52 protein-coding genes and 1 tRNA gene (2 of these 53 cut by a window edge) are annotated in these 57,671 nt (G+C 36.1%); 37 read left to right on the top strand and 16 right to left on the bottom strand.

What is annotated here, in order from left to right:
* On the top strand, positions 1–502 hold the 3' end of the coding sequence (locus QMA06_RS01330) for an NAD(P)/FAD-dependent oxidoreductase (protein ID WP_290205052.1). Its footprint begins 560 nt before the window's first position; the window shows 502 of its 1,062 coding nt (coding positions 561–1,062); the start codon falls outside the window, past its left edge; it ends in the stop codon at positions 500–502.
* A 53-nt stretch (positions 503–555) separates the two neighbouring features.
* Positions 556–888 (top strand): 2Fe-2S iron-sulfur cluster-binding protein, encoded by a 333-nt coding sequence (locus tag QMA06_RS01325; RefSeq protein ID WP_290205051.1) that lies wholly within the window; start codon positions 556–558, stop codon positions 886–888.
* A gap of 273 nt (positions 889–1,161) precedes the next feature.
* On the opposite strand, the gene QMA06_RS01320 is transcribed toward QMA06_RS01325, so the two are convergent.
* Together QMA06_RS01320 and QMA06_RS01315 are read right to left on the bottom strand one after the other, a co-directional pair.
* Positions 1,162–1,914 (bottom strand): SGNH/GDSL hydrolase family protein, encoded by a 753-nt coding sequence (locus tag QMA06_RS01320; protein ID WP_290205050.1) that lies wholly within the window; start codon positions 1,912–1,914, stop codon positions 1,162–1,164.
* Positions 1,915–2,096: 182 nt separating this feature from the next.
* Entirely contained in the window at positions 2,097–3,275 is a 1,179-nt protein-coding gene (locus QMA06_RS01315) for an acyl-CoA dehydrogenase family protein (protein ID WP_290205049.1), read from the bottom strand.
* A 294-nt stretch (positions 3,276–3,569) separates the two neighbouring features.
* On the opposite strand from QMA06_RS01315, the gene QMA06_RS01310 reads away from it, so the two are divergent.
* Complete coding sequence (locus tag QMA06_RS01310) at positions 3,570–4,049, top strand: lipocalin family protein (RefSeq protein ID WP_290205048.1); 480 nt, start codon at positions 3,570–3,572, stop codon at positions 4,047–4,049.
* Positions 4,050–4,515: 466 nt separating this feature from the next.
* Here the strand turns inward: QMA06_RS01310 and QMA06_RS01305 are convergent, their stop codons facing one another.
* The 4 genes from QMA06_RS01305 to QMA06_RS01290 all read right to left on the bottom strand — a co-directional run bounded on the left by QMA06_RS01305 (position 4,516) and on the right by QMA06_RS01290 (position 7,669).
* A complete protein-coding gene (locus QMA06_RS01305) occupies positions 4,516–5,547 on the bottom strand; it encodes an AI-2E family transporter (RefSeq protein WP_290205047.1) in 1,032 nt (343 codons plus the stop codon).
* A 150-nt stretch (positions 5,548–5,697) separates the two neighbouring features.
* Complete coding sequence (locus QMA06_RS01300; protein ID WP_290205046.1) at positions 5,698–6,411, bottom strand: tRNA1(Val) (adenine(37)-N6)-methyltransferase; 714 nt, start codon at positions 6,409–6,411, stop codon at positions 5,698–5,700.
* 58 nt (positions 6,412–6,469) lie between these two features.
* Positions 6,470–6,997, bottom strand: coding sequence for a ribosome maturation factor RimM (gene rimM, locus QMA06_RS01295; protein WP_290205045.1), 528 nt, complete (start codon positions 6,995–6,997; stop codon positions 6,470–6,472).
* A 168-nt stretch (positions 6,998–7,165) separates the two neighbouring features.
* Entirely contained in the window at positions 7,166–7,669 is a 504-nt protein-coding gene (locus QMA06_RS01290; protein ID WP_290205044.1) for a 30S ribosomal protein S16, read from the bottom strand.
* Positions 7,670–7,989: 320 nt separating this feature from the next.
* Between QMA06_RS01290 and QMA06_RS01285 the strand changes: the two genes are divergently transcribed.
* The 26 genes from QMA06_RS01285 to QMA06_RS01160 all read left to right on the top strand — a co-directional run bounded on the left by QMA06_RS01285 (position 7,990) and on the right by QMA06_RS01160 (position 38,229).
* Positions 7,990–9,219: a DUF6252 family protein gene (locus tag QMA06_RS01285; protein ID WP_290205043.1), complete on the top strand. Its 1,230-nt coding sequence runs from the start codon at positions 7,990–7,992 to the stop codon at positions 9,217–9,219.
* A 192-nt stretch (positions 9,220–9,411) separates the two neighbouring features.
* Entirely contained in the window at positions 9,412–9,861 is a 450-nt protein-coding gene (locus QMA06_RS01280; protein WP_290205041.1) for a ferritin-like domain-containing protein, read from the top strand.
* A 225-nt stretch (positions 9,862–10,086) separates the two neighbouring features.
* Positions 10,087–14,472 (top strand): DNA polymerase III subunit alpha, encoded by a 4,386-nt coding sequence (dnaE, locus tag QMA06_RS01275; protein WP_290205040.1) that lies wholly within the window; start codon positions 10,087–10,089, stop codon positions 14,470–14,472.
* A gap of 308 nt (positions 14,473–14,780) precedes the next feature.
* Positions 14,781–15,098, top strand: coding sequence for a thioredoxin (trxA, locus tag QMA06_RS01270; protein ID WP_290205039.1), 318 nt, complete (start codon positions 14,781–14,783; stop codon positions 15,096–15,098).
* A gap of 225 nt (positions 15,099–15,323) precedes the next feature.
* Positions 15,324–16,253: a DUF58 domain-containing protein gene (locus QMA06_RS01265; RefSeq protein ID WP_290205747.1), complete on the top strand. Its 930-nt coding sequence runs from the start codon at positions 15,324–15,326 to the stop codon at positions 16,251–16,253.
* A 236-nt stretch (positions 16,254–16,489) separates the two neighbouring features.
* Positions 16,490–16,563, top strand: a tRNA-Asp gene (locus QMA06_RS01260).
* Positions 16,564–16,793: 230 nt separating this feature from the next.
* A complete protein-coding gene (locus QMA06_RS01255; protein WP_076547111.1) occupies positions 16,794–18,014 on the top strand; it encodes a site-specific integrase in 1,221 nt (406 codons plus the stop codon).
* A gap of 99 nt (positions 18,015–18,113) precedes the next feature.
* Positions 18,114–19,019: a hypothetical protein gene (locus QMA06_RS01250; protein WP_076547110.1), complete on the top strand. Its 906-nt coding sequence runs from the start codon at positions 18,114–18,116 to the stop codon at positions 19,017–19,019.
* Positions 19,020–19,039: 20 nt separating this feature from the next.
* On the top strand, positions 19,040–19,354 hold the full coding sequence (locus QMA06_RS01245) for a hypothetical protein (protein WP_179004449.1): 315 nt from the start codon (positions 19,040–19,042) through the stop codon (positions 19,352–19,354).
* Positions 19,355–19,511: 157 nt separating this feature from the next.
* A complete protein-coding gene (locus QMA06_RS01240) occupies positions 19,512–19,844 on the top strand; it encodes a hypothetical protein (RefSeq protein ID WP_290205038.1) in 333 nt (110 codons plus the stop codon).
* A 118-nt stretch (positions 19,845–19,962) separates the two neighbouring features.
* On the top strand, positions 19,963–24,378 hold the full coding sequence (locus QMA06_RS01235) for a CusA/CzcA family heavy metal efflux RND transporter (protein WP_290205037.1): 4,416 nt from the start codon (positions 19,963–19,965) through the stop codon (positions 24,376–24,378).
* A 16-nt stretch (positions 24,379–24,394) separates the two neighbouring features.
* Positions 24,395–25,654, top strand: coding sequence for an efflux RND transporter periplasmic adaptor subunit (locus QMA06_RS01230; RefSeq protein WP_027126748.1), 1,260 nt, complete (start codon positions 24,395–24,397; stop codon positions 25,652–25,654).
* 108 nt (positions 25,655–25,762) lie between these two features.
* Positions 25,763–26,101, top strand: coding sequence for a P-II family nitrogen regulator (locus QMA06_RS01225; protein ID WP_027126747.1), 339 nt, complete (start codon positions 25,763–25,765; stop codon positions 26,099–26,101).
* A gap of 15 nt (positions 26,102–26,116) precedes the next feature.
* Positions 26,117–26,539: a Fur family transcriptional regulator gene (locus tag QMA06_RS01220; protein ID WP_027126746.1), complete on the top strand. Its 423-nt coding sequence runs from the start codon at positions 26,117–26,119 to the stop codon at positions 26,537–26,539.
* Positions 26,540–26,583: 44 nt separating this feature from the next.
* Positions 26,584–26,946 carry a SpoIIAA family protein gene (locus QMA06_RS01215; RefSeq protein ID WP_027126745.1) on the top strand — a complete coding sequence of 121 codons (363 nt, stop codon included), beginning with the start codon at positions 26,584–26,586 and terminating at the stop codon, positions 26,944–26,946.
* Positions 26,943–29,471: a heavy metal translocating P-type ATPase gene (locus tag QMA06_RS01210; RefSeq protein WP_027126744.1), complete on the top strand. Its 2,529-nt coding sequence runs from the start codon at positions 26,943–26,945 to the stop codon at positions 29,469–29,471. The genes QMA06_RS01215 and QMA06_RS01210 overlap by 4 nt, the downstream gene beginning before the upstream one ends.
* A 37-nt stretch (positions 29,472–29,508) precedes the next feature.
* A complete protein-coding gene (locus QMA06_RS01205) occupies positions 29,509–29,943 on the top strand; it encodes a Fur family transcriptional regulator (RefSeq protein ID WP_092132089.1) in 435 nt (144 codons plus the stop codon).
* Between the two features lie 84 nt (positions 29,944–30,027).
* Entirely contained in the window at positions 30,028–31,344 is a 1,317-nt protein-coding gene (locus QMA06_RS01200; protein WP_194850231.1) for an APC family permease, read from the top strand.
* Between the two features lie 9 nt (positions 31,345–31,353).
* Complete coding sequence (locus QMA06_RS01195) at positions 31,354–31,530, top strand: hypothetical protein (protein WP_164674149.1); 177 nt, start codon at positions 31,354–31,356, stop codon at positions 31,528–31,530.
* A gap of 23 nt (positions 31,531–31,553) precedes the next feature.
* The gene (locus QMA06_RS01190; RefSeq protein ID WP_027126742.1) at positions 31,554–31,913 is read left to right on the top strand and encodes a SpoIIAA family protein; all 360 of its coding nucleotides are present in this window, start codon (positions 31,554–31,556) and stop codon (positions 31,911–31,913) included.
* 459 nt (positions 31,914–32,372) lie between these two features.
* Positions 32,373–32,915 (top strand): hypothetical protein, encoded by a 543-nt coding sequence (locus tag QMA06_RS01185; RefSeq protein ID WP_027126741.1) that lies wholly within the window; start codon positions 32,373–32,375, stop codon positions 32,913–32,915.
* Positions 32,916–32,948: 33 nt separating this feature from the next.
* Positions 32,949–34,907 carry a heavy metal translocating P-type ATPase gene (locus QMA06_RS01180; protein WP_076547101.1) on the top strand — a complete coding sequence of 653 codons (1,959 nt, stop codon included), beginning with the start codon at positions 32,949–32,951 and terminating at the stop codon, positions 34,905–34,907.
* Between the two features lie 506 nt (positions 34,908–35,413).
* Positions 35,414–36,265 carry an RteC domain-containing protein gene (locus tag QMA06_RS01175; RefSeq protein ID WP_027126739.1) on the top strand — a complete coding sequence of 284 codons (852 nt, stop codon included), beginning with the start codon at positions 35,414–35,416 and terminating at the stop codon, positions 36,263–36,265.
* 277 nt (positions 36,266–36,542) lie between these two features.
* Positions 36,543–36,827, top strand: a complete 285-nt coding sequence (locus QMA06_RS01170; protein ID WP_076547100.1) for a helix-turn-helix domain-containing protein — start codon at positions 36,543–36,545, stop codon at positions 36,825–36,827.
* 3 nt (positions 36,828–36,830) lie between these two features.
* A complete protein-coding gene (locus QMA06_RS01165) occupies positions 36,831–37,583 on the top strand; it encodes a hypothetical protein (protein WP_076547099.1) in 753 nt (250 codons plus the stop codon).
* The gene (locus QMA06_RS01160) at positions 37,567–38,229 is read left to right on the top strand and encodes a DEAD/DEAH box helicase family protein (RefSeq protein ID WP_076547098.1); all 663 of its coding nucleotides are present in this window, start codon (positions 37,567–37,569) and stop codon (positions 38,227–38,229) included. The genes QMA06_RS01165 and QMA06_RS01160 overlap by 17 nt, the downstream gene beginning before the upstream one ends.
* 64 nt (positions 38,230–38,293) lie before the next feature.
* On the opposite strand, the gene QMA06_RS01155 is transcribed toward QMA06_RS01160, so the two are convergent.
* The 4 genes from QMA06_RS01155 to QMA06_RS01140 all read right to left on the bottom strand — a co-directional run bounded on the left by QMA06_RS01155 (position 38,294) and on the right by QMA06_RS01140 (position 40,354).
* A complete protein-coding gene (locus QMA06_RS01155; RefSeq protein WP_076547097.1) occupies positions 38,294–38,500 on the bottom strand; it encodes a GDCCVxC domain-containing (seleno)protein in 207 nt (68 codons plus the stop codon).
* Positions 38,500–39,105 carry a mercuric transport protein MerTP gene (merTP, locus tag QMA06_RS01150; RefSeq protein ID WP_076547096.1) on the bottom strand — a complete coding sequence of 202 codons (606 nt, stop codon included), beginning with the start codon at positions 39,103–39,105 and terminating at the stop codon, positions 38,500–38,502. The genes QMA06_RS01155 and merTP overlap by 1 nt, the downstream gene beginning before the upstream one ends.
* 10 nt (positions 39,106–39,115) lie before the next feature.
* Positions 39,116–39,487 (bottom strand): ArsR/SmtB family transcription factor, encoded by a 372-nt coding sequence (locus QMA06_RS01145; RefSeq protein ID WP_076547095.1) that lies wholly within the window; start codon positions 39,485–39,487, stop codon positions 39,116–39,118.
* A 237-nt stretch (positions 39,488–39,724) separates the two neighbouring features.
* Positions 39,725–40,354: an N-acetylmuramoyl-L-alanine amidase family protein gene (locus tag QMA06_RS01140; protein WP_076547094.1), complete on the bottom strand. Its 630-nt coding sequence runs from the start codon at positions 40,352–40,354 to the stop codon at positions 39,725–39,727.
* Between the two features lie 189 nt (positions 40,355–40,543).
* On the opposite strand from QMA06_RS01140, the gene QMA06_RS01135 reads away from it, so the two are divergent.
* From QMA06_RS01135 to QMA06_RS01095, 8 genes are all read left to right on the top strand, one after another.
* Positions 40,544–40,831, top strand: coding sequence for a hypothetical protein (locus tag QMA06_RS01135; RefSeq protein WP_031428457.1), 288 nt, complete (start codon positions 40,544–40,546; stop codon positions 40,829–40,831).
* A 270-nt stretch (positions 40,832–41,101) separates the two neighbouring features.
* Positions 41,102–43,504 carry a TraG family conjugative transposon ATPase gene (locus QMA06_RS01125; protein WP_076547092.1) on the top strand — a complete coding sequence of 801 codons (2,403 nt, stop codon included), beginning with the start codon at positions 41,102–41,104 and terminating at the stop codon, positions 43,502–43,504.
* A gap of 4 nt (positions 43,505–43,508) precedes the next feature.
* Positions 43,509–44,090 (top strand): conjugal transfer protein, encoded by a 582-nt coding sequence (locus QMA06_RS01120; RefSeq protein WP_290205036.1) that lies wholly within the window; start codon positions 43,509–43,511, stop codon positions 44,088–44,090.
* A 2-nt stretch (positions 44,091–44,092) separates the two neighbouring features.
* The gene (locus QMA06_RS01115) at positions 44,093–44,935 is read left to right on the top strand and encodes a hypothetical protein (protein WP_076547090.1); all 843 of its coding nucleotides are present in this window, start codon (positions 44,093–44,095) and stop codon (positions 44,933–44,935) included.
* A gap of 20 nt (positions 44,936–44,955) precedes the next feature.
* Positions 44,956–45,570 carry a conjugal transfer protein TraK gene (locus QMA06_RS01110; RefSeq protein WP_076547089.1) on the top strand — a complete coding sequence of 205 codons (615 nt, stop codon included), beginning with the start codon at positions 44,956–44,958 and terminating at the stop codon, positions 45,568–45,570.
* Positions 45,571–45,601: 31 nt separating this feature from the next.
* Complete coding sequence (gene traM, locus QMA06_RS01105) at positions 45,602–46,531, top strand: conjugative transposon protein TraM (protein WP_076547088.1); 930 nt, start codon at positions 45,602–45,604, stop codon at positions 46,529–46,531.
* Between the two features lie 31 nt (positions 46,532–46,562).
* Positions 46,563–47,396 carry a DUF4138 domain-containing protein gene (locus QMA06_RS01100; RefSeq protein ID WP_076547087.1) on the top strand — a complete coding sequence of 278 codons (834 nt, stop codon included), beginning with the start codon at positions 46,563–46,565 and terminating at the stop codon, positions 47,394–47,396.
* 6 nt (positions 47,397–47,402) lie between these two features.
* Entirely contained in the window at positions 47,403–47,774 is a 372-nt protein-coding gene (locus QMA06_RS01095; protein ID WP_076547086.1) for a hypothetical protein, read from the top strand.
* An 8-nt stretch (positions 47,775–47,782) separates the two neighbouring features.
* On the opposite strand, the gene QMA06_RS01090 is transcribed toward QMA06_RS01095, so the two are convergent.
* From QMA06_RS01090 to QMA06_RS01065, 6 genes are all read right to left on the bottom strand, one after another.
* Positions 47,783–49,153 (bottom strand): RNA-binding domain-containing protein, encoded by a 1,371-nt coding sequence (locus QMA06_RS01090; protein WP_076547085.1) that lies wholly within the window; start codon positions 49,151–49,153, stop codon positions 47,783–47,785.
* Between the two features lie 36 nt (positions 49,154–49,189).
* Entirely contained in the window at positions 49,190–50,935 is a 1,746-nt protein-coding gene (locus QMA06_RS01085; RefSeq protein ID WP_290205034.1) for a DUF262 domain-containing protein, read from the bottom strand.
* A gap of 60 nt (positions 50,936–50,995) precedes the next feature.
* A complete protein-coding gene (locus QMA06_RS01080; protein ID WP_076547083.1) occupies positions 50,996–51,841 on the bottom strand; it encodes an RES domain-containing protein in 846 nt (281 codons plus the stop codon).
* Positions 51,842–51,853: 12 nt separating this feature from the next.
* A complete protein-coding gene (locus QMA06_RS01075) occupies positions 51,854–54,427 on the bottom strand; it encodes a DEAD/DEAH box helicase (protein ID WP_084181969.1) in 2,574 nt (857 codons plus the stop codon).
* Complete coding sequence (locus QMA06_RS01070) at positions 54,424–56,451, bottom strand: site-specific DNA-methyltransferase (protein WP_076547082.1); 2,028 nt, start codon at positions 56,449–56,451, stop codon at positions 54,424–54,426. Before QMA06_RS01070 ends, QMA06_RS01075 begins: the two co-directional genes overlap by 4 nt.
* Positions 56,452–56,572: 121 nt before the next feature.
* Positions 56,573–57,671: the 3' portion of a type IV secretory system conjugative DNA transfer family protein gene (locus QMA06_RS01065; RefSeq protein WP_290205033.1), read on the bottom strand. 482 nt of this gene lie beyond the right edge of the window; only the last 1,099 of its 1,581 coding nucleotides appear in the window; its start codon lies beyond the right edge, outside the window; the stop codon is at positions 56,573–56,575.

Raw genomic sequence — 57,671 nt, 5'->3', positions numbered from 1 at the left:
AGGACATCTGGATTCTGTTGAAAAGGTTCAGGAATTAAAGAATACGGGAAAGATAAACCTCATAACTCCTGCTGAGGTTATGGGTCTCGTTGGTGATGATAAATTGGAAGCCGTAGTCGTAAAACAAGCTAAACATATAGAAAAAGAATATGAAGTAGATTGCGATCATTTTATTCCTTTATTTGGCCTATCTCCTAAATTAGGACCGATTGCAAATTGGGGATTAGAAATTGAAAAGAACGCCATAAAAGTGGATAATTCTTTAGATTATCAAACGAATATACCTGGTATTTTTGCTATTGGAGATGTGAACACTTATCCTGGAAAGTTGAAATTGATTCTATGTGGTTTTCACGAAGCCACATTGATGTGTCAATCAGCCTATCAAATAATAAATCCGGGAAAACGTTACGTTTTAAAATATACTACAGTTGCAGGGGTTAATGGTTTTGATGGAACACGTAAGCAAGCTCCTAAAGCGGTTGTGAAAGCAATCGATTAGATATATTAATTAATAGTTATCTAGAGAACAGTCTAGATATTCTAAAAATAAACATGGAACAAGATATCAATATCACAATCATAGACAGAGATGGAGTAAAACACCAAATCGAAGCTCCGACTGATATGGCAATGAATTTAATGGAGGTAGTACGGTCGTACGAACTGGCTCCTGAGGGTACTATTGGTATTTGTGGTGGTATGGCCATGTGTGCGTCGTGTCAATGTTATGTGTTAAGCGAAACAGAATTACCAGAAATGCAAGACGATGAAGAAGCTATGCTTTCTGAAGCATTTTATGTAAAAGATAATTCGCGTTTAGGTTGTCAAATTCAGATGACACCAGACATGGAAGGTTTAGAAGTTGAGTTGGCACCTGAGTCTTAAAAATTCCTGCAAAATCAATTCGTAAATTTGGGACAATTGTAGAGCTAAACACGATTATTAACAGTTGGTTTTATGTGTCAACATATTGAAAATTAACAATAAAACAAAAATTTCGTACTGACTATAGTCAATTTTGTTTAATTTTTTTTACTTATCTAAAAGAATGTAATCGACAATTTTTCTAGATGTATCTTTTCTTTCAAAAAAACATCAATTTTTTTATAATTACACTCAGCGCAACGTTAAGAATATTTTCAACTAAAGAAATAAATCTTATTCAATTTTTTCTACAGCAATAGGAAGTAAGCGTTGTACAAACATAGTATATGCCAACGCCGAAGGATGTAAACCATCAGATGCGACTAAATTTGGATTATTTAGTCCTTGTCGTGTAATGTCGGTAATATTTATAAATGTAATATTTTGCTGATTACAATAATTTTGAGCAAATGTATTATACGCATTTATTTGTTGAGTAATTGTTTGCGTATTACTGCTATTCTGACCGAAAGGAGTATAAGCATAATCAGGAATAGAAACCACAATCACATTATCTTTGTCGTTTTTAGCTAATTGAATCGCTTTTGAAACTAAAGAAGGAAACTCAGTTTCATAAAGTGAAAAAGGTTTGACTTGGTATTGATTGTTCACGCCAATTAATAGGGTTACTAAGTCATAGTTGTTCTCAGGGTTTTCTGTAATAATAGCATTATTTAGATTTGTGGTAGTCCAACCTGTTTGAGCAATGATATTAAGATTAAAATTATCTTGATCGGAAAACGCTGATATTAATTGAGATTTTAATTGCTCTGGGAATCGACAGGTGTCACATACACTTTCGCCTATAGTGTAACTATCGCCAAGCGCTAAAATATTATAAGTGTTTGGAGTCGTTATCTCATCATCATTATCGATAATTATTTCGACATCTTCTACGTCTTCTTCGAGCAAAGTAATGTCGTCATTGTTGCAACAGACCACAAATAATAATAAACTAAAACCAATAGTTTTTAGTAATTGTTTCATAAGTATATATACGAGATTTGTGCTATTGTGGTTTTATTTTTACATCAATTAATCATTGATTTAAAAAAAATGCTTCCATCTAGATTCCAATCTAGAAAGAAGCATTTTATTAAATATATGTTGGGTTCAGACAGCATCTATCTGTAAGAATAAATTAAATGTCGCTTACCGTCTTACGCGTTTTACTTAAAAGCATTTAAACCTGTAATATCTAATCCGGTTATTAACAGATGAATATCGTGAGTCCCTTCATAAGTAATTACACTCTCAAGGTTCATAGAATGGCGCATAATGCTATATTCTCCAGAAATTCCCATACCGCCAAGCATTTGTCTTGCTTCACGCGCCACATTGATGGCCATATCCACATTGTTTCGTTTTGCCATAGATATTTGTGCTGATGTCGCAGTACCCGCCTCTCGCATTACGCCTAGTCTCCACGCCAATAATTGTGCTTTTGTAATTTCGGTAATCATTTCAGCAAGTTTCTTTTGTTGCAGTTGAAACTGCCCTATTGGTTTTCCAAATTGCATACGTTCCTTACTATAACGCAATGCTGTGTCGTAACAATCCATTGCCGCTCCGATAGCTCCCCAAGCAATTCCAAATCGTGCTGAATCTAAACAGCCTAAAGGGGCTCCTAAACCTGATTTGTTGGGTAATAAGTTTTCTTTTGGCACTTTTACATTATCGAAAATAAGCTCGCCAGTTGCAGAAGCTCTTAGCGACCATTTGTTATGGGTTTCTGGAGTAGAGAAACCTTCCATACCACGTTCTACAATAAGTCCGTGAATACGACCTTCCTCGTTTTTGGCCCAAACCACAGCAATTTGACAGAACGGTGAATTACTAATCCACATTTTTGCACCATTTAATAGATAATGATCTCCCATATCTTTAAAATTGGTTACCATTCCTCCCGGGTTAGACCCATGATCTGGTTCTGTTAATCCAAAAGAACCTATCCACTCGCCAGATGCTAATTTTGGTAAGTATTTTTTTCGTTGCGCTTCGTTACCATATTTCCATATAGGATACATAACTAAAGAAGACTGAACTGAAGCTGTACTTCTTACTCCTGAATCTCCACGCTCAATTTCTTGCATAATTAAACCATAAGAAATTTGGTCTAATCCTGCGCCACCATATTCTTCTGGTATGTATGGTCCAAACGCACCTATTTCAGCTAATCCCCCAATAATTGACTTTGGAAATTCGGCTTTTTGAGCAGCTTCTTCTATAATAGGTGACACATCGCGCTTTACCCATTCTCTGGCTGCATCACGCACTAACTTGTGTTCATCAGTCAATAATTCATCAAGGTTATAATAGTCTGGTGCTTCGAATAAATCTGGCTTCATTTTTAAATGTATTTACGTGTTAAAAAAGATATAGATAACAATCAAAATTCTTTTTTATAAGATTGCTAAAAGTCTCGATTTCAAATTTAACTATTACGGTTTAATTGCCTTCAATTTCAAACAAAAACTTTTAAGTTTTCAGAAGGAAGCTGATTTTTTAGTAAACAAAAAGATTAACGAAAAACATATCCTTATGGTTAACGGATTGTAAATGAATTTATAAACACAAATAATTGTGTGTTATTGAAATAGTATTTGTTATGTTTACACCTTATAATTTAAACCCCAAATATTATGAAAAAAATTTATTTATTGGCTTTAGCCTTGGTTACAATCTTTAGTTTTACTGCGTGTAGTAGCGACGATGATGGAAATTCCAATCCTTCTGAAAATTTAATTGGTGAATGGGAAGCTACAACTGAAGTCTACCGAGATTTTGTAAATGGAGAACTTGTAGACAGCGGAGAAGAAGTGTATGGCGATGACGAAATAGAAAGAGTAACATTTAACGCTGACGGTACTTTCAACTCTTTTTATAGCGAATCATATGTGAATAATGGTGAGATTGAGGAATACGAAATTACAAGAGAAGGGACTTACACGATTAATGGAGATAATTTAGTTATAACTACAACAGACGATGATGGAACTGATATAACTGAAGTGAGTTATGGTTTTTCTGGAGGAAATTTAGAAATATATGAAGTGGATGAGGATCAATTTGGTGGTACAGAATATCGCTACGAGTATACTATAATATATGAAAGAAGGTAATCTGGATTTTATATATTAAAAGTGGTTTTTCTAATTAGACAAACCACTTTTTTTTCGTGAAAATTTAAATTTAGTATTACAACTACAAAGTTCTTTATTACGTTAGTGTAATCTCCTGTGTAGTTATGTCGAGAAGATTGAATGACTACTTCTGAACTATTTAATTTAGTTGTATTGAAGCTGAATTCAATCAAATTTTTAACACCCTACTTTACGAATATTATGAGCTAGAAACATTTCTTTAATTTTCTAGTACAAATACAATACAAAAATCTTACACCTTGTTTACAATTGTTAAGAGAACAGAAGTTTTAGAACTCGTAAGTTGAATCTTCTAGTCGCATTTAAACTATTGGTCAACTTCTTCATTGAAACTTAGTCTAACAAAAAAGTCTATATCTACAAACTCAGTCTTAATGATGTTTAGAAATTCTAAAGCCGTTAAATTTTAAACAAGCAGTATTCCCTAATCTGTTTTTTCAAACAAATAGGCATAAGGAGCCATGCCTTTGGTATGATCAAATATAACTTTTAAAACTCCGATTAATGGTAAGGAAATGATCGCACCCACAACGCCCCATAATGATGAGAACAATATTATTCCGAAAATAGTCATAAAGGGATTTAAATTTATTTCGTCTCCTATTATCCAAGGGGTTAATACGTAATTTTCAATAATTTGTGTTGCAGAAACCACTCCAATCACAATTAATGCTGGTGTGGAACCGGCGTAGAGGTATGATAGAATTACAGCCACGCCACCTCCAATAACATTTCCTACGTATGGAATTATGGAAAATAAAGCGGCAAATAAAGCTAAGAATAAAGCGTAAGGTACGGAGCCAATCAGGAAACCTACATAATAAATGACAAATAGAAAGAGCATTATCTTTCCTTTTCCCACAAAATAGTTTCTTGTTATTTTGGCTGAATTTTTTAATAGTGAATTTATCGCTGTTTGATTTGAAAATAGTTTTTTAAAAAAATTCACAAATTGAAGTTTCTGCATTAAAAAAAGAATGATATATACAAAAATGATGAGCGATTGAGATAAGAGACTCATTAAAGATGCTAGAAAAATACTGGCCAAACTTTCTGCTTTTTCTACCAATTTCTTATTGTTTTCTATATAGTCTTTATAATCCCAATTGAGTCGGTCATTAGCCCATTGTGAGAATGAATTCAGTTTATCGGTAGCTTTATCTTTAATAGTTGGCCAATCTTGCGCCATGTTATTAATTTGAGAGCTTATAAGCCAAAAAAGTAACGAAAACACTACGAGCATTAATAACACAGCAAGAGTAATGGAGAGCCAATTTGGTAAACCAAGACTTTTAAATTTTTGTACAGGAGTGTCTAATAATATGGAGATTATGGCTGCAACCAATAAAGGCATTATAATATCTTTTCCATAATAAAGTAAGACTAAAATACCGCCTGAAAGCAAAAGAATCTTAATTAAATTAAGTGCTGAAATTTCAATTTTTTCGGTGGACAAAAGAAATAGTTTTAGAGGTTTATCTCTTTAAAAGTACATCAAAATTTAGCCAATTAAAAGCTTTTCCTTAGGATCTACCGAAACCAAGTCATGGCATAATAGATCGTAAACGGAATGTGATAGTAAAAACTTAATCTTATGTAATGTAGTTTACATTTTTAAATAAAAATCTTTCGTTAAGGTAATATAGTCTTCTGTGTATTGATGTCGACTCGTTTCTATAACCAATGTGGAGGTTGTTGTCTCAGTTTTTTTAAATGAAAATTCTAATAAATTTCGCTTAAATTCTGCTTCAGGGTTTCCTTTAAGATGACAGATACGATTGGGAAATAAGTCAGCTTTTATAGCCAATTTCACAAAATTAGCTTCTTCTTTATATGGTATTATAACTGAAAAAATACCGTCTTCTGATAGCAAATTTTTAACAGCATAAATTAAATGACTAAAAGGCATGGCATCATTAAAACGTGCTAAATCTCTAGAAGAATCTGTGGTTTTATAATCTTCAGCATAAAACGGAGGATTACAAATAATGAGATCGTATTTATCATTAATTTCTTCCGTAAATTCTAATAACGAGGCATGATAACAAAATAGGCGATCTGCCCAAGCAGAATTTTCGAAATTATCTGCACATTGTTCGTATGCATCTGCATCAATTTCAATAGCTTCAATATTTTCAGCAGCGCTTCTTTGTGCTATCATTAAAGATAAAACTCCGGTTCCCGCGCCAATATCTAAAACAGAAAATGGATTTTCATCTACTGAGGCCCAAGCGCCAAGCAAAACTCCATCCGTTCCTATTTTCATGGCACAGCGATCTTGATTAACTGTAAATTGTTTGAATTTAAACGGTTTAGTCATTCACTTAATATAAAAGTAACATCCATTTTGTGAAAATTAGGAGGTAATGTTTGGAAGTTTATTCAATGTATAATTCAATTAAACCCTCGGGTGTATTAACCTCAATAACTTTATTTTCTCTATCCACTTTAGTAATAAATTCATCATTCATAGGAATTAAAATTTCAATTCCATTTCTGTCGATTTCGAATAAAGCCTGTGCAGTTGAATCGTTGATAGCTTTAATGATTCCGACGTCTCCAAAATTTTTATCTTTAATCTTAAAACCAATCACTTCGTGAAAATAAAATTTTTCACCCTCGAGTTTAGGTAGTAAATCGAGTGGAAGATACAATTCAGTTTTAATTAAAGCGTCGGCATCCGCTTCAGAATTAACGTCTTCAAATTTTAAACGTAATAAGTTCGATTTATGTAATTGTGAGGATTCAATAAAGAAAGGGACCAGATTTCCTCTTAGATCAATAAAAATGGCATCGAGATTATCGTACAAATCAGGTTCGTCAGTATCTAACTTAGCTAGGAGTTCTCCTTTAAAGCTGTATTTTTTTACAATTTTCCCTAGGTAAAAACAGTCGTCTTTTTTCATAATAAAACTTGAATTTGCTGTTCCTGTAAATCAGGAATTTTATAATTAATTCTAAATGTTTAGTTCATTCCCGCTTTCTCGGAAAGATAAAACAGTTAATAGATTTTGTGCAATAAAAAACCCTGACGAAATAAATGTCAGGGTTTAAAAGTATAAAAAATAATTTCTTTATTCTTCTTCGTTAGCTGCTGTTGTAGCTTCACCGTCTTCTGTTGCTTCTTCAGCTGGTGCTGCAGCAGCAATTCGTGCTTCATTTACCGCTTTTTCAGCGTCTAATGCTTTTGCTTTAGCGTCTGCATCTGCTTTAGAGAGACCTTCAGTTTTTGCTTCAACTTTAGCTGCTTTTTCTTCTAACCAAGCGTTGAATTTTTCTTCAGCTTGCTCTTCTGTTAAAGCACCTTTTCTAACTCCACCAGCTAAATGATTTTTTAGCATCGCTCCTTTATAAGATAAAATAGCTTTTGCAGTGTCAGTTGGTTGTGCACCATTTTGTAACCAAGTTACAGCTCCGTTAACATCTAATTCAATAGTTGCAGGATTGGTGTTTGGGTTGTAAGCACCTAATTTTTCTAGGTATTTACCATCTCTTTTAGCGCGTGAATCCGCTGCTACGATCCAGTAATAAGGTTTTCCTTTCTTACCGTGTCTTTGTAATCTAATTTTTACAGGCATAATAATTAATTAGTGAGGTTCTCGACCTCTGTTATTAATGAGGGCGCAAAGATACTATAATTTTTTAATTTTGAACGCTTTAAAACATTTAGTTTTAAGTCTTTTTATCTTCCTTTGGTAGTCTTAATTGTTCCGCATAAATAAGGAGACAGTTAACAAATCGACTTATAAAATATAAAAGGTGGACTTTAATGCTTGTAGGATTTTATTGCGTATAAACGAAAAGAAAAACATTCAAGAGAGACAATAATAAAAAAAATGATACTTTTGATATTCTTGTTTCGCTATATTTGAAGCAAAGATAAAAGACTCTCTTACAAATGAAAAAATTAATCCTCTTATCTCTTGTTTTACTAACAGTATTCAGTTGTGGTGACGAAGTTCAATTTAATTCTCCAGCGATACAGGGCACGCTTAATAACCAACCTTGGAGAGCCAAAGCGTTCTATGCCAATATAGATGAATCTGGCTTATTAACGATTACAGGTATTAATAACGCCCAAACCTTAGAGTTGATTTTACCTACTACAGTGGTCGGTGATTATGCCTTAGGAAATGTGGAATCAATGGAAGCCAAGTTTATAGCTGCGGATGGAACGGTGTATTCTACCAATAATTTTAATGGATCGCTTTATCCGGATTTTGGTGAAATTAGACTTACTGAAATATTAAATAATACATTTACGGGTACATTTCGCTTTAATGCTTATAGCGCAGAGGGGGATGTTGTTAATTTTACTGGTGCAACTAAAGAAGGTAATTTAGAGAATCCAATATATGGAGGGATTTTTTATAAAGTTCCGTTGCTGAATGGTACATTACCTTCAGACCCTATTGTTTGTGAGGATGTAGAAATACTTGCAGATGACGCACTAATGAATTTTCAAGCCGCAACTTCTGAAGGCTTAACGTTTATAAATAGAGCTGATTATGTAGCCGCATGTAGTAATTATGTATCTGCCTTAAATGTACAACGAAATTATTGCGGAGATGTAGATGAAGTTATTGAAACGATGCTAAGCGAATTAAATAATTGCGACTTGCCATGTGATGTGGTGACGGCCAATACGCTTGAAGCTGAATCGCAACATATCATGGCGACGATCGGCAATTATAATGAAAAATGTGCGCAATACTTATTTTATCTTCAAGAGCAAATTGAAATCTGTGGAGATGAAGATGGAAGTTTTCAATCTAAAATTGAGGCTTTAGACTGTGCAGATGATGATAGTGATGGCGTACCAAATGTTTTTGAAGATTTTAATGGTGATGGTGATAAGACTAATGACGATACAGATGGTGACGGTGTACCTAATTATTTAGATAATGACGATGATGGAGATGGAATATTAACGCAATATGAAGCTGTTGACGAAAACGGTAATCCGGTAGATACGGACGGAGATATGGATGTGGATTACTTAGATAATGATGATGACGGTGACGGCATTTTAACCATAAATGAAAATGCCGATCCTAATGGCGATGGTAATCCTGATGATGCACTTGATGCTAATGGTGACGGAATACCAGATTATTTACAGGCCTAAAAAATCCTATACTATTTTTAAAAATGGCGTCACTCTTAATGAGTGGCGCCTTTTTTTGTTAAATACATTTAAGTCTTTGTTAAAGATGTTAATTTGTTCGAGTATCCCTAACTTCTCTTATATATTGATAATGGTTGTAAAACAATAGACAACTTAAAAGAATATATTGAAAACATAAATGCAAAAGATATAATGAAGTATTCAGAAGAAATATCAAATAAATTAAACGAGCTATTAATCAAAAATTACGATGCTGAAAAAGGCTATCTCAATGCTATTGAAAATGTAGACAGTGATAAGTTAAAAATGTATTTTAAAAGAAGAGCTTCAGAACGAAGTGAATTCGCCAAGGAATTGAGAACTGAAATTCTACAATATGGTGAGATTCCTGAAGATTCAGGAAGTTTTAAAGGTACAATGCACAGAAACTGGACCAGTTTGAAAGCTACATTTTCTTCTAATAATGAAGAGATGGTTTTAGAGGAAGCTATTAACGGCGAAGAGGCAAGTTTAGAAGAATATAACGAATTACTCAAAGAACGTAATATGCCACCAAGTATTGATTCGTTATTATTAAAACATAAAACAGCAATACAATCCGCAATTAATACCGAAAAAGTACACGAAGAATTAGTATCCTAATTATCGTAGTTATATTAAATTAAAAAAGTCAGTCTTCTTAGGCTGGCTTTTTTATGTTCAAAACTCATTGCCAATTCATTTTAAAGAAGTGCAAATTCTCCGTAATTTTATACGCTAATTTTTTTATAATAAACTCTCACATTCAGCACCGTCGAAATGTCTTATTTTGTTAAGATAAGAAGGATTTCTCGACTGAGCTCAAAATGACAGCTAAGGCCCTTATTTATGTATTTAATATTCGACACCGAAACTACAGGATTACCAAAACGTTGGGATGCACCTATTACCGATACCGATAATTGGCCGAGATGTATTCAAATTGCATGGCAATTACATGATGACATGGGAAATTGTATTGATCATCAAGATTATTTGGTGCAACCAGAGGGTTTTAATATTCCTTATGATGCGGAGAAAATCCATGGTATTTCTACCGAATTGGCCCAAGAACAAGGTATACCCCTTTCGGAAGTTTTAGAAAAATTCAACATTGCCTTATCAAAAACTAAATTCGTTGTCGGACAAAATGTAAAGTTCGATCTAAATATTATGGGAGCCGAATTTGTGCGCGAAGACGTTACAAATCCACTACAAAAATTACCTGTTTTAGATACTTGTACAGAGCATACTGCAGAATTATGTAAGTTGCCTGGCGGACGTTATGGAAAGTTTAAATTGCCAACTTTAACAGAATTGCACGAGTATTTATTTAACCAACCATTTGCCGAAGCACACAATGCTACCGCCGATGTCGAAGCAACCACACGTTGTTTTTTAGAATTAATAAGACGTAAGCAATACACCAAAGAACAACTCGATGTTCAGCCAGATTATTTTGAAAATTTCACACAAGAAAATCCTGCTGAAATTCAACTGATTGGTTTAAAACACATCAACTTAAAAAAGGAGAGTGCTAAAATCAATGCACGCTTACAAAAAGAACAAGCCAAAGTCACACCAGTTGTTGTTGATAAAGAAGCGGCTTCACAAATAAAGGATGTCGATTTTGCGCATTTGCATAATCATTCTCAATATTCTATTCTTCAATCGACCATAAGTGTAAAGGATTTGGTCTCTGCAGCAGCAAGAGAAAACATGCCTGCTGTTGCAATGACCGATCATGGTAATATGATGGGGGCGTTTCATTTTGTAAGTGCAGTATCCAATCATAACAAGGGTGTAAAGGCACAACATAAGCAAGCGGAAGAAGCTGGCTTGGAGAAGAAGGGTAAAATCATAAAGCCAATTATTGGTTGCGAATTTTTTGTGTGTGAAAATCACGCGGACAAAACCAGAAAAGACAACGGTTACCAAATTGTGTTAATGGCCAAAAACAAAAACGGCTATCACAATTTGGCAAAATTATCGTCTGCGGCCTTTACAGATGGCTTTTATTATGTTCCAAGAATTGATAAAAAACTTATTGAACAGTATAAAGAAGATTTAATCTGTCTTACAGGAAATCTTTATGGAGAAGTGCCAAGCAAAGTGTTGAATGTAGGAGAAAATCAAGCAGAAGAAGCTCTGTTGTGGTGGAAGGATACATTTGGTGATGATTTGTATTTAGAGTTAATGCGTCACAATCAAGAAGATGAAAATCGTGTGAATCCCGTATTGATTCAGTTTTCTAAAAAGCACGATGTTAAATTAGTTGCCACTAACAATACGTATTACGTCGATCAAGAAAACGCGAATGCTCACGATATTTTATTGTGTGTAAAAGATGGTGAAAAACAAGCGACACCAATTGGTCGTGGTCGTGGTTATCGTTATGGTTTACCAAATCAGGAATACTACTTTAAGTCTTCGGAAGAAATGAAGGCTTTGTTTCGGGATGTTCCTGAAGCAATTGTGAATATTCAAGAAGTCATTGATAAAATTGAACCTTATGAGTTGGCTAGAGATGTATTGTTACCTGCTTTCGATATTCCGGACGAATTCAAATTTGAAGAAGACGAGGCCGATGGGGGCAAACGAGGTGAAAATGCCTTTCTAAAACATTTAACTTATAAAGGAGCGGAAATCCGATATGGCGAAATTACACCAGAAATAAAGGAACGTCTTGATTTTGAGTTGAGCGTTATCGAAAACACGGGCTATCCAGGATATTTCTTAATTGTTGAGGATTTTATTCGCGAAGCCCGAAACATGGATGTTTCGGTTGGTCCTGGGCGTGGTTCGGCCGCTGGTTCGGTGGTCGCCTACTGTTTGTGGATTACCAATATTGATCCCATTAAGTACGATTTACTTTTTGAGCGTTTCCTAAATCCAGATCGTGTAAGTATGCCAGATATCGATATCGATTTTGATGATGAAGGTCGTGGTCGAGTAATGGATTATGTGATAGAAAAATACGGTGCTAACCAAGTAGCTCAGATTATTACTTACGGAACTATGGCTGCAAAATCCTCAATTAGGGATACCGCCAGAGTGTTGGATTTGCCATTAAATGAAGCCGACCATATTGCCAAATTAATTCCATTGATGTCTAAGCTCGGAAAGATTTTCGGGTTAGATGAAAAAGAATTGGCCAAGAAATTTAGAGCTGAAGATTTAGAGAAAATTAATGAGCTTTTAAATATCTCTGATGGTGATGATTTGCAAGCCGAAACCATCAACCAAGCTAGAATTTTGGAAGGTTCGGTAAGAAATACTGGAATTCATGCTTGTGGAGTTATTATTACGCCAGGAGATATTACCAATTACGTTCCTGTTTCCTTAGCTAAGGATTCCGATTTATACGTCACACAATTTGACAACTCTGTGGTCGAAAGTGCCGGATTGTTGAAGATGGATTTCTTGGGATTAAAGACCTTGACTTTAATTAAGGACACGGTAAAAATTGTTAAAGCTAAGCACAATGTCGATCTCGATCCAGATAGTTTCCCGCTAGATGATGAGAAAACTTACGAGTTATTCCAACGTGGAGAAACGGTAGGTGTGTTTCAATATGAATCACCAGGCATGCAAAAACACATGAAGAATCTTAAGCCTACGGTTTTCGATGATTTAATTGCTATGAATGCCTTGTATCGACCAGGTCCAATGGAATATATTCCAAGTTTTATTGCGCGTAAACATGGTGACGAAGAGATTGTGTACGATTTACCAGAAATGGAAGAATACCTCAAGGAAACCTACGGAATTACGGTTTACCAAGAGCAAGTAATGTTGTTATCTCAAAAATTAGCAGATTTTACCAAAGGTGAAGCCGATGTTTTGAGAAAAGCGATGGGTAAAAAGCAGATTGCGGTTTTAGATAAAATGAAACCAAAATTCATTGAGCAGGCAAGTGCTAAAGGATTAGACGCTAAAAAACTCGAAAAAATCTGGAAAGATTGGGAAGCCTTTGCGAGTTACGCCTTTAACAAATCGCACTCAACCTGTTATGCCTGGATTGCATACCAAACGGCGTATTTAAAAGCGCATTATCCTGCGGAATATATGGCAGCGGTTTTATCGAATAACATGAATGACATAAAATCCGTAACCTTCTTTATGGAAGAGTGTAAACGGATGCGATTACCAGTTTTAGGACCTAGTGTCAATGAGAGTTTTTATAAGTTTTCTGTGAATAAAGATAATGCGGTACGTTTTGGCATGGGAGCGATAAAGGGAGTAGGTCATGGTGCCGTCCAAACTATTGTAGATAATAGGAAAGAAGATGGGAACTATAAATCTATTTTCGATTTGGCAAAACGTATAGATTTGCGAGCTGCTAATAAAAAAGCTTTTGAAGGATTAGCTAATGCTGGCGGATTTGATTGTTGGCCAGACACACACCGCGCACAGTATTTTGCTCATGACGGTGATGGCATTACCTTTCTAGAAAAAGCTGTAAAATATGGTGCAAAACATCAAGAAAATGAAAATTCGGCTCAGGTAAGTTTATTCGGTGAAGCGAGTGATGTGCAGATTGCAGAGCCAATAGTTCCGCCATGTGAAGATTGGGGGACCATGGAAAAGTTATCGCGTGAGCGAGAAGTCGTTGGAATTTATATTTCTGGTCATCCGCTCGATGATTTTTCTATTGAAATGAAAACCTTTTGTAATGGCGTTGTTGCTCACTTTAATAATTTAGAAACGATTGTAAATAAAGAAGTCACCTTTGGAGGTGTGGTCACAGACGTACAACATCGCGTTAGTAAACAAGGTAAAGGTTGGGCAATTTTCACAATTGAAGATTATACCGATAGTTTTGAGTTTCGAATATTCGGCGAAGATTATTTAAAGTTTAGACACTTTTTTGTCATTAATTCTTTTGTCTATGTTCGTGCCTTTGTTCGCGAAGGTTGGGTAAACAGAGACACAGGTAAAAAAGGCGATCCGAGAATACAATTTAATAGTTTTCAATTGTTGCACGATGTTATGGATACTTACGCAAAAAAGCTGTCTATACAACTTAACATTAGAGATTTGCAACAAGATACCATTAGTATCTTACATGATCTAATAACGTTTCACGAGGGCAATCAAACCTTAAATTTTATAGTGTATGATAATGCTGAAAAAATTAAGGTTCAAATGCCTAGCAGAAAAAATAAGATTAAGATTTCTCAAGAATTGTTGAATTCATTGAAGGAAAATGATGTTGTTTATAAGTTGAATTAATAAATCAACGTAATAAAGTATAACAAATTTTTCGAGGAATTAATTGATTATCAATAGAGGGTTTATGAGCTCGCAATGAAATAATGTTGAGGGCTTATTTCAGAGGATAAAAGGTTTGATAATATGTTTTTCTTAATTGATTTAGCAAACAGTTATTTGTTAAGCTTTCGGAGTAGCGTCCATAGTGTTAAATATTTAGCGCAACTATAAAGCTATTACCAAAACAAATACAGTCCATGTAAGGTTTGGCAAAATTTTTGACTAAATTTGTGTTAACTGAAGTAGAATACATTTAAAATATAAATATTATGGCATTAGAAATAACAGATGCGACATTTGAAGAAAAAGTATTAAAGAGTGATAAACCAGTAATGGTAGATTTTTGGGCTGCATGGTGCGGACCTTGCCGTATGGTAGGACCAATCATTGACGAAATCAGCACGGAATACGAAGGTAAAGCTGTAGTTGGTAAACTTGATGTTGATGCCAACCAAGAATTTGCTGCTAAATATGGTGTGAGAAACATACCTACAGTTTTGATTTTTCAGAACGGTGAGGTTGTTGGTCGCCAAGTTGGTGTTGCTCCAAAAAATGCGTATTCAGACGCTATTGATGCACTTTTATAGTCGCACGAAAAAATTAAGTTTCTAAAAGAAATGATAAAAGGTTTGCCAATTTGGTGAACCTTTTTTAGTTTGGACAAAGAAGTCCAAATTTATTAGTGGAGTATATTATAGATATAATATCCCATTAAAGTTTGTTTCTTGTGCTGAATGCACTCAGATTATGTTAAGACTAGGTAAAGATTTCAATTTTACTCTATGGAAGATGTCGCTACAGCGATAGATGAGATGAATATACAACAAGAATTAAATAAAGCGGGAGGTTTTAAAAACCTTGAATTATTAGCGAAGCAAGTTGTGGAAGGCTTTATAGCAGGAATGCATAAAAGTCCGTTTCATGGGTTTTCGGCGGAATTTGCGGAACATAAAATTTACAATCAAGGTGAAAGCACCAAACATATTGATTGGAAATTATATGCTAAAACAGATCGCTTATATACCAAACGTTATGATGAGGAAACGAATTTGCGTTGTCATATTATATTAGACAATAGTAGTTCCATGCATTATCCAGAATCGGCGGGCACTTCTATAGACAACCTTAATAAAATTGCTTTTTCGGCATTAGCGAGTGCGTCTCTAATGCATATTCTTAAAAAACAACGTGATGCTGTGGGGCTGAGTGTTTACAGTGATAATTACGATTTTTACTCTCCTGAAAAAGGCAGTGAGCGTCATCACCAAATGTTGATTCATAAATTGAATGAAACGGTGATTTCTAAACCCGATACGAAAACGACAGAAACATATAAGTATTTACACCAAATTGCAGAAAAAATCCATCGTCGTTCTTTAATTTTTGTTTTTACAGATATGTTTCAGACTTCCGAGGATGACGAAAAATTGTTTGAAGCATTACGACATTTAAAACATAATAAGCACGAAGTGGTTTTATTTCATGTGTTCGATAAAGCCAAGGAACTTACTTTTGATTTTGACAATAGACCAAAACGTTTTATAGATGTTGAAACGGGTGATTATATTAATTTGTATGCTCATAACGTAAAGGTCAATTACGAAAAGGCGGTAAAAGATTACTTTACTGATTTAAAAATTAAGTGCGGACAGTATCGAATTAAATATGTGGAGGCTGATATTTCAGCGGGATTTAATAGCATATTGACAACTTATATGATAGAACGTCAAAAATTTGTTTAATTCTTTATTAGTACTTTTTTTATTCCACATTTTAGCTTTGTATACTTTTAGGCTTTAAAACATTGTTAGGCAGACTATTATAGTTTGGATTAAGTAAGAGACGATTGTTTTTTTTAATTTTAAATAGGCTGCAATATTTGTTCAAAAATTAAAAGTTACATTAAATCAATATTTTTTTGGTTTTTTGTTTGCTAAATTAAAAATGCAGTGTATATTTGCCCTCGCAATTAAGCAACGGTCTGGTAGTTCAGTTGGTTAGAATGTCGCCCTGTCACGGCGAAGGTCGCGGGTTCGAGTCCCGTCCAGACCGCTAAATGGGAAATCAAATTTCCTCAAAACCTTGTAAATCTTATGATTTGCAAGGTTTTATGTTTTTAGGGCAATCATATAATTTCATATCATTTGCATCTAAAAGGTCACAAATCGTCAACATATTTTTTTATCTGCGATTATGTTGACAGATTGACGTAACTTACTGGTGTTAGTATAGTTGATTTGACTTTCGTCTCACTAAATGTTTAATCATTAAAGACGACAATTATGCGAACTTCATCAACATTTTCAATATTGTTTTGGGTGTACGGAAAACGTGCTGTAAACAACAAAGCAAATATCTACATTCGGGTTACCTTAAACGGTAAACGTGTCAACATTAGTCTCAAGAAGAAAATCAATATTTCTACTTGGGATGAAAAACTACAAAGAGCAAGTGGGACCGATAAGGATTCCCGTATTCTCAATCTTTACTTGAACGAAGTACAATCAAAAGTATATAGGATTTACGAAGATTTCAAGAGGGATGAAGTGCCTTTCACTTCCCAAATGGTCAAAGCCAAATTTTTAGGCGAAGATAAAACACGTTTTTCCTTTCAAAACCTTGTTGATTACTACAATGAAAAGATGCAACATAAGTTGCATAGGAATACGATGGGTCAATATAAGACCAGTCAACGTTATATGATGGAATATATTCTAAAGGAATACAAACTGACAGACATCCCACTTTTCAATCTTGAATATGGTTTTATCGTGGGCTTTGAAGATTTTCTTCGGTCGTATGTACCTAAAAGCGGACAATCTAAAATTGGCAATAATACCGCAATGAAGCATATTAAGCGTTTACGCAGAATGGTTACTCTTGCCTATCGGATGAAATGGATTGAAAGAGACCCGTTTGTCAATTTTAAAATGAAAATTGAAAAGAAAGAACGTGGTTTCCTTACAGATTTTGAATTATTAAGTATTGAAGATTTGTCTTCTTCCATAGAGCGTCTTATGGTTGTGAAAGATTTATTTGTTTTTAGTTGTTACACCGGTATTTCTTATGTTGACATTGTACAATTAAATGAAGATAATATTGTAATGGGTATAGATGGTAGTCCTTGGATAATGGCCGAAAGAGTAAAAACAGGTGCACCATTCAAAATTCCACTATTACCCAAAGCTGCAATCTTAATAGATAAATACAAAGACCATTATAGAACCAATGACACATCCAATCTTTTGCCCAAGTTATCTAATCAGAAATTGAACAGTTATTTAAAGGAAATCGCTGACCTATGTGGTATCAAAAAAAACCTGACTTTTCATATGGCGCGCCATACTTTTGCTACCACAGTAACTTTAAGCAATGGTGTTCCAATAGAGACAGTATCTAAATTATTAGGGCATACCAAACTATCCACAACACAAATCTATGCAAGGGTCGTTGAGAGGAAAGTGAGTGATGATATGGCGCTTCTCAAATCAAAAATTGGTTGATGAAATTTTATAAGCATTTACTAACTGTTGAAATCTTCAATTGAGATTTTAACAGTTTGCATTTTCATTCCACTACCTTTACAGACTAAAATAGTGTGTATGATTATAAAGGTAAAATGGGAAGATTTTAAAGAAGAAATCGATGGGTTTGTATCTACTGGAAATGCAATTGTCGATAAATATAGGTCTTCAAAAACAGAAGATGAATTTAATAATTTTAAGGAAGAAAAACAATCTTGGGAAAATACTGTTGTTAGCTATGTTCGAGCATCTTTTGAACCAGAAAACAGAAATTTTGCAAATGAGTTTAAAGCTCAAAGAGGATATAATACTGGCTTTAAATTAGGGACTGACCAAAAAATTAAAAATGAAATTCAAGCCCTAAAAGATGAAATCAACGGGCTTGACTACTACTTGAAAATGTTATTCATTTCAGATGCAATTGTAAGGCCAGATGAAATTGATTTGAATGAACGTCAAAATCTTGACACCGAAGGCATACTCGAACTAATACTTTCAAAACTATATGACCTTTATAAAGATGGTAAATACCATTCTATTAACTGGATTCTTGAAGGCAATGGAATTAAATTAAACGGTCGTGGCGAAGATTGGGACTATGGAAGAATGCTTGAAAACCGAGGATTTATTGAATGTATGAATGGCAGGAATGTAAATGCCAAACTGAAATTGGAAGGTAAATATGCCATTGAGCAATCAAGAAAAGCCCAGACAACGGACTATTCCAAAATTAGTAATTCCGATGAGGAACTGAAAGAACTTATAAAACAGGTTCTCTCGAAAATTGAAGGTTTAGGTTTTGGACAGCAAATTATTTTCGACGAGTTCGATGAGCTTCGCGATGACATTCCGCATTTGAGCAAAAAGTCATTTGGTCAATTATTAAAATCGAAACTTGGCGATTTAGTAACAGCCAAGGCATTTGATAAGGCATTAGCGAGCGAAATATTCAAAGAATTTACAAGTCAAGTATTGCCATTTTAATTTATGAGGTTACGCAATACGTGTTTTCAGATAAACAACGTATCTATGGTAAATCTACAGTTTCCTTCTTCGTAAATAATCTTGAGCCAGATGATAGTGTAACACGAACTTTTGAGAGTGAAGATGAGACCGTGAATTGGCTTATGGACAATGACGATTACCCAAGAATGTTATTTGAAAACCTATTTCACACATCCAATTCTGTAATATTTCATTGCGGTGTTAAAGAGCCTATTACAAATTCCTATTCAAATGCTGTAAAAATTATATTGACATTTTTCTTTCACAACAACCATACGCTATCAAACAAACTTCATCCACAAAGAGGCAGATGATACATTAAATAGTGTGATTAATTTCTGATTTCATACTGCTGATTAATCTTTGCACAGCCTGTGCATCGATTAATTTGTATCTTTGTCAAACTTTATGAAAATATTCTTTTCCATATCAATGTCAATTTTATTCTTTTTTCAGGGAATTAGCATTGATATGGACTTTTGTGGACCAATTAAAGAAATTTCAAGCATTATTACCCATTATCAAGACCATAAAGTTTATGGAGACTCTTTCCTTGAATATGTAGTTGAAGATTACATTGACAATGATGCAAAAAATGAAGGGCATCATAATAACCCAGATAAGGAGAATACACCAGTCCATTCCCATCATCAATGTTGTCACCCTTTAGTATTAATTATTGCGAACAACAATTCGGTTTTAACCAATCGACTAAAGTTTGAAGAGAAAAAACAGTTTAACTTACATAAAGTAAACTTCACTTCCAGATATCTGGAATCGCTTTTCCAACCCCCTAAAGTATAATTCAGTTTTTTTTAGGATAGCTATATCCTACCGTGATGCTTTTCAAAGTAAGTATCGCATCATAAACGCATTGCATTTCTTTGCATTGCGATGTTTAAACTGAATTAATACTTTTTCTATGATTAACAAAATCATTTCATTTTCCATTAATAACAAGTTTATTATTGGGCTCTTTATAGTGGCACTTGTAGGTACGGGCATTTGGTCTATGGCCACTATAAATCTGGGTTCTGTACCCGATATTACCAACAACCAAGTACAGGTTATTACAGTTGCCCCAAATTTAGGTACTGAAGACATTGAACAATTTGTTACTTATCCGGTAGAATTGGCAATGGCAAATCTACCAGACGTTATCGAGCTGCGTTCGGTGTCTCGTTTTGGATTGTCAGTTGTTACTATCGTATTTGAGGACGAGGCAGGCACATATCTTCCCCGGCAATTAGTGCAAGAGAAATTAACCGAAGTTGCCGGAGAAATCCCCGAAGGCTTCGGCACGCCATTTATGGCCCCAATTACCACAGGTTTGGGCGAAATCTACCAATACAGCCTAAAAGTAAAGGAAGGCTACGAAGATAAATACGATGCAATGGAGCTTCGTACCATCCAAGATTGGATTGTAAAACGCCAAATGGCATTAGTTCCAGGAGTCGTCGAGGTAAATGCTTTTGGAGGATTTGTGAAGCAATATGAAGTAGCCATAAACCCCAATAAGCTAAAAAGTTTCGGTATTACAATGAACCAGGTCTTTGAAGCCCTTAAAGTGAACAATGCCAATACTGGAGGTGCCTATATAGAAAAAAATAACCAAGCCAATTTTATCCGTGGCGAAGGCTTGGCCCGAAGTATCGCCGATTTGGAAAACACAGTTGTAACTACTCAAAACGGTAGTCCCGTTTTAATACGGGATGTCGCTGAAAAGGTTGGATATGGCAGCCAAGTACGCTATGGCGCTTTTACCCAAGATGGACACGAATCTGTGGGCGGACAAATTTTAATGCTGAAAGGCGAAAGCCCAGGCGACGTGATCGAAAATGTGGAAAAGCGTATTGTAGAAATTCAAAAATCCCTGCCGGAAGGCGTTTATATTGATGCTTTTTTAAGTCGAAGTGAACTTATTGAGGCAACCACAAGTACCGTTAAAACAAATCTAATAGAAGGTGCCCTTATTGTCATATTTGTTTTGGTCTTGCTTTTAGGAAGCTTCCGTGGTGGCTTGATAGCAGCGTCGATAATCCCTTTATGCCTATTATTTGCATTTATTTTGATGAAACAATTTGGCATTTGGGCAAATTTAATGTCCTTGGGTGCGATCGATTTTGGGATTATTGTAGATGGTGCGGTGATTATCGTGGAAGGAGCGGTTTTCCACATTCATCAACGGATGAAAAAATCCACAACCGCCATTAACCAAGCTGAAATGGATGAAATCGCCTATGACTCTTCAAGTAAAATGATGAATTCTGCCTTCTTCGGTCAACTAATTGTTCTTATAGTTTTTACACCTATTCTGTTTTTGACCGGTGTGGAAGGGAAAATGTTTCGACCAATGGCATTTACATTTGGTTTTGCCGTTTTAGGGGCAATTATTCTTTGCCTTACCTACGTACCAATGATGTCATCATTATTTTTAAAACCTGCTAAAAATCAAAATAGTTGGTTTGCCAAATTTGAAAACAAGATTGATAGGTTCAGTGATAAAATTATGGGGGTTCTGAATCGTATCTATCTGCCTATATTAAATTTTGCACTTCGCTTTCGGGCAGGTGTGGTTATAGGCGCGGTTGCCTTGCTTTTGATTGCAGGATTTATTTTTAGCAATATGGGAGCAGAATTTGTCCCTAAATTTGATGAAGGCGATATTGCATTTCAAGCATTGATAAAACCAGGGAGCAGTCTTTCAGAATCTATTGAGGCCTCAGAGAAACTTCAGAATTTAATCAATGAGTTTCCGGAAGTAAAAACAGTAGTTTCAAGGATTGGTGTGGCTGAAATACCAACAGACCCAATGCCTATGGATATTGCCGATAGTTATATTATTCTTGAAAAGGACAAGAGTAAATGGACATCCGCAGATAGTAAAGAAGAACTCATAGAAAAGATTCAAGAAAAAATTTCAGTAGTTCCCGGCGTAAATTTTGTGTTTACACAACCTGTAGAACTTCGTTTTAATGAATTGCTGACTGGTGTCCGTGAAGACGTGGCCATCAAATTGTACGGAGAAGATTTGGACGTTTTGGCAGACAAGATACAGGAAATCGCGGCAGTAATTAGGACCGTTCCCGGAGCGGCTGACATTAATGTGGAGGCTACAAGTGGTTTGCCACAAATGACGGTGGTATATAACCGTGCGAAAATGGCACAATACGGTGTAACCGTTGATAAGCTGAATGATTATGTAAGTGCTTCATTTTCAGGAGAACAGGCAGGAGTCATTTTTGAAGGGGAAAAACGGTTCGATGTGGTCATTCGTTTGGCAGAGGAATATCGACAAGACATCAATAGCTTAAAAAACCTTTATATAGACCTGCCAAACGGTGCACAAGTACCATTAAAGGAGGTGGCAGATATCAGCTATAAACCCGGACCAATGCAGATTTCAAGAGACAATACCTCTCGTCGTACTTCCGTGGGCGTGAATGTTCGTGGGCGCGATGTAAAATCGATGGTCGAGGAAATTCAACAAAAATTGGAAACGGATGTTAAACTGCCACCAGGTTATTTTGTAACCTACGGCGGATCATTTGAAAACCTACAACGAGCATCAGACCGATTGATGATTGTAGTCCCAATCGTTCTATTAACAATATTTGTTCTGCTTTACTTTGCTTTGAATTCAGTTACACAAGCCTTGATGATCTATATGGCAGTGCCTTTGGCGGCCATTGGTGGCGTTTTCGTTTTGTTGATTCGTGGAATGCCTTTCAGTATTTCCGCGGGAGTCGGATTTATCGTGCTCTTCGGAGTTGCCGTATTAAACGGACTCATACTCATAAATAAGTTCAATGAATTAAAAGACAGTGGAATGACAGATTTAAAAAAACGTATATATGAAGCTACGCACGAACGTTTACGTCCAATTTTATTAACAGCCATTACAACAATTATGGGCTTTATCCCAATGGCGATTTCTACCTCTGGTGGTGCCGAAGTACAGCGGCCCTTGGCGACAGTAGTCATTGGAGGAATGCTTACGGCAACATTTCTGACCTTGGTGGTTATTCCTATTCTTTATTATTGGCTTGAATCGAGAAAGGAACGAAACAATAACGATGGAGGTGTAAGCTATGTCAACAAATCAACGAACATTGTAACCGTATTATTGATGGTTGGCGGTTTGATGGCTTCTAGAACTGCTTTTGCCCAAGACACCAATCAAAATGGAACAATGCCAAAAACCTTGACTGTAGATGAGGCCATTGCTATGGCAAAACAGAATTATCCATCGCTTAAGGAAAGTCAGGCATTTATTGAACGGGAAAAGGCACTAAAGGGAACGAGTTTTGACCTTGGTAGCACACAAGTTTTCACGGGCAAAGAAGAATATGGCAATAATCTTCCTGGAGTGCAAACAACCGTTGGCGTGCAACAGGGCAATATCGATTTGCTTTCAGGATTTTCAAAATCGAAGTTTTATAAAGAGCGCATTGCCTTGGGAGAAAAGTTTTATGTGGCCAGTGAACAACAGTTGGTGCGCAATGTGATGCAAGCCTATGACCAAATTAATTATTACAAGGCACAGTTGCGTTTTGCAGACCAATTGGACAGTATTTATGCCAATTTTAAGTCCGCTGCCCAACTTCGGTATGACACTGGAGAAACAGGCAAGTTGGAATTTATTTCAGCCTCTTCCGAATTTCAACAGATTCAAGTGTTGAGGCAACAAGCTTTTGATGATATTGAAATTGCCAAACGTGCCTTAAAACAATATTTGGGAACGGATGAAACCATCGAGACGGTAGATGGTTTTTACGAGCCATTGGATTTTATGGCGACATTGGATTCAACTTCGGTTGCCAATAACCCAATGTTGCAATATGCCTTGCAAAATGCCGAAGTAAGTAAAGCAAATGTGGGCGTTGAAAAATCGCAATTCCTACCGAAATTCAGTTTATCATATGGCAGGCAGGTTGTGGATGATGTTTCAGGGTTTAATACCTATCAGGCAGGTATTAGTATTCCGTTATGGTTTTTTCCGCAGAAGTCAAGGGTTAAGGCAGCCAAGGCAGACGCAATGGTAGCAGAGAATCAATATTTGGAGCAAAAAGCGGTTACAGAAAGTCGTGTTTCACAATTGACCAAATCACTCGAAAAAACAAAGAAGATTTTGCAATATTACGAAGAAGGCGCACTATTGTTGGCAGAAGAACAAATTACCACAGCGCAGTTGGCTTCTAAAGAAGGCGAAATAGATTACGTCAATTATATCACCATTCTTAATAGTGCCATCCGTATTAAACAAAACCATTTACAATACATCAATCAGTATAACCAGCAGACCATTGATATGCAATATCAATTGGGCAATTTATAACCTTAAAAAAAGAGAAATGAAGAATATACTATTAGTTAGTACCGTATTATTTACACTTATGTTTATGAGTTGTAATGATGCCCAAAAATCTGAACTTGGACATAATGAAGCCGAAGGTGTATCAAAGACCAATGAAGTTGGAGAAGATGCACACGGCGAAGAAGGCCACGTTGAAGGAGAGGAAGAAGGTGGTCACAGCGAGGAAGAAGGCGTTGTAGAACTTACAAAGCAACAAGCTGAAACCATCGGTTTGGAAATGAAATCTTTGGAGGAACGGAATTTAGGGAACAACATTAAGGTAACAGGTACGCTGGAACTTTTCCCACAGGATAAGGCGAATATCAGTCCGTTTGTTGGTGGAAATGTGAGTTCCATAAAAGTAATACCTGGAGATAATGTAAGTAAAGGACAGGTATTGGCATATATAGAACACCCAGATATCATTGCAATGCAACAGGAATATCAGGAAAAAAATGACGAACTGGTCTTTTTGAAACAGGATTTTGAGCGCAAGCAGACTCTTTATGACAAAGGTGTTTCTTCTGGAAAGGAATTTCAGATGGCGCAGTCAAAATTTCGTTCCACAACATCCAGCGTCAATGGTTTGCGGTCCCAATTGAGACTGTTGGGCATTAATCCGGACAAAGTGGCTGAAGGCCAAATATATTCCGCTGTTCCCATTACCACACCCATAAGTGGCTATGTGGATGAAGTAATGATTAGCCTTGGCGATTACGTGGCGCAACAATCCAAAATGTTCTCAATAAGCGATAATTCAAAGATTTATGTCAACTTCAAAATATATGAGAAGGACATAAAGCAAATCAAGAAAGGACAACAGATATATTTTTCTACGGCCTCTCGTCCAGATGAACTGCTTAAAGCAACCGTTCGGTCTGTGGGTAAAACATTTAACACCGACCCAAAAGCTTTGGAAGTTCTGGCAGATATTGAAAACGAGGATAAAAACCTATTGCCGGGTATGTACGTGGAAGGGCGAATAGTGCAAGGTGAGAAAAAAGGTTTCGCCGTACCGGAAGCCGCCGTTATAAAAGAAGGCGAGCAATCCTTTATTTTTATTCTGGATGAAGATGGAGAAATGGAAGCGAACAAAATGAAATTTAAAATGATACCCGTAACGGTTGGTATTACTGATTTAGGCTTTGTTGAAGTCAATCTGCCTGCCGAAGTTTCAAAGGACGCCAAAGTTGTCATAAACGGAGCTTATAATCTCTCTTCGGAAATGGTTAAAGGCGAACTGGAACACGGACATTAATTCAATAATAATCAAAGATTTTGATTCCGGGTTTGTTTATCGTCTTAATTAGTTAGTTAAAAATTAGAAAACAGGCTCGGTTCAAAATTGATTTAAAATATTCATAATATGAAGGAAATAAAAGCATTTATAAAACCGAACCGAATCCAAAGAGTCATTGAAGCACTATCAGATAATGGATTTAAAAGTATGACCCTTTCACAAGCAGAAGGAACTGGCGCCTTTAAGTCAAAAGGTGCAAGACCGTCGTTGGATTTTCACGTGACAGATAGTCCAGTGGTTAAGTTGGAACTGGTCTGCCAAAATGAGGAAGCCCAAGTGGCCATTGAAACAATTATAGCCAACGCCAAAACCGACGGACCTGGAGATGGTATTATTTATATAGCAAATATTGAAGATGCCTTTCAGATTAAATCTGGAGATTCCTTAAAACGGTACGACCTATAAAACACTTTGTTGCAAATGGAAAAAATAGTCCAACTACTTGAAAGCAAAGGGATACGACCTACGGCTATGCGCCTAATGACTTATAAACGTTTGGTGGAATTAAAGGTAGCCATCAGTCTTGGCGATTTGGAAAAGGATTTTAAGGTCAGTGAAAGAAGCACCCTATTTAGGACTATGAAAGCGTTTGAAGAAAAAGGTATTGTGCATCAAATTGAGGATGGGACAGGTGTTATAAAATACGCCCTTTGCGAAGAAAATTGTGAGTGCGAGGTCGGCAACGACCTTCATTTACACTTTCATTGCAACAATTGTAATGAAACTGTCTGTTTAACAGAGCATAAAATCCCTCATATCAACTTACCTGATGGCTATATTACCGAGGATATCAACTTGGTGGTAAAGGGCATTTGCGAAAAATGCAGCGACAATCTGGATTAAACGTTTGGTTTTTAAATTCAATTATCATTTATAAATAGTGAGCAATGATAACAATCTATAAAAAAGAGGCTACTGTATATATGGTGGCAGAGAATAAGCTGGATGCCAAGGATTATGAAAACTTGATACCGGTCTTAACAGAACATATAACTGCATATCAGGAAGTTTCCTGGTACATTGAAATGCAAAATTTTGAAGGCTGGACGGTAAGTGCCTATTGGAAGGGCATTGAATTAAATCTTCCGAATGAAACGCATTTAAAGCGTGTTGCTTTAGTGGGTAGCGTTAAATGGCAGGAGCAATTTACCGAGGCATTGCTTCCTTTTTCAGAAGCTCATATAAAATTTTATAAGCCAGAAGAAAAAGACGATGCCAAAGAATGGATAAAAAAAAATAGTAAAAAATGAAAAAAATACAACTAAAAATTCCAGTTATCCTTCCGCAAGTTCCAAACGAAAAAGATACTTGTGTTGAGCGGCTTATAAAAGAATTACAGGCTAAAGAGGGCATCGAAAAAGTACACGTTGCCGATACAAAGGAAGATGACACACCACAGCTCTGTTTTCATTATGACCCCGATATCATTTCTATAGACCGCATTCAATCCCTCGCCGAACGGACTGGTGCTGAAATTACCGAAAAATACGGGCATTTGCTCATTGAGGTTAAAGGAATCAGACATACAAGACAGGCACGTTCCATAGAGAAAAGTCTTTTGGCAATCAATGGGGTTTTGGAGGCTTCCGTTTCGGCCTCTGGAATGGTGCGCCTTGAGTTTGATAAAAAGCAAACAAATTTTGATGAAATAAGTAAACAGATTGAAAAGGAAGACCTTCAGGTTAAGCGGAGTTCTTCAAACGAAAATAATTACACCGAAGCATCCAAAAAAAAACAGGAACGTTCAAAGAAGGAAGATACTAAAGAGCAAACTTCCACAGAGGGCCACGAGCACAAGGAGGGCGAGACCCACGAGGAAGGAGAAGAGCACGCCCACGGTGGGGTTTTCGGTAAAAATACGGAGCTTATTTTTTCCATTATCTGTGGGGCACTTCTCGGGATAGGTTTCGGGCTTTCTTATGTGGAATCCATCCCGGATTGGGTCAGTCTTACTTTGTACATTGGCGCGTACTTTTTCGGTGGTTTCTTTACGGCCAAGGAAGCGGTTCAAACTGTGGCCAAGGGTGGTTTTGAAATTGATTTTTTAATGCTGGTCGCTGCCATTGGTGCCGCCATTCTGGGAGAATGGGCAGAAGGTGCACTGTTGTTGTTTTTATTTAGCCTTGGGCACGCCTTGGAACATTACGCAATGAACAAAGCAAGAAAAAGCATTGCCGCGCTTGCAGACCTTGCACCAAAAACAGCCTTGCTTAAAAAAGATGGTAAGACTGTAGAAGTTGGGATTGAGAAATTGAGTATTGGCGATATTATAGTGGTCAAGCCCAATAGTAAAATATCCGCAGATGGCGTCGTGGTCAACGGAAAAAGTAGTGTAAACCAAGCACCAATTACTGGGGAAAGTGTACCTGTGGACAAAATCCCTGTGGAAGATAAGGACAGAAACTATTCGGCAGACGATGATATCAAGGATGAAAACCGTGTGTTTGCTGGAACTATCAACGGTAATAGTATGTTGGAAATTAAGGTAATCAAAGAAGCCAAAGACTCTACCCTGTCCCGATTGGTTAAACTGGTCAACGAGGCGCAGACCCAAAAGTCCCCCACACAGCTGTTGACCGATAAGTTTGAAAAATACTTTGTGCCATCCGTACTGATATTGGTTGGTGTCTTGCTCTTTGCCTTTCTGGTCATTGATGAACCGTTTAGTGCCAGCTTTTACCGTGCAATGGCGGTATTGGTAGCTGCAAGTCCCTGTGCTCTGGCCATTTCAACACCAAGTGCCGTATTGAGCGGTGTGGCGCGAGCAGCGCGTGGTGGTGTACTCATTAAAGGTGGGAGACCGCTGGAAGATTTGGGCGAATTGACCGCTTTGGCTTTTGATAAAACAGGCACGCTTACCGAAGGCAAGCCCAAACTTACCGAAGTAGTACCATTGGGGGATATTGAAGAAAATGAACTGTTAAAGATAGCCGTTGCCGTTGAAAACTTGAGCGACCACCCTTTGGCCAAAGCCGTCGTAAGGGATGGGAAAGAGCGTCTGAAAGGTACTGATATTATCGATGCGTCAGATTTGGAAGCAGTTCTCGGAAAAGGTATCAAAGCTTCTTTGGGCAAGGATAAAATCTATATTGGAAACCTTGACTTGTACGAAGACCTCGATGAAGCAAAACCATCCGAAGATATATCGAATAAAGTAAAAGAACTTGAAGGTGGTGGAAATACTACGATGCTCATAAGAAGGAACAAAGAATATATAGGTATCATCGCCCTGATGGACACCCCACGGGAAGCGGCCAAGGAAACACTGAAAAAATTAAAGGAAATCGGTATCAAGCGGATGATAATGCTAACCGGGGATAATCAAAAGGTTGCCGATGCCGTTGCTAAAGAAATTGGGTTGACCGATGCCTGGGGAAGCCTGTTGCCAGAGGAAAAAGTAAATGCCATTAAAAAATTAAAAGAACAGGAATCCAAAGTCGCAATGGTAGGCGACGGTGTGAACGATGCCCCTGCAATGGCAAACAGCACCGTAGGTATCGCAATGGGTGCAGCGGGCAGTGATGTGGCCTTGGAAACTGCGGACATTGCCCTAATGGCTGATAAACTGGAAACACTGCCCTTTGCCATAGGTTTGAGCAGGAAGGCAAAGGCCATTATCAAGCAAAACCTTTGGGTCAGCCTCGGTATTGTGGCATTGCTTATCCCATCGACCATTATGGGTTGGGCCAATATCGGTATTGCAGTGGTCATCCACGAAGGCTCAACATTACTTGTGGTTTTTAATGCGTTAAGGCTTTTGGCTTATAAGAAATAAATTTAATAAAAAGGGTTGCTTTTGAATCAAGGTTAAAATGACCAAAACGGAAAAAATATTATCATATCACGGTATTCGCCCTACTAAAATGAGGTCGAAGATATACAAGTTCCTGAAAAGGAAACAAAGTGCCGTGTCCTTTTCCGATTTGAAAAAGGCTTTTGTTCAAAAGAGCGAAACCAATAAAACAGCAAACAGAACTACCTTTTATCGCAACCTCAAAATTTTTGAGGATAAAAGGCTAATTCATCAGATTAATGATGGGGTCGGAGTGGCAAAATATGCGATTTCTGATGAAAACGCCAAAGTTAAATATGGTATAGATTTACATATGCACTTTCATTGCACCGATTGTAGGAGAACAATCTGTTTACCGAATAAGATATCGGAAGAAAGCTTGCCAGACGATTATGAAGTGAGCGATGTGAATCTGGTATTAAAGGGAATATGTGAAAAATGCAGGCAAAAATAACAGGTGGGAGTTCCAGAACTCTGAACCCTTGCGCCCAATGGTCAGGTTCAGGTTTCTTCCACCTTCTCTAACTTAAAAAATATTATGGTAGAACTAAAAAAATCCTTGGGTACGCTTCGACTTACGTTTTATGGTGTTGGCACAATTGTGGGCGCAGGAATCTATACCGTGATTGGCGCGGCAGCTGGACAGGCAGGAACCGATATTTGGTTGAGCTTTATTTTTGCGGCAGTTGCAGCCAGTATTTCTGCAATGTCTTATGCAGAATTATCATCTACCTACCCCAATGCAGGCGCAGAATTTATATTTGTAAGGAAAGCATTTCCAAAAATCGACATTCCTTCCTTTCTTACGGGTTGGACCGTTGCCTTCCATAGTTCGGCAACAATTGCAGCCGTACTATTGGCATTTTCGGGATATTTCAATACCTTTTTTGAAGTACCGGGATTATTGATAAGCTATGGTGTACTGCTGCTGCTTGCCCTGATAAGTGTTACAGGAATCAAGAAATCATCTACTGCTAATATTATAATGGTCAGTATTCAATTGTTAGGTTTGCTCATTCTTATCTTTATAGGCCTTAAAGAAACAGGCCTGCCAAAAGCTGAAATTTTTCAAATCAACTCATTCTCTGGAACACTTGCGGCTACGGCAACTTTGTTTTTTGTCTATACTGGCTTTGAACATATGGCATCTTTGGGTTCAGAAGTTAAAAATCCAGGAAAAACAATTCCTCGTGCCTTTTTGCTGACAATGGTAATTACCACTATCTTTTATTTACTCATTTCTTTTACGGTACTTAACATAGCTGACCCTTTAGCTATTTCAAAGGTAGATTCGCCATTGTCCTTGGCAGCATCGAATCTTAACTCTTGGCTACCAGTAGTTTTAGCAGTTGCAGCATTATTTGCTACAGCCAATGCTGCGTTTAGCGGTATCATTTCCATAAGTAGGTTATTATTCGGAATGGCAAGCGTGGGCGAACTTCCAAAATTTATGACTAAAGTAAATGCACAGAAAGTACCGTGGGTTACTACTATTGTAGTTATGGCAGCAGTTGCGGGATTTTTATTGTTGGGCGATATTAAGATTGTAGCAGGTATGTCTTCTTTAGGCGCTTTACTTGTTTTTGTTGCCGTAAATGTCGCACTTATCGTGCTTCGGTTTAAAGCACCAGAGCAAGAACGACCATTTAAAGTTCCTTTGGCTATAGGACGAGTGCCGATTTTACCCATTTTGGCGATACTTATAAGTCTATCATTGATAATCCAATTTAATTGGCAGGTTTATTCAGCGTTCGTAGGTGCTGTTATCGTGGGTATTGTGCTTGATTATTTTTTGGACAAAAAGTCAAAAGATGAAATAGACCCTGAAAAAGAAAAGGAACTTTTTAACCATTAAAATGAAGCTATGGACTGGATGTTTGAAGATTTTAAAACTGACCTAGATACCTTAAATCCTATTGTACGAGAAAAAGCCCTGTCCATAGCAAAAGAACTAATTGAAAAAAAAGATATTTCAGCAAAAGAAGCTTTATCAGAAGGCATCATAAGGGCGGAAGAATGGTTTTACGATTTAGAAGGATAATTATTAATTAAAAACTATATAAAATGTTACAGATAATCGAATTAAAAGAAAAAAATATTGTTGCAACAAAAGCTTCGGGCAAATTGAGAAAAGAAGATATAGAAAAAATCCATCCACTTATCCACGCCATACTGGACAAAGGAATGAAAGTCCGGTGGTATTTTGAGATGGTCAACTTTACAGGTTGGGATTTACCTGGTTTATGGGAAGACCTAAAAATGGACACAGCCCACGCCACGGACTATGAAAAAATAGCAATGGTAGGAGATAAAAAATGGCAGAATTGGATAACCCAATTTATGAAGCCTTTTACCAATGCCGATATTAAGTATTTCAATATAGACCAAAAGGAAGATGCCAAAAATTGGATTGAGAGCCAGTAAGCTTACTTCCGTAAAAGACAGACGATGAATAAAAAAAGCATTCTTATTACCATTTTAATTGGGTTTGCCATAGGTGTTTTTATCCTTCAACCTTTTGGGATAACAATTTTCACGTTTAGCAGCCAGAATTACGAAATCAATTGATGGCAATATTTAATAAATAATTTCATTGAAATTTTAAATATCAATGGGAATCAAATTTTTGAGAACACTCTGTTTGGCTTATTAGGTGCAAGTGTTGCGCTAATTTATTATTTCGGTAAACGAGAAAAGGATATAGATAACAAGTAGCGGTAAATCGTTATAGGAATGAGCGAAATTTTTTATTTAAATAAGTTAAGTGAAAACTTAATTAATAGCAGGCAGCTTTTATGATGCTTTTTAAAGCAAAATGATTAATAGTATTAAAAGCAAAAGTAGAAGCTGCTTTTTTAAATTATACAAGTAAAGATGCGCATTATGAATATTAAACATTGTTTTTTAATAATCTTGTTGGTTAGTTATTATAAGGTAAATGCCCAAAAAGTTTATACAACTGAAGAAGGTCATATTATGATGATGACTTTGGTTGATGATAAACCCATCAAGGCAGAAAGCCATAAATTGGCACTATATCTTGATTATGATTCCAAAGTGGTCAATGGTGTACTCGACCTTAAGACTTTATCAACATATAGTCCTAAAATCAATGCCCTTTTAGAACAGCGGGAAGACCCTTTAATACTTCGGTTTACTGGCACTATTCCATCACAGGATTTTTTATCAAAACGGCACGACCCTATCAACTTTAATTGGCTGATAGATGTTACTTATCAAGGGAAATCCTTTAAATCACAATTTAAAGCAACCATTACCCATATAGAACAAGGAGTAAGTATGTCCTGCCTGATAAGTGCAACCGGACAATTATTGGTTTCAAATACTGGTTTGGATTCCTTAATAGAGGGTATCGATGATACCATAGAGGTGCAGTTTGCCCAATTGGTGTTGAGATTGGAATGACTGTGAATTTAAATAAAATTATAATTGATATAAATGAAAAAAAAGAAACTGAATTTAAGAGATTTAAATAAAACTTCATCCGATAATCACAAGCGCAATGATGGCCACAACCATAGCAGTCCGGAAAGTATAGGGAAATTTAAAATTTATGTACCAGCAATTTTCAGCTTTGTAATGCTGATTATTGGTATTGCGATGGATTATTTTGACGTAGCTTTTTTTAAAGATTGGATACGTATTGTCTGGTATGCAGTCGCATATCTTCCAGTAGGTTTTCCTGTGATAAAGGAAGGTTGGAACAGCATCAAAAATGGCGATTTCTTTACCGAGTTTTTATTGATGTCCATCGCAACCATAGGTGCATTCGCCATTGGCGAATATCCCGAAGGTGTGGCAGTAATGTTGTTTTATGCGGTAGGCGAATTGTTCCAAAGTGCCGCCGTTAAAAGAGCCAAGAGAAGCATCAAGGCATTACTAGATGTAAGACCTAATGAAGCCTTGGTCTATAGGAACAACAATTATGTTTCTGTAAATCCCGAAATCGTTGCTATTGGCGAAAAAGTGCAAGTCCGTGTGGGCGAAAAAATTCCTTTGGATGGTATTTTATTGTCCGAAAAAGGCTCGTTCAATACCGCAGCATTAACGGGCGAAAGCAAACCTGACACCATTGCAAAAGGAGAAAAAGTATTTGCAGGAAGCATCAACCTTGATGGCGTTATTGAAATCGAAACCACCAAGGAATTTAAAGACAGTTCCATTGCCCGAATCCTTGATATGGTCCAGAATGCCACGGCTCGTAAATCAAAAACCGAATTGTTCATTAGAAAATTTGCAAGAATCTATACACCTATTGTGGTATTCTTGGCGATTGGATTAACATTTTTGCCCTACTTTTTTGTGGATGATTATGTGTTTAACGATTGGTTATATAGAGCATTGATATTCTTGGTAATTTCCTGTCCGTGTGCCTTGGTTATCTCTATTCCGTTGGGTTATTTTGGTGGATTGGGAGCAGCTTCAAAAAATGGAATTCTCTTTAAGGGAGCATCTTTTTTAGATGAAATGACAAGGATAACCACAGTGGTAATGGACAAAACCGGAACCGTGACCAAAGGTGTTTTCAAAATCAAGGAAATAAAAACCATTGATTGGGATGAACCCGAATTTATGAAATACCTAATGGCAATGGAAGAACAATCCACCCATCCCATTGCCAAGGCCATAATGGAATATAAAGCCGATGGCGAAGATTTTCAGGCAAAAGAAGTAACCGAAGTCGCGGGTAAAGGATTAAAAGGCAAAGTAAATGGCAAAACGGTCTTGGTAGGCAACAAAGCATTGATGACTTCAAATAATATCGAAGTTCCATCTGAAACCGACAACATTGTAGAATCCATCGTAATGGTTTCCATTGATGGTAAATTCGCTGGCTATGTCATCATTGCAGACGAATTGAAAGAAGATGCCCACGAAGCCATCAAACAAATTAGAGAATCTGGAATTTCCAAAATCATAATGCTTTCCGGCGATAAGGATTCCATAACCCAACAAGTGGCAAAAGAAATGGGTATTGATACTGCAAAAGGCGGTTTGTTACCAGAAGATAAGCTCAACGAAGTTGAGCATTTGAAAAAACAATTTAATACTAAAGTAGCCTTTATAGGCGATGGCATCAACGATGCACCGGTTTTGGCAGCGAGCGATGTTGGCATTGCAATGGGTGGTTTGGGCAGCGATGTGGCGATAGAGACCGCAGATGTAATCATCCAAACAGACCAACCAAGTAAAATAGCTAGAGCCATAAAAATAGGACGTTCTACAAGACGCATCGTTTGGCAGAATATTGGGTTGGCCTTTGGTGTAAAAGCAGTGGTTTTGGTTTTGGGCGCAGGTGGTCTGGCAACGATGTGGGAAGCAGTTTTTGCCGATGTAGGCGTGGCCTTGTTAGCCATTCTGAATGCGGTTCGATTACAGAAGATGAATTGGAAATAGTATAAAAGAATGTCTCAAAAAAGAAGAAATAGAAGAAACAAAAAAAATCGGAAATCATCGAATACCGACATCACAAAAAGAGATAAGGTCAAAGGTATTCTTATGATAATCCTTATGGTAATAGCCGCATTTCTGCTTTATTTTTTTGTGCTAAAAGGAAATATTCATAAGCATTAATGAATTAAGATAATAAAATATTCCAAGTGGTTTGTGTGGCTACAAAAATTGAAGTGGAAATGATTGATATATAGTAAAAATGATATTCTATGTCGGAAAATAGACGGAATAGACGAAATAAAAAAAGCAATAAAGTACCCTCTGTAAAAAATAGTATTACCAAAAAAGATAAAATAATTTGGATTAGTATTCTAATCGTTGTTATTGTGTTAATCTTCTTTGTACTGTTCTTGCAATTCCTAAAGTACTTTATATCTATTTAATTAATTACAATTTTAAATGCAACGTTATTGCAGAAGATTAAGTGAAAATAATGATACCCAGAATGAATGACGACAAATTACGACGATATATTAAAAAAATTAGACAATAAATTAGATATTCTTGAAATAGAAGAACAAGATATTTTACTCAAAGCTGAAAAAGGGATTAAACTTGCAAAACAGACCCTTAAATCAGTTAGAAGTATCGTAGTTGATTATGAATTTGAAACCAAATTAGAGGAAATTCATTTCTTTAAATGTACTAAACCAAAAATTTATAGCAAACTTATTTATTACGTAAAATTATTTAACATTGAAAGTAAAAGACCCAGGGGAAGCAATAAATCGCAAGTAAAGTATTTGAACAATTATATTGAGAAACTTCAAACCTACTTTAACGACAATCTTGATTTTTACCATTATTACCGCAGGGAAGCTACTGTATTTGATGAGCAATATTTTTTAAGAGGCAAGGCAGATATTCGGTTGTTCCCAGACTCATTTCACTTTTTTGTTGATGAAGAATTTGCAACAAGCCACGATAGTACCGTGGCCTCAATTTTAGCCTACGACCTTTTGATTGTACACTTAAAACGGGAAATTGATAAATTGGAGAATAATGGAAATTATGCAAGTTTAAGATTGTTACAAAGTAAAACCAAAATTACCTGGACAGCCCACAAAATATATTTAATTGAACTGATATACGCTTTGCACAGTACAGATGTCATTAATAATGGTACTGTTGACATTAAAGATATTGCCTATTTTGTTGAAAAAACATTTAAAGTGGACTTGGGCGATTATTACAGAGCTTTTTTGGAAATACGGATGCGTAAAAATGGCAGAACCAAATTTTTGGATATTCTGAAAAAGCAGTTGACCAAACGGATGGATGATACTGATAACGTAAAATAAAACACCCAAGATGCTTCAACTTGGGTGTTTCTTGTTTTATGGAAAATCTCATTTTATTTGGTGGTTTTTAGATAGGGTATTTTTTCTGAAGAAGTACCAAAACCCTCTATTGTATTACATTGAAAATGAGAGAAGAAAAACACCCAAGTAGGCCTAACTTGTGAATAAAATCCAGCAAACTACCCCAATTTTGTAGAACGAAAGTCAAATCAGGTCAGGGGCTATCAAATTACTTGACAGCGATGCGATAGTCTCTTACTATTAAAACCGTTCTATTATGCCGACATCAATAATTACTACAGACGACCTTCGGGAATTCAAAATGGAATTGCTCGATGACATCAAAAACCTTCTTTCCAAGCAAGCTACTGGAAAACTGAAGAAATATCTTAAATCTTCCGAGGTTATGGATTTACTACAAGTAAGTCCAGGAACACTTCAAAATCTGCGTATCAATGGTACGTTGCCCTACACAAAAGTTGGCGGAATCATTTACTATGATGCAGAGGAAATCCAAAATGTGATGAACGCCAACCGCGTTCAACACAGCATAAATTCTTAAGCGATGAACTATATAAAGCTACTCAATGCGGCTTTTTCAACGTTCTATTTTGATGACCGCCTCAATCCCACGCACATAACCCTGTATATGGCATTATTTCAAGAATGGAATAGTAGCCGATTTGCGGACGAATTTTATGTGAACCGCAGAGATTTAATGAGGGCTGCCAAAATTGGTTCTAAATCAACCTATCACAGATGCGTTACGGATTTGGACTCTTGGAATTATCTATCATACTTCCCTTCCAACAATCCTTACAAAGGCAGTAAAATCAAGATGGCCATAATTGGGACAAGTGATGAGCCTGATGTGGGACGGTACAGTCCCATATTAGAACAACTTGCGGGACACTACCATCCCAGAAATGAACCAGTAGTGTACCAACACCATACCACAAATGGACAAGTAATGGACTCGCACCGTCCCGTGAGTGGACAAGCATTGGTATCTACTATAAACAATACCAAACAAGTAAACAATATAAAACAACCAAAGGGCAGGCAGGCCGTTTTTATTTTTTTTGAAGAAAAAGGTTTTGATGCTGATGAAGGAAAAAAATTCTTCGACCACTACGAATCGAACGATTGGAAAACAAGCGACGGAAAACCGATACGAGATTGGCAAGCTTTGGCTAAAAACTGGATGGACAGAACTGAATTATTCAATGAGGAAAACAAACCAAACACAAAGCAACCGTCCCATATTAAGGACAACTTGCGTACCACTAAAAACAAAGATTATGGACAACCCCTCTAAAATTACCGAAGGTGGCGTGGAATATTCGCTTGGAAAGTTTGATGGTAAAAGCGTGTTATACGATTTTGATAAAATCCTGATTTATTTGGATGCAAAGGGAAAGTTGCTCTTTGGCAAACAATTTAGAATCTATGATGAGGACACGGTTATCATCCGCAAACTATGTCACTATTTCATCAAGGACAAAGAAAATTGCCTGAAAGATGATATCGACACTAACAAGGGTATTCTTCTATCCGGGCCTGTGGGATGTGGAAAGACCACTTTGATGAAACTATTGCGATATATCGTGCCAATGCAACGACCTTATGAAATGATTCCGTGCAGGAATGTTGCTTTTAGCTTTAACCATCTAGGCTTTAAAACCATTGAGGATTATGGCAGCACCAAATTCTACTGCTTTGATGATTTAGGCATTGAACCTGCAGGACGATTCTATGGTAAAGATTTGAATGTGATGGGCGAAGTATTACTTTCCCGATACGAACTTTACCTTGAGACCAAACACAAAGTCAAAACCCACGCTACTACAAACCTAAATGCTGAAGAACTGGAAGAACGGTATGGAAACCGTGTTCGTAGTAGAATGCGCGAACTGTTTAATTTGATTGCTTTTGATACAAAAGCTGGGGATAAGCGGAAGTAAATTTTAGAATACTATTTTTCAAATTGGCGCTTGTTTAATGGATGGTCATTTAAAACCTATTTACTTAACAACAACTGTTGTTTTCTTGAATTGGTGGACAAGAAACTGTCCCATAACTGCAATAAACACAGCAATCCCCTTCATTTGGTTTTAGAACCGTTTTACAATTCTCACATTCGTAGAAAAACTGACAAGCTTTTGTTGGCATATCCTCTACTTTTTTATGTCCGCAGTTTGGGCAGGTAATTTCTGATTTTAATTGGACTTCCATTAGTTTTCTTCTTTGTAGGTTACTTTATAGCCTGTAGAATTAATTGCTTTTTCTATATCCTCTTTAGTAGTTTTCGAATTATCGAATTCTACTTTTGCGTTAGCTTTTTCATAGGAAGCATTTACATTTACAATACCCTCTAATTCATTAACAGCGTGCGTAATGTGTTGTTCGCAAGAAGCACAAGTCATCCCTTTTACATCAAAATTTACCGTTTGAATATTGGATTGATTCACTATAACCACTTCTTTTTTATTAACTGGATAAAAAATATGAGAGTAGTATGGAAAGCTTATTGAGATAGCCGCAAATAATGTAATTCCTATTAAAAACCCTTTAGTTTGAAACCACTTTGGCTTTGCATCTATTTCACAGCAATCATCTGCTTTTTTAGGTTTTAGATAATCATACCACGCATAACCAATTGCTATGATAGCGACACCAATTAAATAGGGTCTAAAAGGTTCCATCCAAGATAAAGCGGATGCACTCCCTCCAATTCCAGCAATTAATGCAATAACTGGTGGTATGCAACAAGATGACGCTGCTATTGCAGCAAACAAACCTGTATATGCTACATTTTTTGATGTTTTTTCTGTACTCATAATTAAAAATTTATGCTGTTTTTCTTTCTAATTTGATTGACTTAAATATACTATTCAGAATATCCGTCTCATCCTCATTCAATGAATAGTATAAGGTTTGCCCTTCTCTCCTTGAGCTTATAATACCTGCATCTTTCATTTTTCGTATATGCTGAGAAACGGCAGGAACACTCATACCTAAAATATCAGCTAAATCACAAGGGCATAATTCTTTTTCCATATTTAAAAGAAATAGAACTTTTAAGCGCACTTCATTACCTGAAATAGATAGTAGTTTCGATATTTTGTCGAAACCATTAGCCATACCATCAATGGTAGTTCTACAGTTTAGTAATTGCTTATGGTCAGCCTCAGCTCTTGTACAGGATATTTCTAATTTCATATTAATGCTTTAGACGAGCAAAGGTAAAAGTAATTACTTATTTAAGCAAATACTTAAATATTAAATTATATTCTGCTCTAACTTTTAGTTGGTTGTCTTAAATAAGATAGCGGGTGTTATGCGGAAATAATCTAATTTCTGAAAGACTTATATAAGAAAATCACTTCAGAAATAAATTGGATTACAATCGCTTTTAAACTCTTTGTTAATTCTAAAAATAGGTCTTTCATAATAGTATTAGTTTTGTATAGATAACAAAATGGCTGTGGCAATCAATTGGATATTGTTAGAATTTGAAATATAGTTGCCTTCATCTTTATTACTCAAAAACCCTAATTCTATAAGTACAGAAGTGCAAACATCAACCGTTTCTCGAAGTACCTGAAAATTTGCAAACTTGACACCTCTACTTTCATATCCCAATTCTTTATTAAGTGCGGCTTGCACTTGAAAAGCAAACCAAGTAGAATCATCTGAATATTTGGATTCTGCATTTGTCACGTAAACTTCAACACCCCTAGCATTCGGATTATCCGAATGATTGCAATGCAACGACAAAAATAAATCAGCTTTTAGAGCTTTGGCAAGTTTGGTTCTATCTGATAGTGAAATAAGTGTATCGCTGTACCTGGTCAAATAAATATCCAAAGGCTTATCCAACTTGTTATTTAGCTTCAAAATCGCACTTGCAATATTGAGTACAACATCTTTTTCTAGGATGCCATTTACACCTATCGCACCAGAATCTTTTCCACCGTGTCCAACGTCAATTAGTATTCTTTTTTGAATGGCTGTTTCCTGTCCAAAAATGATACACATTTTCAAGAGCAAAATCATAAAACTGACGTTTTTGAGCACTTTTTTCATTTTCAATTTTAGGGTTATTAACAATTCAACTTCCAAAAGTCATAGAATTTGATATCAAATAATAACAAAGGAATTCAAACAAAATCAAATAATATTTTGTTCACAAATATTTGATTATCAGGTATTTGTAAATAAATATATGTAAATTTCCAATAACGAAAACAACACAAAAATTTAAACTGTTACGTTATGAAAAAATCAATCTATTTGGCAACTTTTTTGTCGTTGCTCTCAACATCACTTTTTGCACAAATTGGGGGAATCGAAGATTCGGTCGATGATGTTTCCAACACCATCCGAACCATTTTTCCAATCATATTAGGGGTCATTTTCCTCATCGGTTTCCTGTTTAATGCAGGGCATTTCTTTGGGGAAAATGCTGACCTAAAAAAGGGTATTACCAGAGTACTTGTATTTGTTTTGATAGCTGGCGCAGTAGTCGGCATCTTCACTTACCTAATTGGAATCGTTGTATAATGAAGCGGTTCGAGGTCTATAAAAACATTAGGAAACGGGCAGTCATTTTTGGCTTCCCCATTTCCCTGTTTGCCTTAATGATAGTTTCCATATTGGCCTCATTGCTCATAGTAATTTTCTCTTTCAGCTTCGTGATGATTATAGGTATTCTCGTTTTTAACGCTGCGCTCTATGTGGCTTTGACAAGAATTAGCCACAACCCACAGATTTTTCAAACAGCCAACGCTTTTCCAAAAATTATAAGTAACAAAAGAAATTCAGGTTTTAACTATGAATAAGATTAACCTTTCGGCATATCAGCCCATCGTAGATATTCAGGACAATATCGTCTTTGCCAATAATGGCAATGTGGTCTTGTGCTATACAGGGAATCTACCTGAAATTTATTCGCTTTCCGAAAAGGACTTTGAAGATATGCACGGTGCTTGGTTTCAGGCTTTGAAATCGCTGCCTGTGGGAACTGTGGTTCATAAACAGGATATATACCTGAAGAAATCCTATTCTTCTGAACAGCTTCCGAATAAAACATTTTTAGAAAAAGCAACGCACGAGCATTTTAAAGGTCGTGGACATATTGAGCACAAGTGCTATTTGTTTTTCATCTTGACCAAAAACAAAGCGCTCAACAATTCAAAATATGTCAATCCCTTTAGAAAAATTTCAAAGGGAATTGTACAGGAACTGGACGATAACATTAAGAGTTTTGTAAACTCTGTAAGCGATTCTGTTTCCTTTATCAATAATAGCCGAAAGATGGCATTCCTTCCGCTTAAAGCGGAAGGGATTCAGAAACTCACAAATGGCTATTTCAATGGCTTCAACGAAGGCTTCGATACCGACATTCTATTAGATAAGAAAAGCGTCAATATTGGCGAAAACCATTTTGATGCCCTTGCCATCAATAGCGAACTGTGCTTTGGCGAAAGTGTACAGAGTAGCAAAACCAATGAGAAATTCACATCTGACGATTTTGTGTTTCATCAAGGGTTTATTGATGGCTTAGGGCTTACGCTTAACGAAAACCACATTGTCAATCAGATTTTATATCTCGACGACAAACAAAAGTGGCGCAAGCTGCTCGACAAGAAAGTCGAGGAACTTAACAAGAGTTCCAATTTCGGTTCACAGAACAAAGTGGTTTTGGGGAAAATCCAACATATTCTTGACCAAATCAATGCCGATGACAATGCACGGATTATTCGTGGTCATCTCAATATTGTGTATTGGTCTAAAGAAGCCAAAGACCTAGACAAAATAACTTCAAAAATTAAAACTGAATTTAAGGAACTGGATATTATTCCATACTATCCGAGAGGCGAAGAGCGCAAGAATTATATATTAAACAGTTACTGCTGTTTTTCGTCCAATTTCTCGAACAACGATTTATATGTTACCGATTTAAAACACGCATTATGCCTATTCATCAATAATACCAATTACAAATCTGATACTACCGGAATCATCTTCAATGATAGAGAGCATAATATTCCTGTTCTAAAAGATGTTTGGGACGAGCGAAAAAAACGTATCAAGGCTCGGAATTTTGCCATTTTCGCACCAACGGGCGAGGGTAAATCCTTTTTAGCCAATAATATTTTACGCCAATACTTTGAAAGTGGTGTTCGTCTGGTCATTATCGACTTGGGTGGCTCGTACACTAAATTTGCCAAACTATATCCTGAAAAATATACGGTACTTCGGTACGAAAGTGGAAAAAATCTTGGCATCAATCCTTTTTATATAAGTGATACAAATGATCTGACACCTGAACGATTGGAAGATTTGTCTGTTTTCCTTTTTGAGCTGTTCGCTTCAGATTTAAAGGTTACTAAAGCACAGTCGGTTTCAGTCAAAAAAATATTGCGTCATTATTACAATAGCATTTCAGAAAATCATTCGCTCGAAGGATTTTACAATTTTATAGAAAGGAATCAAGAGGATCTTCTTGACACCCTAAAAATCCATCCCGACTACTTCAACGTTACCAGCTTTTTGCACGTAATGTCCGAATATGTCGGCGATGGTCTATATAGTTTTCTGTTTGAAGTGAGTGAAGACCAAACCTATAAAATAGAGGACAAACGTTTGATTGTTTTTGAACTCGATGAAGTCAAAGACAATAAGGAAATCCTGTCCGTAATGTTGAAGCTGATTAAGTCAGCCATCCAAAGAACCATTTGGAAAAATAGGGCTGAAAAAGGTATCATCCTATTTGACGAGTTTGCCAAGCAACTGAAGTTCGAGAACGTTCTTGAAAGCGTAGAATTCTATTATCAAGCCATCCGTAAACAGAACGGTGCTATTGGTATCATTCTTCAATCCATCAATCAACTTCCCAACAATTCAACATCTGCAAGCATCCTTGAAAATACACAGGTCATTTACAGCCTTAACAACGAAAAAGGCTATGCCGAATTGGTCAAACGCCTTAATCTTTCAAGCCACGATTTAAACCAATTAAAGTCCATCAAAAACAACCTTTCCGGGCCACGGAAGTACACCGAAATGTTCATTAAAATCGGTAGGGAAAGTAACATCTTCCGTCTTGAAGTTCCGAAGGAAGTCTATGCGGCTTACTTAACCGACGGACAGGAAAACGAAGAAATAATAAAGCTCTACAACGAGCATCACGATATGGAAAAAGCAATAATTCAATTCACATCTAAAACATAACATTATGAAGACAAAATTCAAAATTTTAGTAATGACAGTAGCATTGACCTTATTTATGTCGGGCAACGCTACTGCCCAAGGAATGCCCACTTATGACAATACCAATTTTATCAGCTTGGTAAAACAACTGATTGAATCGGGTAAACAGACTGCTCAAATGATTAAGTCTGTAAAATTCTTAAAAGATGTAAAAGAGGCCATCGAAAAGGTTTCAAATGTGGTTCAGCAACTTAGAGCAGTTCAAGAAATTGCAGACAACAATCAACGCCTTATTCAGGTAATGCAAAATGATTTACAGGACATTTTAAACTCGCCTTATATAAAGCCAGATGAAGTAAGCAGGGTTATGGAATCGTTTGATGCTATAGTTCAAAATTCATTGGACACGGTAGATTTTATTGATGAAGTTCTATCAAGCGACTATCTAAAAATGAGCGATGCAGAGCGTGCCGCAATTTTGAAAGAAAAAGAACTGGAATCAAAGCAAATGGTTTCTACCATCACTACAAAAACGAAACGCTATCGTGATATCATTTCATTCAGAAAAATGCAGGATAAAGTAAATAACCGCGAAACAGGATATTAAAAATGACCGCAACCATACTTTTAGGAATTGGATTGGAATATATCGATACGGTATTTCAGACCATTCAGAACAGTAGCTTCTCGCAATATACTATTGCCGGAATGAAAACGCTTGCTGTCCTGTTCTTTCTGGTCAACATCCTTAAAAAGTACAATGAAGGTATTGCGGACAAAGACGGGTACACTTGGGGATTGAGTCCTGGTGAACTGGCAAAGAATTTTGCTATTGTTATTCTGGTCATATTCTCAACGCAGGTATTAGGGTTTTTCGATGGAATTTTAGTGGCCATCGAAAGTCAATATCGAGGGACTGCACCTGCATTATTGCCATTACAGATGCAGGATATTCCGTTAGAGGAAGATGTAAGTCTTTTTGATGCTGCGAGTTCAGCAATGACGCTTTTGTATGAGGCCTTGGTAACACCCTTATATGGGTTCAAGATATTAGCTTTCATTTTAAGTACAATACTCTGGATATTGGATTTGTTCATCTATCCGCTATTCTTGGCAGAGCGTTTTTTCCTTTTGGGGATAATGCAAGCGTTCTTCCCTTTGGTCATTAGCCTTGCAGTATTTGAAAAATTCCGTTCACTTGCTTATACATTCTTCAAGTTGTATGCTGCTGTATATATGTTAGTGCCGGCATTCTTTTTAGTCAATGTATTTGTTAACGCTATTTATACGGAAATCAACACCAATTTTTGGGTTAACTTATTTGGTACCGATACAGGTCAAGGCTTTTTTGCGCCTGTGGTTCAATTAGGTTCTGTTGCATTTATTGTTTTCCTGAAATTCAAATTGTACAAACGAGCAACGTCCTTTACACTCCGATTGTTTACTGCCTAAGGCAGATTAAAAATAAGAATATGAAAACACCATACAAGAATATTTATAACGTCCTAAAATTGAATCGGTTTATCGTTTTGGCAGTTGTTGTCTGTGCCTTACTGTCCAGTACCTTTTCAGTTTGGATGGTATTCAATACAAATCAAAAAGCGCTCAATAGTGCTTTTGCCATCAATACAGATGGCAGTATAATTCCCCTGAAGCTCGTAACTCAAAAAGAGAATTTTAGAGTCGAAGCTCTGGCACATTTAGAACTGTTCCACAATTACTTCTATAACATCGATGCCAGTAACTATGAAAGGAATTTGGAAAAAGCACTTTGGTTAGGCAATAGTTCTGTGGACAATCTTTACCGCCAGAAAAAAGCCGATGGTGTTTACAACAGGTTGCTTCAGTATTCATTGGTTCAAAAAGTATTGAGTATTGACTCAAGGATAAACGAAAATAATGGCTCGTATAGTTTTACAACCACCACCATTTTTGAAATTAACAGAGGTTCAATAATTGACACCTACGAACTGTTTTCAACTGGAAACCTGATTATGGTTGACCGAAACTTTCCCAACAATCCGCACGGACTTCTAATTACAAATTACTTCGAAAACACTTTAAAAAAACTGAATGATGATAGTTGAGCCGAAAATCGGCATTTAAAAAACCAAGATTATGAAAGTAGAAAAGAACAAAATAGTATTTGCAGCAGTATTGGCGGTGATTTTCATATTCCTTATTTCCTATTCCGTAATGGTAATGGGCGATGATGATAGCGAGAACGAAAGCCTACAACAAACATTAATTCCCGATTTAGAGGAAAACCAAAAAGAGTACGATTCTAAACTGGATGCCATCAATGATTTAAAGGAAGTGCGTGAAAATAACGCACCCAGCATCTATGATGAAAAGCTTATAGACTCGTTGGGCTTTTACGACCCAGATTTGCCCGAACGTGAAAAAGAACGTATTGTGGATAGTATTTACGATGCTGGCAAAATTCGATATTCTGAAAAACGCTATCAAAATCTGGGACAGAGAAAAGTTGCTCAAAAAAGCACAAAACAAATCGATTCATCAGAAATCAAACGAGAACAAAAAATTGAAGCCAAAGAATTAGGCTTAGAACATCAATTGTTCTTTGCCGCATCGCCAAAACCCAACGAGTTTTCAATCATCGGTAATACTGATGAAACAATTTACGTAGTAGTAGATGGCGACCAAATAGTCAAAGCGAATACCAGATTACGAATGCGCCTTACCAAACCTGCAATAATAAATGGTAAGCAGATGCCGAATAACACACCAATTTTTGGGTTTATCAGCTTTCAGCCCAATCGAGCTTTAATTGAAATTGAAAATATAAAGCACCATCCTACTAAACTCAAAGCATTCGATTTGTCAGATGGTAGTGAGGGCATTTATGTCGAGAACAATTTTCGAGCTGAAGCCACCACCGAAGTCTTGGACGATATTATTGGCGATATCAACATTCCCACCGTACCACAAGTTGGTGGTATATCCAAAGTACTCAGACGTAACAACCGAAACGTAAAAGTTACGGTATTGAATAATTATAAATTAATTCTAAAACCTAAATTATGAGCCCATAATGGGCATTTAAAAACACACTCTTATGAAAAAGTATATCATAATTTCCACTCTTGTTTTAAGTTTCGCTTTCGCGAAAGCGCAAACAACTACAGTCCTCGATACCATATATGCCAACGACACCAAAAACGTTGCATTATTCTTCCCTGAACCTATTCGGCAAGGTATAACCGGTTCAGATAATTTTGTTTTTACCTACAACCGTGAAAAAGAACAGTATTTTGGACTTCTTCAAGCAAAGCCTGGCAAAGAAAGTAATCTACTGGTAGTCAATAGAAATGGTTCAATTTTTTCGTATATTGTAAGATATAAAAAACAGCTATCTAAGCTCAATTATTTCATTCCGTTATCTAATAGTATAGGGAATGAGAAACCGATTAAGGTCGATTCGATTCTTGCTGAATCCTCTGAAGAACGTGTAGATAATAGAACGTATTACTACCAAAAATTCTGCTCGTATCTTCTTAACAGAAACCAGCGTATAGGTCGAATTAAAAAGCGAAATGAAGGTATCGTTTTGAGTGTTGAGAATATTGTTTTTGATAAGAAAGAACTCTACTTCGTTATCCAGATTGAGAATAATTCTACTTTGGATTACGATTTGAATTTCTTGAACCTTTCGATTGAAACAAGACAAAAAGGGAAAAGAAAATCGTTACAACGCCTGTATCAAGAACCAACGTACAAACACAATCTGCCTTCAAAAATTGCAAAAAGTGAGACGGTTCGCTTCGTTTATGTATTGCCCAAATTTTCATTATCTAATGACCGTAGGGCGATTTTAGAATTGAACGAGAAAGATGGCGAACGCAATATAGAAATGAAAATATCACATAGATATATCAATAACCCAAATTAAAATATTATGAAAAAAATTATTGTTTTCTCACTCGTACTGTTGTTCCTTTCTTGTGCCGATTCTGATACTAAAGTTTCTGGGCCAAGTGCTACAGCCCAGATTGTTATTGAAAGCTTTTATGAAAAGGATGAGGAAGCTTTAAAAGCCAACTCAACACCACAGGCATATTCTAATTATATGAATACTATAAATATGTTTAATGCGACGGTAAAGGATGATTCAAACTTTACTGTTTTGCAGGATACCATTATGGGTGATGTGGCTTGGGTAAAATATACGACAGCCTATGATAAGACACCAGGCCTTTTTAAACTGGTTAAGCAAAATGGCAAGTGGCTGGCGGATGCGAGAGGCTCAAAGGACAAATCTCCTTTTTAAAAGGACTTTTACTGATTGTTTTTGAGATTAATTTCCCAATAGCCTTGCGTGCCACCGTGACGTATTAAAAAGCCTTTAGTTTTTAGTGCGTTTATATGTTTGCCCACAGGGGATTCATTGATACCTAAAGCTTCAGCTATTTCAGTATAAGTAATAGTAGTATTGGTTGCAATAAGTTTAAGCACTTCTTTTTGTCTTCTAGTTAGAGCTTCAGTTGAATCAATTACACCACCTATTGCACCACCTATTACACCACCTTCTTGACCACCCTTTACACCACCTGTTTGACCACCTTCTTCAACAACAGCTTCTTTAGCAATAAAAGTCATTCTAAGAAAGTTATCTGAAAAACTAAAACTCTCTTTTCCGTAGTGTTCTAAAATACGAGGAATGCCAGAACCTAATTGTTCAACCAGTTCTAAATCTTTAAAAATTCGCATCAGTTCCTTGTTTCGTGGGACTGAAAAGCCTTCAAAAAATTCTTGCTTGCTCAATCCTTCCGGAAGACCACCAGCCGATGTGATTTCGATTCTATCGGTAAAGATTTCAAACTTTGGGGTAATCTCATTTGTGTAATCATTATGCACAAACGCATTTATGATGGCTTCACGCAAGGCGATGGGATGCCAAAGATTGGCTTGTTGTCTTTCTTTGGCTGTAATTTTTGTGGTTGTTCTGTTCTCGACCGCAATTTTATCTATCACTTGTTTGGTAGCCTTAACCAAACATTCGTGACCGTATTCGTTGCTTTCTATTAAGTCTGTTCTGGTTATACCCGAATATTTAGCGACTTTAATTGATGTGTTATTCTTATCTGCCAAGAGATAGCCGGCATAATTAAAAGCACCATCTTCAGTAAGTAGTTCCAAGTTCTTGGCAAATGGTTTACCAAGGGTGTACCCAGATTCTTCGTAGTAAATTTTTAGCTGTCCGAAGCCTAAATCCTGCCGTCCTGCTTTAATCTTGCTGATGGAATTTCGGGTACGTTTGGCAAAGAGCTCGTCAATCATTTTTTGTGGCATCGGTTCAGCTGCTGAACCTAAACGAATAAAACAGCCCTTTTCGCTCATCCCGTATTTTTTAAGATGATATGGTTTTTCTGGACCGCTGGCCACTATGATTTTTAGAATGTTCTTACTATTCCTTTCCTCACTCACAATATCAAACAGACCAAGGGCGGAAGGGCGGATGTTGTTTTTTAATCTATCCTTAATCTTTAACTGGTCGCTATCAGAATCTGCCAATCCGTAAGTATTTCCATCCTTATCGATGCCAATATATATAATGCCACCTTCGCGATAGTTTAGAAAAGCGATGACCTCTTTTTCAAGTCCATCAGACAATTCTCGTTTGTATTCTATGCGGTTTGTTTCGGTCATTAATTAAATAAATTGGCAATTTGGAAATAAAGATAACTATACGCTAACAGTTTTTTCGCTTAGTAAGGTTTTCATTTTATCCAATAATAGTGCCTTCCTTTTTTCGTGGAAATTTCCATATTCATTCAAATTCAAATCGACATCTGGAATTAAATGAGCGTTCAAAAATTGAGTTCTATTATTTTCATTTGTTTCTTTCTCAACCCAATCCAACAGATTCATATTACTCTTGGACATATTCTCATTGGCATCTAACATTTGAAGGTTATAGATAGAATTGTAAGTGTGCCATCCATAGCTTTCTTTGTCGGAAGCTTCAAGATTATTAAACTCAAATGCAGAATGTATATGGTCTTTATGAAAATTATTATTTCTATAATCTAAATCTGGATATAATAGAGAGAGAATAGAAAAAGCATACTGATTGTCTTTCTGTGTGAAAAGTACTTCTTCTATAAATTCATCGCCAACGCTCGTATCCTTTCTTATATGATTAAAAATAGAATTGACAGGAAAAGAAGTAATCTCTGGCTTAATTTTCATTTCAACTACATTGTCCGTGAAAGTCCTTCTTATTTGAGATAAAACTGAATCTGATGTTCCACCAAAAATCCTCTTAATCAACACTATGTGAAGCCATTTTTTTATCGATTCTCTGTCCTCTTTGAACTCTATCTTAGTTGAATAATCTCTATAAATATTCTTGTGGTACAAATAATAAATGATAGGGATTACAGAGTTCTTGGAAGTCAAAGTGTAATCCGTAAATCCGAAAGTTTTTATTAAATCAAATGTGGATAGGATTGAATCTCTAATCTTTTCCCATTCTGTCTCAAAATCCTTTGCGTTACCTTTGGAAAAGTTTGTAACCCTAAACTTAATATCTCGACTGTACAAATAAAGAAAGGATTTAAGTATTAGGTCTTTGGATATTGAAAAACCCTTATCTCTTATACTATCTACAAGTTTATGAATCTCTTTACGCGCATCTTTTTTTGTCCAGTTTGCAACTGCAATAGACATTAATAAATCTGAAAAATTTAAAGGTTCGCCACCACTATTTATCCTGATAAAAATGTTTAGCGCCTTATCTAAACTTTGGTCTTTTTCAAGGAAATAATTAATTATAGGCTTTTCCTTTATGGTTCGCCTTAGCTGTCTTATTGCTTTCCGGGAAAAGCTACTTTCAAATTCTTCTACAAACTCATCAAAAGCTTCATCCTCGGTATAATTTAAAATTGCACCTACCTTAAACCATTTTTGTTCATTCGCTTCGTAAATTTCAGATTCTTCTGTTTCAGATTTTTCAAGAAAACTAAATTCGTATATTCTGCCATCTTCCTCGTCTTGAAGTTCAGTTGTAATGTTCAAATACAAATGGCGCGTTGGAATACTCCATTCTGTATCTTCCCACTTTCTACGGTACTCTTTATAACCGAAACTACCTTTTAACCCAAGATATAAAGAAGTTAATCTTTGCTGACCATCTAAGACCGCATTAAAAGAACTGATACCATTTGTTGAAATTTCCTCATTGTGGGTTTTATATCGTTCGCGATACTCATTTATGAACTTGTAGAATCTATATCCTTTTGACGTGGTTTCTTCTACTTTCCAAAATAGAAAAGAACTGATTGGATAATTTCTCATTATTGAATCAAAAAGCCATTCAATTTTAGAGTGATTCCAAATGAATTCTCGTTGTATGGCTGGAAGTAAAAACTGATTTGAGTCTATTTTTTCGATTGCATCAGAAATGGTTATAGGGGTTTGAAATGACATAAATTTCTTGGTTGGTTTTAGTTTCTATTATGCAGTTGGCATTTATTTTATATTATTTTTTTACCAGCTTATTAAATTATTTTCGATATCAAATCCTGAAGCTTCTACTTTTCCAGTTTCGGTAAATCCGTGTTTTCCGTTTTCATTTTTGGAAACGGTTAACTCATTTCTCAGGATATGTGTGAGTTCAAGATTATTTCCTAAAATATAATCTGAATTAATCGCAAAATTGATTCCTTGTTCGCCAAAAGGTACACTTGGATAATAAATTCCATCTACTTTACCCTCGGAATGAGCAAGAGCCACGTTGCAATAGGCTGTTGTTATAATATATGTTTTTCGGTCATTTTTTGCAGATTTCCTGAACTTCTCGAAAAGAAATCTATAAAATAAGATTGTAGCTTCTCTTATTTCAGGGTCACTTTGTTCAATGAAAGTTTCCATAGCTGCTCCGTGTTCTTTGTCGAACTCCGAAATTCTATGGTCTTTATCGGGTGTCGTTACTATAATTCCGATTAAGGGTTTCTTTAATTGCCAACGCCCAATTGTAACGTAAACTTTATCGCCAAAATCTTTTGTATCAGACCAATACTCGACTAACTCAGCAAATGAAGTAGGTCTATTTTCTGAACAGTAGAATTTAGACTGAAAAGGTCTATTACATCTCGCAAAATCTTTGACAAATTTATTTGGTGTTATTGAGATGTCGGATATTAATGGAAATAAATCATCGTCTTCGTGGGTGCGTGTTCTGAAAAATACTGATTTGGCAGGAATTTCATATTGTAAAACTGGAAGCCTTCCTATGGTTAAATAGGCTAAAACCGCTTTTTCGTAAGCGTACTCATTTTCTGGATTTATCGCTTCCAATAAAGTAATAGCTTTTTTTACATTTTCAACAGTCATATTCTTTTAGTTCTATGTACTCAATTCTTTATCCAAATTACTCGTAAATAGGCCTTGAACCAATTTACCATTTCTCAAATATTCAAAGAAATCATCATAATTCTCAGGACTTAGGAAATGAAAATTATAGCGTTGATTCACATTATTTTCTTCAAGTTGTTTATTTAATTCCTGAAAATGAATGGTCGCCCATTTAAATTTTGCTTTATTTAAATCAGAATAGTCTTGGTCATCTTTAATCTCGACAACGGTAATATATTCTATTTCCGTATCTGAGGTTTTAACAAAAAAGTCTGGATTGAATTTGCCCTGTTTTGTATGGTTTCCTGATTTACTTGATAGCGAATACTCAATAGTATAGAAGCTTTGATTAGTTGATTTTAGCCAAGCATCCAAGGCTTTGGAATTTTCATTCCTAACCAATTTTTCAGCAAATTTTCTTTCAGGTGTTGCGTTAAGGAACGCTAAATCTACCGGTGTTTTAAAATCATAACTATTTGCCTGCAAAGTAGCATTACGAGGAAAAGTTCCATCATCAATTACTTCCTGCAAAAAGTTTAAGACGTCTGTGTCTTTAACTTCTTCATTGTAATTATTTGAATACATAACCGTAGAATTATGGCGTAAATTCCCTATTGACAATGTTTCCTTTATTCTTTCTTTAGTTGAGATAACAAAGGGCTTTTGCGCTATTCTGACTAATTCAAGCGATTTATTTTTTCGTCTTAGAAGCGTATTGAATGAAGAAAAAATATTTCGTTTATTCTTTTCGTTCAATTCATCTCCTTCCAGACCAACCTTATCCATAGAACGCCTTATCAGCTTTGTAATCTCTTCTTTGGGCGGAAGGTTGTTTTTTGTGTATTGACCTTCTTGTAATTTAAGTGTAACACCTTCCCATTCTCTCGTCTGAAACTCGTGATAGATTTTATCAACGATTTCCTTAATTGGTGTCATTCTATTTTTAATCTTGTACTCTACACTCTTATAATCACTCGCAAGGTTGGTATATGTTGTTTCCTGACTTACTTGGTCTACCGAAGATTCTAAGTTTATGATACCTTTATAATTAAACTCTTTCTCTTTACTGTTGTTTTCTACCGCTTTTTCAATTTTGTTGTAATCTATATTGTAAAGTTCAAAATGAAATTTACTCCTATCGCCATCGATTAAGTTAGAACTCTCCAATCGCATTTCTAACTCCAGTACTTCATCTACCAATCCTTTAATTTTTGAGCCCCAAGATGAATGGTTAAATATTGTAACTTCTGCATTATTTATATATTCAGGCGGCACTCTTAGTCCTCTACCTAAAACCTGAGAAATCAATAATTTTGAATTAAAAGCTCTTTCTTCCATAGGGACTATTTGGAATACATTCTTAACATCCCATCCCTCTGTAAGCATAGAAACGGACACAATCCATTCTACAGTAGAGTCTTGTTCATCTACTTCCTCTAAACGAATTACATTATGCTTATGTACCTTATCTGAAGTTACCGTCATAACCAATTTATCCCGAACCTCTTGTTCTTCCAAACCTTCTTCCAGCATTAAAAATTCAACCAATCGTGTTTCAAGTCTTTTGGCATTTGTAATATTGTTTGTTACCAGAATTGTTAATGGTTTTACATTTTTGTAAGTAACTTTATTATTGCTATGGTTCTGATATATTTTCTGAAATCTTTGGTCTTCGTTTATGCTATCATCCTCTGAAACATAATTAATCTTCTTAACAAATTTTTCATCAACAGCTTCTCGTAAAGAGTATCTGTAAATAACGTCATTGAAGTAATCATTCCCTATATATGCTGTACCTGTAAAACCAAGCATATATTTAAAATTATAACCATCGTCCAATAAAAATTTCTTCCATATTTTTAACCCTCTTGCTTCTGTAGTATTACCTGAAATCTTATTATAAATGTGATGGGTTTCATCATTCAAAACTACCGTGTCAAAACCTCTTTTGAAACCAAAACTATCTTCAATTGATGAACCTGTCCTTTCGTAAACAGCGTGGACATTTTCAATACAAATGGCACCTTCATCCACGGTAACACTTCCATCAACTATACTCGGATTTCTAATAATTGCAGATGGCGGAATTGTTTCTTTTAGAATTGGGTCAGAAACCAAGGCTAAAAACTTTTTATGCAGTTCTTTTTCAATTGTCGTTGATGGACACAAGACGAGTACTCTTTTGACCAAGCCTAAACCTAATAAGATTTGTGCTATGCCATACATTACGTAACTTTTTCCCGTTCCTGTAGCAAGGTCTATTGTCGCAGATAACTTTGAAGGTAACTGTAGCTTACGGTGGTAATCTGCAAGCTCAGGATATCTCTCCCGTAATTGAGGATTTTGATAATGATTTTTAGAAACCAAGTCTTGAATATTAGTATACTCTTTGGATGCCAAGTAAATGACTGAACTTCTTATGGCTTTCTTTTGGTATTCCCTTGTTCCACAAAGTGCATCCAAAAACCTATCCCAATAAGGAAGTGGTAGCTCGCTTTGATTATAAAATTGATTTACTTTTAATATTAAATCTTTTGTGTCGTATCGCTTTTTTTCCTGAATCATCCCTTCGTATTTTTATTGGTAAATACCTCGCGGAATTCATTGCCATAAATGTCGATATATACTGCACTTACTTTAGAGCCACAATCTTCAATGGAAACATTAGCTTTACCATCCTCACTAACAATATCAGCAGCAAAAAATACATCGGACATTAAAAACTCATTGCCGTTATAGTTTTTATCTACAACAACCATTGCCAAGGCTTCCAGACCAGGAATATCTTCCAAGGTATCTTCATCAGGGTAGTAGGCTTTAAAAGCCTTTATTGTGATTACACCATCATCAAACGAGGACTTAACTTCTGGTTGTCTTATAAAGTGAAAACCAACTGCATTTTCAAGTGAATTTACGTTGCTGGAACTGGTAGGCTGTCTGAATTTTTTAAATTTCTCCTTATGCAATTCTTGAATAATTTGATATGGTACTTTCAAAAAGTAATAGCGCACATTCCCTATCTCATAGTAATCATCAATAAATTGAACAGAATTTGCTGGCGCTATAATATAGATACGGTCGCCAACTTTTTTGCCAATATTTTTGTGAAGAATTTCTAAATAATCTTCATCAACTGCTGCATCCTTATGCTCCCAATATTTCCAAATCAATACGTCATACCCATCCTTACGTTCTCCTTGAAATTCAATACCTGCAATTTTTTTTGGTTTTGGGGTTACTTCAAAGAGATTTAGTACGAAGTCTTGATATTCTTTATGTTGTAATGAAAATAGTTTTTCTATATCGTAAAAACCCGTATTAATCGTGTGAAATGATGTTGACTTCTTGCCAAAATCTTTAGTTTTATTTTTTAGAGATTTTGAGTTTTGAATTGTCAATATTCTTTTTTGAATCGTGTAAAAAGCAAATTTACCAATATCACAAGTAATCCATTTTCTACCTAATTTTTCAGCAACTGAGGCTACGGTTCCGCTACCTCCAAAAAAATCCAAAACTAAATCATCCTTATTGGTTGACAACCGTATAATTCTTTCGATTAGTTCTTCAGGCTTTTGTGTGGGATAACTAACTCGCTCTTTGGACTGTGAATTGATGGGATTTACTGTATCCCATAATGACTGTAACGGAATTCCTTTTAATTCCTCTAAATACTTTTTAACCCGGATTCCTCCCTTGTTCGTAAAGTGCAAACGATTCTCAGAATCAAGTCTTTCCATTGTTGATAATGGACATCTCCAATATCCTTTTATGCCTTTGTATTCATAGGTATAACCTGAACCCTTTAACCCCTTAGCTGTTACAGGACCATCAGTCCATAAACGACCATCTTCATCTTGATTACGAAAGCGTTTCAAATGTTTTTCTGAATAATACTCATAAAGCTGATTCCATATATATTTTTCAGAATTTGTATAGTAGAAAATAAATTCACAGTTTATTCCTAACTTTCCGCTATCGCTGTGAGCACTTGTTCTTTTCCAAACTATTTCATTACGAAAATTACCTTCTCCAAAAATCTCATCTAATATGGTTTTGATATAGTGAGATTTTTTTTGGTCAAGATGAATATAAATACTTCCATCACGAGCCAAAATTTCTTTGGCAATAATTAATCTTCTTCGTATAAACTCTACAAATTCAGCATCTTTAGCCTTGTCTGTATATGCTTTTTGACCTTGTGACCCTGAAAAATCAGATTCTGTCGCAAATGGTGGGTCTATGTAAATTAATTTAACCTTTCCCTTAACCTTGTCTTTTATAAGTGGGTCTTCATTTTTGTAAATGGTTTTGAGAAATTGAAGGTTGTCGCCAAATACAATCATATTTTTCCAACCGTCAGGATAAGACTCACGGTCGCCGTTATACGTTCTTTCAATTTGTAAAGGTGCGGCAGTTACTCCATCTTCGTCTGCAAGAATATCTTCTTTACGCATTTTTCCAGCATAAACGAGTTCATATTCCTTTTGAATAGTGGGGAAAAGCTTGTACTTGAAGTCCTCGGGTAGTTGCTCGCCCTTTTGTAATTTTTCTATTAAATAGTCCTTTTCTCTTTGGCTTAATTCTGTCATTTGGTGGTAAAAATAAGTGTTAAAGATATTGGTATAATTTCACGTTGCAAAAAAAGGGTTAAGATAATTTTAAGATTATCATTTATTAACCGTTTAGCCCAATGAATTAAGGTGTTTAACGTTATTTAAATATAGACCGTGCTTCCTCATAAACCCGCTCAAAATTAGCTCCCAAATCAGCTTTAGAAAACTGTTTAGTCTCATTAGGAAGTTCCCTTTGAATGTCGGCTAATTTAAACTGCACCTTTTTATCCCTACCATCTGCATAAGTGATAAACTCGCCCTGTTTCAACCTGAAAAATACGTCCGCCCGAATCTTTGGGATTTCCTTTTCGCCCGTAGTAATGCGAGTATCAAAATCGAGGTTATGTCCTCGACTTATGCTCTTGGTTGGGTCTTTAATGATTTCAAAAAAGCGTTCGTAATATTTTGCGGTGTCCGGGTCATTTACCTTTCCGAAAAATTGATAGGATAGATTACTAAGAATCGCCTTGCTTGCCTTATCGCCATACATCATATCATTCTGAATTTTATCCTGCATCACATAAATCGTAGAAATATTATAGCTTCTCAATGTTGCAGGAATTCGATGCATATTCAATAAACGAATGGTTGGTGCTTCTTCCATAAGCAAGAATGATGGTTTTGAATTACGCACGCTCATTTGCTTTGTAATAGTGTGTATAATTGTAGCGATTACTGGTGAATACGAAGTTTCGAATTTTGGGTTGTTCACAATCGAAATTACGCAGGGATTTTCAGCACTATTTATATTTAGCGGTACTTCATCTGCGGACAAAGCCATAAAAATCCGTTGTGTACTAATTCTTTTCAGCGCATTTGCCAATGTGCTTTTTACACCAGCGGTCTGCCTTTCAGAATCCTTGCCACTTATAAAGGCATCTGCCATTGCTCGTGATGTGGTGTTGGTTTCCAGAAACTGAATCAAACTTTTAGTATCGAGAAATTGATAAACCGCAATTAAATGTGGCAACGTACAAAACTTGGGATAGTCCGTTTTCAGTTTCCAAATCAAACCACCAATCAACCCTTCTGCAGCATCGTTGAAGAATTTTGTCGTGCCAGTTGTTCCGCTTTCTCTTTGCTCTAATAGATTCTCAATCAACACCCTTGACACCTCGTTTACGCTTTCCTCATTCTCTAAATACCGTGGCGCAATAGGATTTACCTTATGAATGATTTTATCGAAGGAAATGACC

Origin of the sequence: Winogradskyella bathintestinalis (assembly GCF_030407435.1) — a bacterium.
In the GTDB taxonomy this organism is placed as follows: domain Bacteria; phylum Bacteroidota; class Bacteroidia; order Flavobacteriales; family Flavobacteriaceae; genus Winogradskyella; species Winogradskyella bathintestinalis.
Note: the sequence above shows the minus strand (reverse complement) of the source record. Positions and strands in the feature narration are given on the sequence as shown.

Coding starts and splice junctions, on each gene's coding strand:
- QMA06_RS01200 (WP_194850231.1), top strand. CDS start 30,028: ATGGTAGAACTAAAAAAATCCTTGGGTACGCTTCGACTTACGTTTTAT.
- QMA06_RS01210 (WP_027126744.1), top strand. CDS start 26,943: ATGAAAAAAATACAACTAAAAATTCCAGTTATCCTTCCGCAAGTTCCA.
- QMA06_RS01265 (WP_290205747.1), top strand. CDS start 15,324: ATGAATATACAACAAGAATTAAATAAAGCGGGAGGTTTTAAAAACCTT.
- trxA (WP_290205039.1), top strand. CDS start 14,781: ATGGCATTAGAAATAACAGATGCGACATTTGAAGAAAAAGTATTAAAG.
- QMA06_RS01225 (WP_027126747.1), top strand. CDS start 25,763: ATGAAGGAAATAAAAGCATTTATAAAACCGAACCGAATCCAAAGAGTC.
- QMA06_RS01095 (WP_076547086.1), top strand. CDS start 47,403: ATGAAAAAAATTATTGTTTTCTCACTCGTACTGTTGTTCCTTTCTTGT.
- QMA06_RS01325 (WP_290205051.1), top strand. CDS start 556: ATGGAACAAGATATCAATATCACAATCATAGACAGAGATGGAGTAAAA.
- QMA06_RS01285 (WP_290205043.1), top strand. CDS start 7,990: ATGAAAAAATTAATCCTCTTATCTCTTGTTTTACTAACAGTATTCAGT.
- QMA06_RS01220 (WP_027126746.1), top strand. CDS start 26,117: ATGGAAAAAATAGTCCAACTACTTGAAAGCAAAGGGATACGACCTACG.
- QMA06_RS01190 (WP_027126742.1), top strand. CDS start 31,554: ATGTTACAGATAATCGAATTAAAAGAAAAAAATATTGTTGCAACAAAA.
- QMA06_RS01300 (WP_290205046.1), bottom strand. CDS start 6,411: ATGACTAAACCGTTTAAATTCAAACAATTTACAGTTAATCAAGATCGC.
- QMA06_RS01230 (WP_027126748.1), top strand. CDS start 24,395: ATGAAGAATATACTATTAGTTAGTACCGTATTATTTACACTTATGTTT.
- QMA06_RS01115 (WP_076547090.1), top strand. CDS start 44,093: ATGACCGCAACCATACTTTTAGGAATTGGATTGGAATATATCGATACG.
- QMA06_RS01290 (WP_290205044.1), bottom strand. CDS start 7,669: ATGCCTGTAAAAATTAGATTACAAAGACACGGTAAGAAAGGAAAACCT.
- merTP (WP_076547096.1), bottom strand. CDS start 39,105: ATGAGTACAGAAAAAACATCAAAAAATGTAGCATATACAGGTTTGTTT.
- QMA06_RS01180 (WP_076547101.1), top strand. CDS start 32,949: ATGAAAAAAAAGAAACTGAATTTAAGAGATTTAAATAAAACTTCATCC.
- QMA06_RS01160 (WP_076547098.1), top strand. CDS start 37,567: ATGGACAACCCCTCTAAAATTACCGAAGGTGGCGTGGAATATTCGCTT.
- QMA06_RS01280 (WP_290205041.1), top strand. CDS start 9,412: ATGAAGTATTCAGAAGAAATATCAAATAAATTAAACGAGCTATTAATC.
- QMA06_RS01090 (WP_076547085.1), bottom strand. CDS start 49,153: ATGACCGAAACAAACCGCATAGAATACAAACGAGAATTGTCTGATGGA.
- QMA06_RS01320 (WP_290205050.1), bottom strand. CDS start 1,914: ATGAAACAATTACTAAAAACTATTGGTTTTAGTTTATTATTATTTGTG.
- QMA06_RS01140 (WP_076547094.1), bottom strand. CDS start 40,354: ATGAAAAAAGTGCTCAAAAACGTCAGTTTTATGATTTTGCTCTTGAAA.
- QMA06_RS01070 (WP_076547082.1), bottom strand. CDS start 56,451: ATGACAGAATTAAGCCAAAGAGAAAAGGACTATTTAATAGAAAAATTA.
- QMA06_RS01215 (WP_027126745.1), top strand. CDS start 26,584: ATGATAACAATCTATAAAAAAGAGGCTACTGTATATATGGTGGCAGAG.
- dnaE (WP_290205040.1), top strand. CDS start 10,087: ATGTATTTAATATTCGACACCGAAACTACAGGATTACCAAAACGTTGG.
- QMA06_RS01170 (WP_076547100.1), top strand. CDS start 36,543: ATGCCGACATCAATAATTACTACAGACGACCTTCGGGAATTCAAAATG.
- QMA06_RS01110 (WP_076547089.1), top strand. CDS start 44,956: ATGAAAACACCATACAAGAATATTTATAACGTCCTAAAATTGAATCGG.
- rimM (WP_290205045.1), bottom strand. CDS start 6,997: ATGAAAAAAGACGACTGTTTTTACCTAGGGAAAATTGTAAAAAAATAC.
- QMA06_RS01310 (WP_290205048.1), top strand. CDS start 3,570: ATGAAAAAAATTTATTTATTGGCTTTAGCCTTGGTTACAATCTTTAGT.
- QMA06_RS01135 (WP_031428457.1), top strand. CDS start 40,544: ATGAAAAAATCAATCTATTTGGCAACTTTTTTGTCGTTGCTCTCAACA.
- QMA06_RS01235 (WP_290205037.1), top strand. CDS start 19,963: ATGATTAACAAAATCATTTCATTTTCCATTAATAACAAGTTTATTATT.
- QMA06_RS01085 (WP_290205034.1), bottom strand. CDS start 50,935: ATGTCATTTCAAACCCCTATAACCATTTCTGATGCAATCGAAAAAATA.
- QMA06_RS01100 (WP_076547087.1), top strand. CDS start 46,563: ATGAAAAAGTATATCATAATTTCCACTCTTGTTTTAAGTTTCGCTTTC.
- QMA06_RS01255 (WP_076547111.1), top strand. CDS start 16,794: ATGCGAACTTCATCAACATTTTCAATATTGTTTTGGGTGTACGGAAAA.
- QMA06_RS01195 (WP_164674149.1), top strand. CDS start 31,354: ATGGACTGGATGTTTGAAGATTTTAAAACTGACCTAGATACCTTAAAT.
- QMA06_RS01125 (WP_076547092.1), top strand. CDS start 41,102: ATGAATAAGATTAACCTTTCGGCATATCAGCCCATCGTAGATATTCAG.
- QMA06_RS01250 (WP_076547110.1), top strand. CDS start 18,114: ATGATTATAAAGGTAAAATGGGAAGATTTTAAAGAAGAAATCGATGGG.
- QMA06_RS01185 (WP_027126741.1), top strand. CDS start 32,373: ATGAATATTAAACATTGTTTTTTAATAATCTTGTTGGTTAGTTATTAT.
- QMA06_RS01175 (WP_027126739.1), top strand. CDS start 35,414: ATGACGACAAATTACGACGATATATTAAAAAAATTAGACAATAAATTA.
- QMA06_RS01205 (WP_092132089.1), top strand. CDS start 29,509: ATGACCAAAACGGAAAAAATATTATCATATCACGGTATTCGCCCTACT.
- QMA06_RS01315 (WP_290205049.1), bottom strand. CDS start 3,275: ATGAAGCCAGATTTATTCGAAGCACCAGACTATTATAACCTTGATGAA.
- QMA06_RS01075 (WP_084181969.1), bottom strand. CDS start 54,427: ATGATTCAGGAAAAAAAGCGATACGACACAAAAGATTTAATATTAAAA.
- QMA06_RS01145 (WP_076547095.1), bottom strand. CDS start 39,487: ATGAAATTAGAAATATCCTGTACAAGAGCTGAGGCTGACCATAAGCAA.
- QMA06_RS01165 (WP_076547099.1), top strand. CDS start 36,831: ATGAACTATATAAAGCTACTCAATGCGGCTTTTTCAACGTTCTATTTT.
- QMA06_RS01080 (WP_076547083.1), bottom strand. CDS start 51,841: ATGACTGTTGAAAATGTAAAAAAAGCTATTACTTTATTGGAAGCGATA.
- traM (WP_076547088.1), top strand. CDS start 45,602: ATGAAAGTAGAAAAGAACAAAATAGTATTTGCAGCAGTATTGGCGGTG.
- QMA06_RS01155 (WP_076547097.1), bottom strand. CDS start 38,500: ATGGAAGTCCAATTAAAATCAGAAATTACCTGCCCAAACTGCGGACAT.
- QMA06_RS01240 (WP_290205038.1), top strand. CDS start 19,512: ATGGACTTTTGTGGACCAATTAAAGAAATTTCAAGCATTATTACCCAT.
- QMA06_RS01120 (WP_290205036.1), top strand. CDS start 43,509: ATGAAGACAAAATTCAAAATTTTAGTAATGACAGTAGCATTGACCTTA.